The organism is Stenotrophomonas sp. 01N47 (assembly GCF_056399165.1).
Genome location: NZ_JBFTQU010000008.1, coordinates 115,344 through 162,668, shown reverse-complemented (window position 1 = coordinate 162,668; position 47,325 = coordinate 115,344). Strand labels below are relative to the sequence as shown.

Below are 47,325 nucleotides of genomic sequence, written 5' to 3'. Positions count from 1 at the left end.
GGTCGCTCGCTGCGCTCGCTCCGTGTCGACCAAGGTCGACACCTACCAATAGTCCCGCGTGCCGACAACCGCCGTTACCAACAGCCGCGGGAAACTGTCGAAGGCGGGGTACTGTGGGTTTGCGGGGTGTCCGCGGCATGGATGCCGCGGCCAAGCCCCCAGGGATGGGTTCACGGCGTCCCCCGCCAACCCACCCCGCCCCGCCAAGCGCGGCTTTTGCTCCAAGCGACCAGCCACGAGGGGCTCAGCCGTTCGCCGCCGCAAACACCGGCCGCGTCAGGTTGTCCGCCTCGCCATCAGTGCACAGCACTTCGTCTTCAATGCGGATGCCGCCGTACGGACGGAAGAAGTCCACCCGCTCCCAGTTGATTGCATCGCCATGACCGGCGGCCTTCACTTCGTTCAACAGCATGTCGATGAAGTACAGGCCCGGCTCGATCGTCACCACCATGCCCGGCTCCAGCACGCGGGTCAGGCGCAGGTACGGATGGCCCGTCGGACGCTCGATGCGGCCGCCTTCATCGCTGGCCGCGAAACCGGCCACGTCATGCACCTGCAGGCCGATCAGGTGGCCGATGCCATGCGGGAAGAACGCGGCGCTGACGCCGGTTTCCAGCGCGGTCTGCGGCGACACCTTGATTACGCCGAAGTCCTTCAGCACGCCCATCAGCGACAGATGCGCGTCAACATGCAGCTGCTTGTAGTCAAAGCCCGGACGCACCGCTGCGCACATCTGCTGCTGGGCGGCATCAACGGCTTCGATCATCGCCGCGAACTCATCATGGCCGGCGGCGGCGTAGGTGCGGGTGATGTCGCTGGCATAACCATACGCGCTGGCGCCGGCGTCGATCAGGAAGCTGCGCAGCGGCTGCGGGGCCTTGCGGCCCAGTTCGGTGTAGTGCAGCACCGCCGCATGTTCATTCAGGGCCACGATGTTGCCGTACGGCAGTTCAGTGGTGTCCTGGCCCACTGCCTGGCAGTACGCCATGTGGATGCTGAACTCGTCGGCGCCGTTGCGGAACGCCGCTTCGGCTGCCCGATGGCCGCGCACACCCAGCACCTGCGCCTGGCGCATCAGGGCGATTTCATACGGCGTCTTGCTGCCACGATGCCATTCCAGGTAGTTCACCACCGGCGCCGGGTTATTCGGCACATACGCGCCCAGCGCGCTCTGCGGTTCACCCAGGATCGCGCAGCGCGCCGGGTCGGGCGGCAGCAGTGCCAGCGCTTCGTCCGGCGTGCGAATGATGTGGATGTCGAAGTGCTCGACCCACCAGCCGCTCGGTGCATCCGGCACCACATGCCAGTAGTCGAACGGCTGGTGGAAGATCACCGCCGGACGCTTGCCCGGGGTGAACACGATCCAGCTGTTGGGTACACGGGTCAGCGGCAGCCAGGCCTTGAACTGCGGGTTGACCGCATACGGGTAGTCACGGTCGTCGAAGACCTGGTAGTGCAGGGTGCCGCTGGGCACCACCAGGTGGTCGAAGCCGCCGCGTGCCAGCGCCTGCTCGGCGCGTCGGCACAGCACGGCCAGGTGGTCGGGATACAGGGCGCCGGGGTCTTGCTGGATCATTGCGGTGGCTCGACACGGAAAACGGCCCTAGATTCTGCCGGATACCGACGCAATCCGCTGTGCCGGAACCGGCACTCAGCCCGTCGAAACCGGTGTCTCGTCGTTGTCTTCGCCGATCCACCGGCGCAGCAGCTGCCGATGCTCGCGTGACAGGGTCAGGAAGCGGAAGCCCGCCCAGCTCTGGCCGGGTGCATGCGCCGGTTCGCTCCACAGCAGGTGTACGCCGACGTCGATCCACTCGCTGCTGCCATCGGCCAATGGCAGCGGGAAGCGCAACTGATACAGCGCATCGTCGCGCAGCGCGGCGCTGGCCAGCATCAGCATGCCGGTCTCGGACACATTGCCAAGCCGGCCGACCACGCTGTCGCGCATCTGGTCGGTCACCGGTACCAGATCGGAGACCTGTCGGCGCGGCGCGCGGCGGGTATCAACGGGCGGTTGCGTGCTCATGCGTTGGGCTCCTGCGGTCGACGTCCGGCGAGCGCGCGCAGTGCGCTCAGGCTCGCCTGCCAGGCGCGGTCGACCAGCCGGCCCTTTTCTTCGGTGACCAGTTGCGCGCGTCCGGCACTCATCTGCCGGGCCAGCGTATCCAGGGTGGTTTCGCCGATCTTCTGCCCACGCGCGTTGACGAACAGCACATGGCCGGTCAGCAGGCTGTACCAGGACAGGCGCTGGCGGCGCAGTGTGCCCTCGCCATCGTCGATATCGAACCAGCTGCCGAAGGGCAGCGTGCATAGTTGCTGATAGCTGGCCTCCTCGGCCTCGCTGCGCGGCGCGGCCTCATTTGCCTGGGTCTGCGCGCCTGCGTGTTCGCCCAGCCGCGCATGGGCCTTCAGGCGCGCACTGAGTTCGGTGCGCGAGGTGCTTTCGTCTTCGCCACCCGGCGTGGACAGGCGGCGCGCGACCGCTGCGGCTTCCTCTGCGTGGTAGCCGACCTGCAGCAGGGCCGATTCAACCTCGGCGGCCAGCGGAGCGTCGGTCGCGCTGCTTTCGCTGGCAGCCTCGGCAGTGATCGTCGCGATGCGTTCGGTCTGCTGCAGGCGCTCCTGCCATTGCGGCGAATCATCACCGTGGCGCAGACGGGTCAGCGTCAATGCGTCCGCCCAGGCCTGGCGCAGCAGTGTCTGCACGAAGCGTGGCGGTTCCTGCGTGTCGCAGCACTGGTCGATCTGCGCATTGGCCTGGCGGCGCGCAAGCTCCAGCCGTTCCTTGCCGCGTGCTGCTTCCACGTGACGGCGCTCTGCCAGTTCAGCGCGGTGCGCGGCGGCACGCTGATGCTGCTGTATCTCTTCGTTGGCGGTGGCAAAGGCTTCGGGCGTGCGCGCGTCCTTGCCCAGCAGGCCCTGCACGCTTTGCGCCAGCCGTTGCAGCAGCTGCGGATCGACGTCGTCATCGCCGAGCCAGCTGGCGCCGGCTTCAGCGACATGGTTGAGCAGTTCGCGCGCCGGGTGTTCGTCGCGCACGAAAAACCCCGGGTCAGCCATCGCTGCGCGCGCCAGAGGAACCTGCAGGCGCGCGAGCAGGGCGGCCGGCACCGGGTCCGGCCGTTGCTGCTGCTGCACCTGCTGCAGCAGCAGGCGCAGCAGATCGAGATTGTCGCGGTCGTGGCTGCCAAGGCTTGCCTGCGCGCCATGTTCGCTGCGCAGCTGGGCCACCACGGCGGCCTGCAGATCGGTCATGGCGCTGGCGGCGCTGGCCTGCCCCTGCAGGCGTGCCAGCACGGCATCAACCGCTGCACTGGGCAGGGCCGCCGGATTCGCCGCTGGCTGCGGGGTCTGCCGCGCCTGTTGCAGCATCTCGTGCAGCACGCTGCTGGCCGGTACCGTCATGCCGGCCGACGCACCGGGCGCATCCGCATCGGCGAAGGCGTCCTGCATCAACGTCGACCATGAGCCGGCCGGTGCCGACCCACCCCAGCCGGTCATCGGGGTGGGCACGCGCGGTGACGGGCGTCCACTGCGGCCGCTGCCGACCGACTGGGTGATGATCCGGCGGGTGCTTGAAGAACGGGCCAGGTACGGGGTGTAGACCAGGCCTGGCAGGATCCCGTGCTGCGCCAGCAGCGCATTGGCACGGTCGAGCACATCGCCCAGCCGCTCCAGCACCTGCCGCTCGAAGCTGCGGTACAGCGCCATCTGCACGTCGGCGCTGAGGGCATCCTGTTCGGCCAGCTTGCGCACCATCGCGCACAAGGCCTGCGGTGCCAAGGGCAGGGTGTCGGCTTCAAAGGCTGGTGCGCCGGCAACAACACCCAGACGCTGGCCCAGCAGGTTCAAGGCATTGGCCGAGCGCAGGGTTTCCCGGCGCACCATTTCGGTCAGCAGCAGGTCGCGGTCGACTTCATGCTCGGCCACCAGGGTCAACCCCAGCATGCCGGGCAAGGGCGGTGGTGTGGCGGCAGCCACGACCGGGGTGATCGGTTCACGCAGCCGCGCAAGCGCATCGGCCAGCGCATCGAGCATACGATCGCTGAAGTGGCCGGCGAACGCATGCAGCTGGCCGCGCTGGCCCAGCAGATCGGCTTGCTGTTGCGGGTTGCGGGCATGGTCGGCGTCATGCAGCAGGGTCTGCTCCAGCGCTTCCACGGTCAGGATCAACGGCGCCGTCAGGGCCTGGCGGCACAGGCCGATCAACGCGCCCAGCAACTCGCGCACACGCGGCGGCAGGTCGGCCGCGGCCAGGCGGGCAGTGTCGGCACTGGAAAGAGAGAAGACAGCTGACATCGGCGAGGGGGTCCGGATTCCCGCGGATCGATCTTGGAATCTACCGTGTCGGCCGGTGAAGGCGCTACTTTAGCGATGGATTCATTCAGGGCAGCCTTCCATGGCTGCGCCGCAGGCGGATCATTCTTCCAGGAACAGGCTGACCACATCATTGGTGAAGCGCCGGCCGAGCTCGGTCGGCTGCACGTACCCGTCCGCCACGACCAGCCAGCCGCGCTGCACTGCTTCGGCCAATGGGACATCCAGCACGTTGCGGGCCAGGCCGGTCCGCGATTCGAAGTCGCGCAGGCTGAAACCTTCGTGCAGGCGCAGCAGGTTGAGCATGTACTCGAACGGCAGGCGCTCGGCGGCAATCACCTCATCGCCACCGAACGATGCGGCCGTGCCGGCGGTATCCATGAACGTCTGCGGGTGCTTGTGCTTCCAGCGTCGCAGCACATGTTCTTCGGCGCCGGAACTGATCTTGCCGTGTGCGCCGGCGCCGATGCCCAGGTAGTCACCGAAACGCCAGTAATTCAGGTTGTGCGCACTCTGCCGGCCGGGGCGGGCGTAGGCGCTCACCTCGTACTGGCCGAAACCGGCCTGCGCCAGCAGCGCCTGGCAGTGTTCCTGCATGTCCCAGGCGTGGTCTTCATCGGGGATGCCCTGCGGCGGCCGCGCGAAGAACACGGTGTTCGGTTCCAGGGTCAGCTGGTAGTGCGAGATGTGGGTCGGCTGCAACGCGAACGCGCGCTCCAGATCGGCCTCGGCACCGGCCAGGGTCTGTTCCGGCAGTGCGTACATCAGGTCGATGTTGAAATTGTCGTAGCCCGCGTCCTGCGCCATCTTCACCGCGCGCTCGGCCTCGCCACTGTCGTGGATGCGGCCCAGTCTTTTCAGCGCGGCATCATCAAAACTCTGGATGCCGAAGCTGAGGCGGTTGACCCCGGCCGCGCGGTAACGATCAAAGCGACCGTGCTCGGCGGTGCCTGGGTTGGTTTCCAGGGTGATCTCCGCATTCGGCGCGAAGCGCAGGCGGGCGCTGGCCTGCTGCAGGAAGCGGTCGATCGCCTCGGGCGGGAACAGGCTGGGCGTGCCGCCACCGAAGAACACGCTGCTGACCACCCGGCCCCAGACCAGCGGCAGGTCCTGGTCGAGGTCGCGCACCAGTGCATCGATGTAGGCATCGAAGGGCAGTTCGCCCTTGGCCTGGTGCGAGTTGAAATCGCAGTACGGGCACTTGCGCACGCACCACGGCAGATGCACGTACAGCGCCAGCGGCGGCGGCACCAGGCGTGGCGGGGTGTCGTGGTCGCAGGACTCGCCGGGCAGGTGGTTGCAGTGGTCGTGGTTGTGGGCGTGCGGCATGGCTGGCGTGATGCAGATGTGGGGGGAGCGGCAGATCAGTCCGCCGCCCGCAGAAGGGGGTCGACCAGGGAGCGCGGTTGCGCGCGAAGCACGGCAGCGGCAATCTGGCGGAAGAAGGGCGAGGGCCCTTTGTAGCTGCCTATAGCGTTGTCCATCAAACGGTGGCGCGCCGGACTGCAGCCATTGCGCATGCACAGATGGAGACCGGAAACCATGGCCTTGCGCTTGTCGGCAAAACTGTCAAGCCGTACTTCCAGCACGTCCACCAATGCCACATGGCGCCACCGATGCAGGCTGCCGATGTTGTGATAGCGCAGGTGGCCGGCAGCGCCGTCCAGTTCGACGCGCTGCCACATGATGGGCGCGCCGATGAGCGTGATGACGGTCATGCCGACCAGCGCAACCACCGGCACCGCCCACCAGGATTCCTTCCCTGCCCACGCCAACATGCCGCCAAGGATCGCACCACTGATCAGCCCCAGTACGGCAAGCAATTGCACCAGTTCCATTCCGGTGCGGTAGCGCTTCACGGTCATCCTTGAGTCTCCTGTCGAATGTTGGTTCAGTCCGCGAACTGCTGCTTGAGCTGCTGCTTGAGCTGCTGCAGGGCGATGGCGCGATGGCTGATGGCGTTCTTCAACGCCGGTTCCATTTCCGCAGCGGTCAGGCCGTGGGTGGTGTCCAGGAAAACCGGGTTGTAGCCGAAGCCGTTGCTGCCGCGCAGTTCGCGGATGATCTGTCCTTCCCAGCGGCCTTCGCAGATCAGCGGCTGCGGGTCGGTGGCATGGCGCAGCAGCACGATCACCGCATAGAAGCGGGCGCTGCGCTGGCCATCGGCGATGTCGGCCATCGCTTCCAGCAGCTTGGCATTGTTGGCCGCCGCATTGGTCGGGTGACCGGCATAGCGCGCGCTGTACAGGCCCGGTGCACCGCCGAGGGCATCGACGATCAGGCCCGAATCATCGGCCAGCGCCGGCAGGCCGGTTGCTTCGCAGGCGGCGCGTGCCTTCAGCAGCGCGTTCTCGACGAAGGTCAAGCCGGTCTCTTCCACATCGCCCAGGCCCAGTTCGGCGGCCGAGGTGATCTGCAGCGGCAGGTCGGCGAGGATTTCCTGCATTTCCACCAGCTTGCCAGCGTTGTGGCTGGCCAGGACAAGCTTCTTCATCAGCGGGGCTCCAACAGGTCCCAGGTATTGCCGTACAGGTCGCGGAACACCGCGACCGTGGCGTAGGGTTCTTCGCGCGGTTCTTCCAGAAACTGGACACCGGCAGCCAGCATCGCCGCGTGGTCGCGGCGGAAGTCATCGGTGTTGAGGAAGAAGCCGACACGACCACCCGTCTGGTTGCCGATACGGCTGCGCTGCTCGTCGTCGCTGGCGCGGGCCAGCAGCAGGGCGGCGGCGCTGCCATCGGTCGGGCCGACCACTACCCAGCGCTTGCTGCCCTGGTCGATGTCGTCCAGCAGCTGGAAGCCGAGCTTGCCGGTGTACCAGGCAATGGCTTCGTCGTAGTCGGCCACCACCAGGGTGGTCAGGGCGATGCGCCGGTTCATGCCGACAGCGCTGCCTGCTGCGCGGCCAGCAGCTCGGTCACGCCCTTCTCGGCCAGGCCCAGCAGCGCATCCAGTTCGTCACGACGGAAGGCATGGCCTTCAGCGGTGCCCTGCAGTTCGATGAAGCCGCCACCGTCGTTCATCACCACGTTCATGTCGGTGTCGCAGTCGCTGTCTTCGGCGTAATCCAGGTCCAGCACGGGGGTGCCGCGGTAGACGCCGACCGAGACTGCTGCCACCGCGCCGAGGATCGGGTTGCGCTTGATGTCGCCGCGCTTCATCAGCACGTTCACTGCATCGACCAGGGCCACATAGGCGCCGGTGATGGCCGCGGTACGGGTGCCGCCGTCGGCCTGCAGCACGTCGCAGTCGAGGGTGATGGTGCGTTCGCCCAGTGCGTTGCGGTCCACGCAGGCGCGCAGGCTGCGACCGATCAGGCGCTGGATCTCCAGCGTGCGGCCGCCCTGCTTGCCACGTGCGGCTTCACGGTCGCTGCGGGTGTGGGTGGCGCGCGGCAGCATGCCGTACTCGGCGGTCACCCAGCCTTCGCCCTTGCCGCGCAGGAAGCCCGGCACCCGGTTCTCGATGCTGGCCGTGCACAGCACGCGGGTTTCACCGAAGCAGACCAGCACCGAACCTTCGGCGTGGCGGGTGAAACCGCGCTGGATGACGACCGGGCGCAGCTGATCGGGCTGACGGCCACTGGGGCGGAAATCGGACATGGGGCAGGTTCCGTAGGGAAAGGGTGTACGCCACCATCCCCGCGACCTTCACGGGGCGGGGAAAGGGGCTCAAAAGAGACCGCTAGGGTACCATTCCCCCTTTGCAAGCACCGGATACATCCATGATTCGAAGCATGACGGCCTATGCCGGCGGCGAGCGCTCCACCCCGTGGGGAACGCTGGGCTGCGAGCTGCGCTCGGTCAACCACCGGTTCCTGGAAGTGGGCACCCGCCTGCCCGAGGAACTGCGCGCATTGGAGCCGCAGCTGCGCGAGCGCATTTCCGCGCGCCTGAGCCGTGGCAAGCTGGATCTGGTGATGCGCCTGCGCGCGCCGGAGTCGGCCGCCAGCCTGCAGATCAACGAGGTGCTGCTGGGCCAGCTGGGCCAGCTGGCGCACCGCCTGACCTCCGATTTCCCCAACCTGCAGGTCAGCTTCACCGATCTGCTGCAGCTGCCGGGCGTCACCCAGGGCGAGGCCACCGATGCCGCGGCCCTGCAGGTTGAAGCACTGGCGCTGCTGGACCAGGTACTGGACGGCTTCGTCGCCGCCCGCGAGCGTGAAGGCAGTACGTTGGCTACCGCCATCGCCGAGCGCGTGGATGCCATCGAGCGCATCGCCGCCGAGGTGCGCACGCTGATTCCGGCCATTCGCGACGGCCAGCGCACCAAGCTCGCCGCCCGCCTGGCCGACCTGCCGCATCCGGTTGATCCGGGCCGCGCCGAGCAGGAACTGGTGATGTGGCTGCAGAAGCTGGACGTGGACGAGGAGCTGGACCGCCTGTCCAGCCATATCGTCGAGATCCGCCGCGTGCTCAAGCAGCGTGAACCGGTCGGCCGCCGCCTGGACTTCCTGCTGCAGGAGTTCAACCGCGAGGCCAACACGCTGGGCTCCAAGTCGGTGGACAGCCGCACGTCCAACGCCGCCGTCGAGCTGAAGGTGCTGATCGACCAGATCCGCGAGCAGGTGCAGAACATCGAATGAGCATTTCCACGCCCCCGGCCGCGATCGCACGCGGCACGCTGTACATCGTTGCCGCGCCCTCCGGCGCCGGCAAGAGCAGCATCGTCAACGCCACCCTGGCGCGCGACCCGCAGATCGCCCTGTCGATCTCGTTCACCTCGCGGGCCATGCGCCCGGGTGAAGTGAACGGCCAGCACTACCACTTCGTCAGCGCGGAGAAGTTCGAGGAGATGATCGCCGCCGGCGACTTCTTCGAACACGCCTGGGTGCACGGCGACTGGAAGGGCACCGCCCGGCAGTCGGTGGAGCCGCAGCTGAACGCCGGCCAGGACGTGCTGCTGGAGATCGACTGGCAGGGCGCGCAGCAGGTGCGCCAGCTGGTGCCGGGCACGGTGACGGTGTTCATCCTGCCGCCGTCCAAGCAGGCCCTGCAGGACCGCATGCGCAAGCGCGGCCAGGACAGCGAGGCGGTCATCGCCCAGCGCCTGGGCGCCGCCCGCGATGAAATGCTGCACTTCAACGAATTCGACTACGTCATCGTCAATGAAGTGTTCGACACCGCCGTGGACGAACTGTGCGCGATCTTCACCGCCAGCCGCCTGCGCCGGGACGCCCAGAAGGTCCGGCACGCCGGCCTGATCCAGGCGCTATTGACCCCGGATGCGAGTTCAACTGATTGATTCCTAAAGGGTCCGGTGGGGGTTGGCTTGATTTTGTCCAGCCCCTGCCAGTACACTCCGTCCCCTTTCCCTCATTCGACTGAGCGGCCGACCGGTCGCCGGGAGCCCGTATGGCCCGCATTACCGTAGAAGATTGCCTGGAAGTCGTTAACAACCGTTTCGAGCTGGTGATGATGGCCTCCAAGCGCGCCCGCCAGCTCGCCAATGGCGTGCAGGCCACGCTGGACAACAGCGAGACCGAGGACAAGCCGACCGTGCTGGCGCTGCGCGAGATCGCTGCCCGCAAGATCGACAACGCGCTGATCGACGAAGTCGAGAAGGCCGAGCGTGAGCGCGCCGAGCGCGAAGCGCTGGAGTGGGCCGCCGCCGAAGTGGTCGCCGACGAAGACATGTCCAAGAACGACGATTGATCGCATCGATCAACGTCATTGCTGGATACGCCGAACAGCCCGCCCCGTGCGGGCTGTTTCGCATTCAGGGTTTGCCGTAAACGTCGCGCTGGCATAGGCTTTGGCCATGAACCCAGGCCCCACTGCCAAGGTCGCCGCAGTCCCCGCTGCCGCCGTACCCGATTACGTCCTCCAGCTCGAACGCGCCGCCCACTACCTGCCGCCCGAGCAGCTGCCGCTGCTGCGCCGTGCGTGGGAAGTCGGTGCCTCCGCGCACGCTGGGCAGACGCGCAAGTCGGGCGAGCCCTACATCACCCATCCGGTGGCCGTGGCCCAGGTGCTGGCCGAGCTCGGCCTGGACGTGGAAGCGCTGATCGCCGCGATCCTGCACGACACCATCGAAGACACCCCGCTGACCCGCGAGGCCCTGTCGGCCGAGTTCGGCGAAGCCGTGGCCGAACTGGTGGACGGCGTCACCAAGCTGGACAAGCTGAAGTTCCGCGACCGCCAGGAAGCGGCCGCCGAAAGCTTCCGCAAGATGCTGCTGGCGATGTCGCGCGACCTGCGCGTGATCATGATCAAGCTGGCCGACCGCCTGCACAACATGCGCACGCTGGGCGCGCAGAGCCGCGAAGCGCGTGGCCGCATCGCCCGCGAGACGTTGGAGATCTACGCCCCGATCGCGCAGCGGCTGGGCATGAGCTTGGTCAAGAGCGAACTGCAGAACCTCGGCTTCAAGGCGCTGTACCCGTGGCGCCACGCGATCCTGGAAAAGCACATCCGCAGCCAGCCGGTCGTGCGCCGCGAGGCGCTGGCGCAGGTGGAAGTGCAGCTGTCGCAGCGCTTGGCCAAGGAGGGCATCGAGCACCGCCTGGTCAGCCGCATCAAGACCCCGTGGAGCATCTACAACAAGATGCGCGACGAGAACAAATCCTTCGACCAGGTGATGGATGTGTTCGGCTTCCGCCTGGTGGTGCGCGGCGTACCGCAGTGCTACCACTCGCTGGGCGCGGTGCATGCCGCGTTCAAGCCGCTGGATGGGCGCTTCCGCGATTTCATCGCCATTCCCAAGGCCAACGGCTACCAGTCGCTGCACACGGTGCTGTTCGGCCCGTATGGTTCGCCGATCGAGGTGCAGATCCGCACCGAGGAAATGGACCTGATCGCCGAGCGTGGCGTGGCTGCGCACTGGACCTACAAGTTCGGCGGTGATTCGCCCAACAGCGCGCAGAGCCGCGCCCACGCATGGATCGTCGAACTGATCGATTCGCAGCGTGCCGCCGGTTCGTCGCTGGAGTTCCTCGACAACGTCAAGGTCGACCTGTTCCCGGACGAGGTCTACCTGTTCACCCCCAAGGGCAAGATCCTGGCCCTGCCGCGCAATTCCACCGCGCTCGACTTCGCCTATGCCGTGCATACCGATGTCGGCAACATGGCCGTGGCCTCGCGCGTGGACAAGAAACTGGTGCCGCTGCGTACCAAGCTGGTGTCGGGGCAGTCGGTGGAGATCATCACCGCGCGCTCGGCCACGCCCAAGCCGCAGTGGCTCGAATTCGTGGTGACCAGCAAGGCGCGCACCGCCATCCGTCACCAGCTCAAGCAGCTGGAGCACGAAGACGCCGTGCAGCTGGGCCACCGCATGCTCGACCGCGCGCTGGAAGCGATGGACAGCTCGCTGGAACGCCTGCCCAAGGGCCGCCTGGATGCCTTCCTGGCCGAGCACCGGTTCCCGCGTCTGGAAGCCCTGCTGGCTGAAGTCGCGCTGGGCAACTGGATGCCGACCCAGGCCGCGCAGGCACTGATGGCCTACGCCGAACTGCGCGGCGGCGTGCATTCGCGCCACAGTTCGCAGGAAAAGATCCTGATCAACGGCAGCGAGCGTGGCGTGGTCACCTTCGCCGGCTGCTGCCAGCCCATTCCGGGCGACGACATCATGGGCTACCACACGGCCGGCAAGGGCATCGTGGTGCACCGCATGGATTGCCCGAACCTGGCCGAACTGCGCAAGTCGCCCGAGCGTTGGGTGCTGATCGGGTGGGACACTACGGTGTCCGGCGACTACGACACCTCGCTGGTGGTGGAAGTGGAGAACGGTACCGGCGTGCTCGCACAGCTGGCTGCGGCAATCGCGCAGAGCCATTCCAACATCGAGCGCGTGGATTACCTGGACCGCGATTTCAACGCCGCAGTGCTGGCGTTCAACATCCAGGTACGCGACCGCAACCACCTGGCCGAAGTGATGCGTCGCCTGCGCCGCCTGTCGGTCGTGCAGGCGGTTCGCCGCCAGTAGATCCTGCGCGTACCCGGTAGTGCCGGCCGCTGGCCGGCAACCCCGCGATGCTTCCGAAATCCATGAGGTTGCCGGCCAGCGGCCGGCACTACCCGGCCCGCAGCGCGGTTCATGCGGCGCGGTAGATCCACGCCATGCGTGGATACACCCCCACCCGGTACAATCACCGCTCTGTTTTCCCCCAACGCACCGGAGCGACCCATGTCCCGCCAGATCATCAACACCGAAAAGGCCCCGGCCGCCATCGGCCCGTACTCGCAGGCCGTGCGCGCCGGCAACACCGTGTATTTCTCCGGCCAGATTCCGCTCGACCCGGCCACCGGCGACATCGTCGGCGTGGGTGACGTCGAAGCACAGGCCCGTCGCGCCTTCGACAACCTCAAGGCCGTGGCCGAAGCCGCGGGCGGTTCGCTGGACAAGGTCGTGCGCCTCGGCCTGTACCTGACCGACCTGGCTGAATTCGCCAAGGTCAACGCTGTCATGCAGGACTACTTCCAGGCCCCGTTCCCGGCCCGTTCCACCATCGAAGTCTCCGGCCTGCCGAAGGGCGCCAACTTCGAGGTCGACGCAGTGATGGTCATCGACTGACCCCACGTGGCACGCAAGGCGGCGGTCACCCCGGCACTGGCACCGTCCGGTGAAGCATCGCTTGCGATGCTCGCCGGCGTCGGGCCGGCCGTGGCCGCCAAGCTGCAGGCGCGTGGCCTGGCCACCCTGCAGGATCTCTGGCTGCACCTGCCGCTGCGCTATGAAGACCGTACCCGGCTGACCCGCATCGAAGACCTGCGCAACGGCATTCCGGCGCAGGTGGAAGTGCGGGTGGTCGCCGTCGAGCGCGGCATGCGCTACCGGCCGATGCTGAAAGTAGCGGTGGAGGATGAAGGGCAGGGCACGCTGGTGCTGCGCTTCTTCCATTTCCGCCAGCAGCAGGTCGGCCAGTTCGCGGTCGGCAACCGCCTGCGCTGCTTTGGTACGCCCAAACCGGGGCACCTCGGGTTGGAGATTGTCCATCCCAGCTACCAGGTACTGGGCCGCAACGACGATCCCGATCTCGGCGACCGCCTCGACCCGGTGTATCCCACCGTCGAAGGTGTCGGCCCGATGACGATGCGCAAGCTGATCGGCCAGGCGCTTGATCGCCTGCCGGAAGAAAGCACGCTGGAACTGCTGCCGACCGGCTGGCTCGAGGGCCTCGGCCTGCCATCGCTGCGCAGTGCGCTGCTGACCGTGCATCAACCACCGCCGGATGCAGACCTGGCCGCACTTGCCGCCGGTACCCATCCAGCGCAGCGCCGGCTGGCAATGGAAGAACTGCTGGCGCACCACCTCAGCCTGCGTCGCCAGCGCATTGCGTTGCAGGCGCATCACGCGCCGCCGCTGGCCGGTCCCGGCAAGCTGGCCAAGGCGTTGTTGAAGCAGCTGCCGTTCGCCTTGACCGGCGCGCAGGCACGTGTGTTCAAGCAGATCCGCGAAGACCTTGCGCGCCCCAGCCCGATGCTGCGGCTGGTGCAGGGCGATGTCGGCTCGGGCAAGACCGTGGTGGCGGCATTGGCAGCGATGCTGGCGGTGGAGCAGGGCAAGCAGGTCGCACTGGCCGCCCCCACCGAGCTGCTGGCCGAACAGCATCTCAACAACCTGCGCGGCTGGCTGGAGCCGTTGGGCGTGCGCATCGCCTGGCTGGCCGGCAAGGTCACCGGCAAGGCGCGCGCAAAGGTGATGGAACAGGTCGCCAACGGCGAAGCGCAGGTGGTCGTGGGTACCCACGCGCTGATGCAGGAGGCGGTGGTATTCCACGATCTGGCGCTGGCCATCGTCGATGAGCAGCACCGCTTCGGCGTGCACCAGCGCCTGGCGCTGCGCGACAAGGGCAAGGGCGGCAACAACGTGCCGCACCAGCTGGTGATGACCGCCACGCCGATTCCGCGCACGCTGGCGATGTCCGAATACGCCGACCTGGATGTATCGGCCATCGACGAACTGCCGCCGGGCCGCACGCCGGTGCAGACCGTGGCACTGAACAACGATCGTCGCCCCGAGCTGATCGAGCGCATCGCCCTGGCCTGCCGCGAAGGGCGGCAGGTGTACTGGGTGTGCACGCTCATCGAAGAAAGCGAAGAACTGGATGCCACCCCGGCCCAGGCCACCTACGAATCGCTGCAGGCGCTGCTGCCCGGCGTGCGCGTGGGGCTGGTGCATGGCCGGCTGAAAGCGGCCGAGAAGCTGGCGACGATGGTCGCGTTCAAGGCCGGCGACATCGACCTGCTGGTGGCCACCACCGTGATCGAGGTCGGCGTGGACGTGCCCAATGCCTCGCTGATGGTGATCGAGAACGCCGAGCGCCTGGGCCTGGCCCAGCTGCACCAGCTGCGTGGCCGCGTCGGCCGTGGTTCGGCGGTGTCGCGCTGCGTGCTGCTGTACCAAGCACCGCTTTCGCAGATGGCGCGCGAGCGCCTACAGACCATGCGCGAAACCAACGACGGTTTCGTCATCGCCGAGAAGGATCTGGAACTGCGCGGGCCCGGCGAACTGCTGGGCACCCGGCAGACCGGCCTGGCCGGTTTCCGCATTGCCGATCTGGCCCGCGATGCCGGCCTGCTGCCGGGCGTGCATGCGCTGGCAGAACGCCTGCTGGCGCAGCAGCCCGCGCTTGCAGATCGCGTGGTGCAGCGCTGGATCGGCACCGCCGTGCGGTACGCCTCGGCCTGACTGACCGGTTGGGGTAGGATCCCTTTGCCGAGCAAAGGGCTCTGACCCCGCAAGGGCCATGACGTCCGCCGCGGACTGGTAGAGTCGAGCCCATGCTCGGCTGCTGTTCGCGCTGCGCGCGTGAGTCGAGCATGGCTCGACTCTACAAAAGCCTATCCACGCATGGCGTGGATCTACTGGCATTTGCTAGACGGCCGGCAACTGCGTACCCATGTATTCGGACAAACCTCGGCAGGCCAGCAGCAGTCCTTCGCGGATGTCATCGCCTATCTGCTGCACATCTTCGCCGTCCACGCGCACGCGCTCACTGGCGTGCAGCATCTCCAGCAGCAGGATCAGCCCGGCATTGGCGCGGTCGATGCGGGCCAGCGCCACACGTTGCCCAGGTGTATGCCAGCGGCTCGGCCACAGCTGACCATCGGCACCTTCGCCCTGGCGGATGCGCTTGAGGCAACCCAGCAGGGTGAAGCCGTCGTCCGTAGGGCCGGTCGCAGGGGCGGCGAGGGTGGTTTCCAGCGCCTGCGCCAGCTCATCGGGGATGCTGGTGGCGGCACCGCCCAGAGTGGCGAACAGGAAGGGATAGCGGGATGCGGTCATGTCGGCAGTCCTTGTGCGCAAGGCAAGAGGCCACCCACGCGAAGGCGAGGGTGGCGGGCGGTGAGTGGTTGCAATACCGGTGACTGCCTCAAGAACGCCGGCGGGCGCGAAGCCCCCACGCACCGCCCGCCATAAAACGCACGGACGGATTGCCTGCCGGACGCCACGCAGGAACACGCGCGCAACGCCGGCAGGCAAGCGTAAACAACAAGGCAGTCAAACGGGATTGCAAGCCCGTGCCATCCGTTGTCGATGGCCCATCATGATGTCCACGACAGCCCTCGTCGCTTCAATGAGAATCATTGGAAAAGTCGAAAACCATGCAATTGCAGCGTGGCCCTGCAAGCGCAGGCCGATTACGTCATCTTTCCCGATCCCTCCGACATCCATCCACGCATGGCGTGGATCTACCGTGTCGACCGAGGTCGACACCCACCAACAGCAGCAGGGTCGACACCCATCAAGAGCAGGCCATGCCATTCCGACAGATCGCGGAGAACTGTCGAAGGCGGGGTGGGTCCGGTGGCGGGGGCGTGAGCGCCATGGATGGCGCGACCGAGCTTACATGGACGTACTTGCAGCGTCCCCCGCCACCGGACCCACCCCGCCATCTCCCGGAATGCCAGCCCTTGACGTTGCTGTTGCCGTTGCTCCGGCCTCTGCGGGTGCAGGGCGCAGCCCTGCCGAACCCCCATACTTGCAACGGTCATCTTCCCGGTCCACACTTCGTTGCCGATCTGAAGACGGCAACGATGACCAAGAAGATCCCGCTGTTGATCGATACCGACCCCGGTGTCGACGACGCACTGGCCCTGCTGATGGCCTTCGCCGATGAACGGCATGACGTGGTCGCCCTGACCATCGCCGCCGGCAACGTAGGCCTTCAGTACACCGTCCGCAACGCCCTCAAGCTCTGCGACATCGTCGGCCGCGCCGACGTGCCGGTGTTCGCCGGCAGCCCCGATCCGCTGCTGCATCCGTCCGTTGACGCCGCCCACGTGCATGGCCGCGACGGCTACGGCGACGTCGATCTGCCGCCGCCCAGCCGCCAGGCCGACGCCGAACATGCCGCATTGGCGATCCTGCGTTTGTCGCACGAACATGCCGGCGAACTGATGCTGGTGATGCTCGGCCCGCTGACCAACCTGGCGCTGGCCCTGAAGCTCGACCCGACGCTGCCCCAGCGCATCAAGCGCATCGTGGTGATGGGCGGTGCAGTCACCTGCCACGGCAATATCACCCCGGCCGCAGAATTCAACATCGCCTTCGATCCGGAAGCGGCGCACGTTGTGTTCACCTCGTTCCCCCACCTGCTGGTGTCGGACTGGGAAGCTACCGTTGCCCATGGCCTGCCGTTGACCGAAGCCGAGCAGTGGCTGGGCGCCGATTCCGATCGCGCACGCTTCTATGAGCTGATCTCGCGCAAGACCCGTGGCCTGTCCGAAGACAGCAAGGGCGGGCGCTGGTACACCGCCGATGCGCTGGCCATGGCCTGGGCACTGAACCCGGAAGGGCAGCTGCAGGTCGAGTCGCGACCGCTGAATGTAGAGCTGAACGGCACGTTCAGCCGCGGCGCGACCATTGTCGACTGGAACCGGCAGACCGGCCAGCCGGACAACTGTGATCTGCTGATGGCCTACGACCAGGGGCGTTTCGAGGCCCTGGTAAGACAGGCCCTGGGCGCGGACTGAAGTTCGACCCCCGCACTGGTTGCCCCGGGCGGCAACCAGTGCTTATAATGCCGCTCTTGACCACCAGCCCATTTACGGTGTGAGCCCATGAAGGCCGATATCCATCCGAACTACCGCGACGTCGTCTTCCATGACGTCACCTCCGATTTCAAGATCCTGACCCGCTCGACCATGAGCACGAAGGAAACCATCAAGTGGGAAGACGGCAACGACTACCCGCTGGTGAAGGTTGAAATTTCCTCGGCTTCGCATCCGTTCTACACGGGCAAGCACAAGGTCATCGACACCTCGGGCCGTATCGACAAGTTCCAGAAGCGCTACGCGCGCTGATACGTCGTACCCGGTTCGAACCGACGGCCGCGCTCTGCGCGGCCGTTTGTTTTTGTCCAGCGCCTACCCAACGGGCGTTTGGATGGACGGAACACTGCGTCCTTGTGACAACGCGTTTGCCGATCCCGGCCGCTCGCTGGCAGGGTGCCGGCTGCCTGTCGTCTACGACTTCTGTCTAGCGCCCGGCAAATGCTGCTGTGCGATAATGACCTGATCCCCGGCACAGGCCGAGGACGTCATTCACGTGCCTGACCAATGCGCTTGGGCAGGCGCCTTCCCATGAAGGAGCGCACACAGTGTCCGATCTTGATCAGGTCACGCTCAACGCCGGCGATAAGTCGGTCGTTCTGCCCGTCATCAAACCCACCCTCGGCAACGACTGCGTCGACATCGCGAAGCTGACCAAGGAAACGGGGTATTTCACCTACGATTCCGGTTTCACCGCGACGGCCAGCTGCAAGTCCGCCATCACCTACATCGACGGCGACAAGGGCGTGCTGCTGTATCGCGGCTACCCGATCGAGCAGCTGTCGGAGAAGTCGAGCTACGTCGAAGTGGCCTACCTGCTGATCAACGGCGAGCGCCCGAGCGCCGAGCAGCTGAAGGCCTTCACCGACGAGCTGGCAGCCGAAGCCAACGTCGATGCGTCGATCAACACCCTGATCGGCAGCTTCGCCAAGGATGCCCATCCGATGGCCATCCTGACCGCCGCCATCGCGCAGCTGTCGGGCATCTACCACGCCTCGCTGGACCTGTCCGACGCCGAACAGCGCCGCCAGGCTGCTGTGCGCCTGATCGCCAAGGTGCCGACCCTGTCGGCGCTGATCTACCGCCACGGCAAGGGCTTGCCGGCCAACAAGCCGGACACCTCGTTGGACTATGTCAGCCGCTTCCTGAAGCAGACTTTCGAGTCGGCTGACGGCCAGTACGATCTGAACCCGGATGTGGTCAAGGCACTGGACCTGCTGTTCATCCTGCACGCCGACCACGAGCAGAACGCCTCGACCTCGACCGTGCGTCTGGTCGGTTCGACCGGTGCCAACCCGTACGCGTCGGTCGCCGCTGGCGTCACCGCGCTGTGGGGTCCGGCCCACGGCGGTGCCAACGAAGCCGTGCTGAAGATGCTGGAAGAGATCGGCACCGCCGACAACGTCGAGTCGGCCGTGCTCAAGGCCAAGGACAAGACCTCCGGCTTCCGCCTGATGGGCTTCGGCCACCGCGTGTACAAGAACTTCGACCCGCGCGCCAAGGTCATCGGTGAGATGACCGGCAAGGTGCTCAAGCAGCTGGGCGTGCAGGATCCGCTGCTGGACGTGGCCGTGAAGCTGGAACAGGCCGCGCTGCAGGACGAGTACTTCGTGGCCCGCAAGCTGTACCCGAACGTCGATTTCTACAGCGGCATCATCTACAAGGCGCTGCAGATCCCGACCGAGATGTTCACCGTCATGTTCGCCCTGGGCCGTACCTCCGGCTGGGTGTCGCATTGGCTGGAACAGCAGGTCGACCCGGAAATGAAGATCGGCCGTCCGCGCCAGGTCTACACCGGTCACGACGTGCGCGACTACCAGGGCTGATCGCTCTGCGTAGTTTGTGCTGAAGGCGCCCCGCATCCGCGGGGCGTTTTTTTTTGCTTCGCTTCGGTAGATGCCAACCTTGGTTGGCACGCTTCGGCATCCGCCAAAAAAACATCCACGCATGGCCTGGATCTACTGCGGCCCTCTGTTTTGGTTAGCACGCTGTTCGCCGCGCCAAGACCGCGTGATTCAAGGGTCTCACCAGCTTCACAAGCGCTCGCTCAGCCTCAGGACGCCAGCTGCACCCGCAGCACCTGATACGGAGCGTTCGACCCCATGAGTACCCGATTCGACCCGCCTGAGCGCGGCCCGCTTGGTCCCGACGTCGTCACTGTCGTCACCCCTCCCATCGTGCCGCCCACCAGCGAAAGCGCCGTGTCCTGGGGCGCGATCCTGGCCGGCGCCGTTGCCGCCGCCGCACTGTCTCTCATCCTGCTCATCCTGGGGGTCGGCCTGGGTCTGTCCTCGGTCTCGCCGTGGTCGTTCGAGGGCGTTTCCAAGGAAACCTTCGGCTGGACCAGCGTCGTGTGGCTCACCTTCACCGCGCTGGCCGCTTCCGGTCTTGGCGGCTATCTGGCCGGTCGCCTGCGCACCAAATGGACGCAGCTGCACGGCGATGAAACCTACTTCCGCGACACCGCGCACGGCTTTGTGTCGTGGGCCGTGGCCACGCTGCTCACTGCCGGTCTGCTGACCTCGGCCATCGGCGGCGTGCTGGGCGCCGGCGCAAAGGTGGCTGGGGCCACCGCAGGCGCCGCAGTCTCCACCGCAGGTGTTGCTGCTGCCGGTGTCGGCACCGCGGCTGCCGGCGGTCAGGAAGGCGACCTCAACTACTGGGTGGATTCGCTGTTCCGCAATGCCACCACTCCGGGCCCGGACGCAGCCGGTGCACCTCCAGTTCCGCCGGCAGCGGGCGCAGCACCGGGCAACGGCCCGATGGACCCTGCCGCACCGCCGCCGCCTGCCGCCAGCGTTGGCCCACGTGACGCGCGCACGGCCCCGCCGCCGCCGCGCCCGATGCCGGGCAATGGCCCGATGGGTGACCGCCGCGAAGTCCGTGCCGAAGTGAACCGCATCATCGTCAACAGTCTGCAGGGGGATGGCCTGGACCCGGCCGATACCCAGTACCTGTCGCAGCTGATCGCGCGCGAGACGGGCATGAGCCCGGCCGAAGCGCAGGCCCGTGTGACTGACGTGCAGACCCGCATGCGTGCTGCACTGGAAAAGGCCAAGACCACCGCCAAGCAGGCTGCCGACGATGCCCGCAAGGCCACGGCCTATGCCGCGCTATGGCTGTTCATCACCCTGCTGATCGGCGCGTTCTTCGCCAGCCTCAGCGCCACCTGGGGCGGCCGTCGCCGTGACCTGTAATCCGCATCTGATGCAAGGAGACCTGCCATGAAGACACTTCTGCTCTGGTTCCTGGGCGTACCGATTCCGCTGCTGATCCTGTACGCGATCTTCTTCTGAGAACGTGTTGTTGAGTGAGACCCATCAGGCCGCCGCAAGGCGGCCTGATGTCATCCAGGTGCGCATGAGCATCTGTAGCGTCGAGCCACGCTTGACTCACGTGCACAGCACGCACGGCAGCCAGACGCGGGCCCGGTACTACGCCTCCGCGTACCGGCTCGGCGAACACCCTAGTACACGCCGGAAGGCCGCAGAAAACGCACTCGGGCTGGCATACCCCAGGTCCATGGCGATACGGGTCACGGCCTGTCCCTGTGCCAAACGCTCGATGGCCGACAGCAGGCACACCTGCTGCCGCCACTCGGCAAAACCCACCCCGGTATCTGCGCGGAACATGCGCGTGAACGTGCGCCGGCTCATGCCTGCGTCGGCGGCAACATCATCGAGGCGCGCTGCCAGCGAGGGAGTATCGAACAGGGCGCGGCAGACACGTGCAAGGCGCGCATCGACAGGCAGCGGTGCATGCAGGGAAAGCATCGGCATCGATGCGATTTCCGCAGCCAGCAACTGCATCAGCTTGCCCTCACGCCCGTTCTCGTCGTACAGCGCAGGCAGATCCACTGCGGCCTCCAGCAACTGCCGCAACAACGGCGATACCGCATACACGCGGCACTGCATTGGCAACGCCACCGCCGTCGCCGTCCCGGCAGACAGGAAGGCGTTGAGCATCGTCACCGGCCCCCGCATGGTCATCTCATGCGCCAGGCCTGCAGGCACCCAGCAGGCGCGCCGTGGGGGAACCAGCCAGCGCCCCTGCGGCGTGGCGACACTGATGGTGCCGCGCGCAGCGAACGCGAACTGCCCGCGCCGGTGGGCATGGCGGGGAAAGGTCGATTCCGCTGCGTAGTCGTTCGAGGTGACCACGACATCGCGTGGCAGGTCTTCGTAGGGATCAAGCAGCGAATTGCGCATGGCCCGGATTCTATAGCGATTGACCCGTCATCGACGGCGCCACTGAGGCGCGCTGCCTAGCATCGGGGATTCCCCCAACTGCACTGGAATCCCATGGCCAATACCTTTCATCGCGTGGGGCACGGATCACACCCTGTCCTGGTGCTGCATGGCTGGTTCGGCGACGCGCATGCGTTCGAGCTGATCGAGCCCTGGCTGTCGCGCGACGACTTCAGCTACCTCTTCATGGACTGCCGGGGCTACGGCGGCATGCGTGACGCGCCCGGCGCGTACACCATCGACGAGATTGCATCCGATGCATTGGATCTGATGACCGCCCTCGGCCACGAGCGTTTCAGCGTCGCCGGTCATTCGATGGGCGGCATGGCCATAGAACGCATGGCGGTGCTTGCGCCGGAACGGGTGCGCGGCATGGTGGCCATCGCGCCGGTGCCCTGCGGTGGTATTGCCTACGACGCCGCGACGCGAAGCCTGCTTGAAGCGGCAGCCGGGGACGTCGGCATCCGTCGGACCATCATCGATCGCAGTACCGGCGGACGGCTGCCTGCGCAATGGCTCGACTGGAAGGCCGCGTACTCGGCGGCACATGCTTCACCTGCAGCATTTGCTGCCTATCTTCCAGCCTGGGCGGATACCGATTTCAGCAATGAGATCGTCGGCAATCATCGGTTGAAGGTGCTGGTGGGTGGTCACGATCCCACCTTCAACCGTGCACTGATGGAGCGCACCTATCTGCGCCGCTACCGGCAGGCCACGATGGAGGTCCTGCAGGATGCCGGGCATTACCCGATGAACGAGACGCCGCTGGCCCTGGTGGCGGCCATGGAATCGTTCCTGAAAGACGCGTCGGGTCCGGAATGAATGATTTCTGACATGGGATGTCGTTTTCACATCTTTTCGGATCTATTGCATGGGCATCACATTCGAGGCGATAGAACCTGAGGGTACTTATCCCTGCATGGAGAACACCATGAACCGACGACTCACCCTCGCGCTCTTTGCTACCTCCTTGAGCCTGTTCAGCGCTGGGGCCTTTGCCCAGTACACCGGCCCGGGCGCCACCAGTGCCGTCACCACGGTCGCCGAGGCGCGCGACCAGCGTGACGATCAGCCGGTGGTGCTGCAGGGCACGCTGGTGGCCAAGATCGGCCACGAGCGCTACCGCTTCAAGGACGCCACCGGCGAGATCGATGTGGAAATCGACGACAAGGATCTGCCCAGCCACCAGGCCGTCAGCGCGACCACCGTGGTGGAGCTGCACGGTGAAGTGGATACGCATCGCTTCAAGCCCACCGACATCGACGTGGATCATGTGCGGATCGTCGGCACGCGTTGAGACGGCGGCATTGCACCCGTACGTCGAGCATGGCTCGACTCTGCAAAGTGCATGCCGCGCAATGAGGCTTGTTGCAAAGACCGAATGAGGAAGTTTGCATAACCCTCAAACATTGAACGCCTTCAAGGAATCTCCTTAACGTTCAGCTATTTAGGAATGCTTGAATGGCCGGCGAGGGGTAGGCGTACCTAACATTCTCTCGTCGGCCGCACCCACCTCTGCGGACGGCGCTTCCCTCCCTTTCTCCTTGGGGAGGGGAGCTTTCATATCCCCCTGTCCGAGAGAGACAACCATGCACGCCATTCTGAAGAAGGCCACGCTCGCTGCAGCGCTGGCCACCGTTTCGCTGTCCGCCAATGCTTTCGACGCCGACATCAAGGTCTGGGCCAATGTCGACCCGACCCTGGCCCTGCTCAAGGCCGATGGCACCGCGCTGGATTCGGTCGTCAACATGGTCCACAACCCGGTCACTGGTCTGGTGCCGTGGTCGCAGCAGGTGCGCGTCTACTCCAACGATGAAGACAAGGACATCGAAGTGCGCGTCGGCAGCACGCCGCAGCTGCTCAACACCGATGGCAGCGGCGCCCCGGTGCCGCTGACCGTCAGCCTCAACGGCAAGGCGCTGACCGTGGCCGCGCAGGACTTCGCCGCCTCCGACCTGTTCGACGGCGCGCTGCCGGGCGCATCGATCCCGATGCCGCTGCGTATCGCGCAGACCAACCAGGCGCCGATCGCCAAGGGCGGCACCTACGAGGGCATCGTCACCATCGCCATGCAGCAGAAGACCACCAGCCCGTAAGGCGCCCGCGCCGGCCCGCTCCCCGGGCCGGCCGCTTCCGGTAACACCCCCATGAAATCTCCCGCACCCGCCGTCACCCGGCTGGCGGTCGCGCTCGCCCTGTCGTTGGCCACGCCCTTGGTCGCGGCGCGCGGCGTTCCCGCCGGTTTCGAGGATCTGGTCGAAGGCCAGACCGAACAACTCGAGGTACGCCTGTTCGGTCGTTCGACCGGGCTGGTGCCGGTGCGCGTGACCTTGGAACACGTGCAGCTGGAGGCCCCGGCCGAGGCGCTGCAGGCATTGCAGCTGCCGGCCGAGGCACAGGCCGCGTTGTTGCCGGCGCTGTCGCAGCCGCTGCCGCGCAACAGCCATCTGGCCTGCCGTTATGGCGGCGCCAGTGCCGGTTGCGGTTACATCGATCCCCCCGAGGAGCCCACCGCCGTGCGCGCGCTGTATGACGAAGGCGAGGGCGCCGTGCGCCTGTTCGTCGCCCGCCAATGGATTCCCGGCGAGCCGGCCGCCGAGCGCTACCACCAGGTCAGCGCCAATGCCGAAAACGCCTTCCTGCACCAGCACACGCTCAATGTCAGTGGCGGCCGCGGCTACCAGTCGCTGGCCGCGCAGGGCATGGGTGCGCTGGGCGTGTTCCAGCGCGGGCACCTGTCCGCCGACTGGACCTTCAGCCAGCAGCATTACCGCGGTGGCCGCGCCAACCGCGACTTCCAGCTGGACAACGCCTATTACCGCCATGACCTGGGGCAGCAGCACTACCTGCAGGCCGGGCGCATGGATCGCCGCAACCTGAGCAGTCCGCAGGGCGGCACCTTCAGTTTCAGCATGCTGCCGATGGATCGCTTCCAGGGCCTGCGCCTGGGTACCACGCAGGCCTACGTGGATGCCGCCGCCGCCGTGCAGGCCACGCCGCTCACCGTGCTGCTGGCACGTGATGCGCGGGTGGATGCCTTCGACGGCGAGCGCCTGCTGCAGACCTTCTACCTGCAGGCCGGCATCAACCAGCTCGATACGCGCCGGTTCCCGCTGGGCAACTACACCATCACCCTGCGCATCTACGAAGACGGCGTGCTGGTGCGCAGCGAGGACGCGCCGTTCGACAAGGGCGGCGACTGGACCGACAGCAGCGTGCAGTGGTTCCTGCAGGGCGGGCGCCGCAACGAACGCCGCAGTGATCGTTTCGATGATGAGCTGGCGGCGATGGGCGGCGTGCGCGTGCCGATGTCGCGCAACGTGGCGATGACGGCCGGCCTCGCCGATCTGGGCGGTTTCAGCTATGGCGAACTGCGGCTGGACCTGCGCCACGTCTTCGCCACCCAGGAGATCCGCGCCACCTTCAGCGGCATGCACGGCAGCGATGGCAGCCGTGGCCAGCAGCATCAGCTTTCGTATCGTCTCCGCGCCTCGTGGAATGTGTACCACCAGCGCATGCGTGGCCGCGCCTGCCAGTTCGAGGACGATGCGCGCGACCGGCTCGGTTGTGCTGATTCGCTCAGCGCCTCGATGGCGCTGCCGGTGGCTGGCGGCAATGCCTATCTGGCCTACACCCGTCGCCAGACCTGGCGCGCAGGCACCGTGCAGCCGGGGCTGGGGGATGATCCGCTGGCGGGGCTGGACCCGCTGTTGCCGCCGTGGATTCCACAGCCCACGCGCGTGCCGCAGCTCAGCCGCACCTGGCAGGCCAGCTACAGCCGCAGCCAGCGCTGGGGCGAGTTCAGTGTCTCCAGCCGCATCGGCGTATGGCAGCAGACCAGCGGCGGCGGCCTGCGCGACGGGCGTGACCGCGGCATCTATTTCAACTTCAGCCTCAACCGCCTGCAGCGCGGCGACCACGGCAGCTCGCAGCGTCGCTACGGCCTGGATGTGCGCCAGCCGCATCACGCACGACCGGACGTCAACTACAGCGCCGGCCAGACCCTGCGCCAGGAGTACGAAGACCAGTACCGCGAAGTGTCCGGCGAACTACGCGGCAACAACAACGAACGGTACAGCGCCACGCTGAGCGGGCAGCTGCAGAACCGCATCGGCCAGACCGGTGCCACGGTATCGCGCTACCAGCACCAGGGCGGCAACGAGGTGGCGTACAGCGCCACACACAGTTCCGGCCTGGCCATCGGCTCGCGCGGGCTGTACTGGGGCGCAGGCGTGGGCGCCGATGCCGGGCTGGCGGTGCAGGTGGACGGCACTGACGATCTGGACCTGACCGGCGTTGCCGCCGAACTGCAGGTAGGCGGACTGCGCCGGCAGCGGCTGAAGCTGGGCGAACGCCGCCTGCTGCCGGTGTCCGCCTACCAATCGCACCGCGCCGAAGTGCAGGACGCCAGCGCTCTGGACAGCATCGCGGCCGTGCGGGTGAGCGGCGTCGGCGGCGCGCGCCCGCTGTTCCTGTCGCCCGGGCGGCTGGTGCGCATGCCGGTGCCGATTGAAGTGACCTACACCTTCATCGGCAACGCCCACGACATCGCCGGTGCACCGCTGCGCGGCGCCCGCATTCTCAACGCGCCGGTGCCCGGCACCGGCAGCAATGGAGGCTTCGTGGCCGACTTCCCACGACGCGAAACGACCCTGTACCTGCTGCAGGACGACCGGCTGCTGCACTGCCCGCTGCAGGTGCGCGAGCGCCGCAGCGTGGTGATGCTGGTGGGCACCGTGCAGTGCGAGCCCCTGGCCGTGGCGCAGTTGCCCGCCGACATCCGCCATCAGGCACGGGTGACGCGACTGCTGCAGGAGCAGGCGTTGATTGCCGCCACGCCGCAGACCGCGGCCGCGGGAGGTGCGCTGTGAACCGCCGGGTGTGGTGGGTGATGGCAGTGTTGTGTGCGTTGGTGGTGTTGGCGCCGCGGGCGATGGCGCAGCGGCCGCCGGAAACGCATCCGACCAGTGAGCATCGCGACATCGTGATGAGCTGGGATCGCTCTGCGATGCCTGGGGATATCGAGTTGTGGGCGCCGAGGACGGTTATGGGCTACAGCAGGGATCACAATCTGCAGTACGGTCGAATCCATCTGACATGCGAATCGAACTCGACCACGAGTACAGGCTTGTGCCCGACTAGTGGACTAGAGAGCCTCGAAAGCGGGCCGGCGCCCATTCTGACGCGGATGGTGGAGGAGCGCAGCGGTCTGACTGCAGACCTTCGCGTCATGGCGGCTCTAAGTCGAGCGATTGGCGAACGTGCATGTGGTCCAGAGTTCTGGCTTGGCTGGAAGCGACCGATCTGGACCTCGCGCCAAGAGGAGTGTGGCGGCGAGAAAGCAATAGGGACCTCTGTTGAACTGCTTCTTCCGGAGAGCGAACTTAATCAGCTTGTCGCTGGTCGTTGGCACGGGAAGCTGATCTTGAACTTGAGGACTGATCCAGCAGGCTCCGTTCTTGCTGTGAACACTTTCAATCTTGCATTCACCATCACCGACTACAACGCGGTCTCCATCTACTTCCCGCTATTCGACCAGGTCACGCCACACGTCGGCCTGAATCTGCAGTATGACCCGATCGCACAGACCGTCGGCGGTCGGGCCCAACTCGACATGTGCCTGTACGACGGACTGGGTTCGCAGAGCCAGTACCTGGGCGTCACCGTGCGCGATAGCGGGCCGCGTCTTCCGGGGCCTTCAGGCTACTCGGTCTGGCATACCGACGGCGGCAGCGACGCCACGCAGCGCGTGGACTACACCGTCACCCTCGATCACAACGGCAGCGCTCTGCCCATGCGCAACGGTGTGGAGCAGCTGCTGCACGGCATCGACACCGCAAAGCTGCGCCTGGTGCTGCTGCCCGGCATGACCCAGCCGGTGTTCTGCGTGCCCACGCCATTGACGCTGGATACCCCCCGCGTGCCGGTCAGCAGCAAACGCCCCGGCTACTACGACGGCGATCTCAAGGTGGAACTGCGCGTTCCCACTGTCACGCCCTGATTCCCATGGAGCCCCCGATGAAGCCTCTCATTCGCTGCCTGCTTCCCTTGTCGCTGCTGATGGCGATGCCTGCCCACGCCAACCTCACCGTGCACCCCATGCGCACTTCGGTGGACGTGAAGAAGGGTGCACAGATCCGAATCTATTCGCAGTCCACCCTGCCGCAGTACGTGCAGGTCTCCATCAAGCGCATCGTCAATCCCGCCGGTGCAGACGAACAGGAGGTCGAGGTCGAGCCCGGCGAAGCGGCCATTGCCATCACCCCCGGCAAGTTCGCGCTTGCCGGTGGTGGCAATCGTCTGATCCGTGTGATTCCGCTGCAGCCGGTCGAGAAGGAAACCGCCTACCGCGTGTACTTCGAAGGCGTGCGTGGCCCTGAAGGGGCTGAACGCGCAGGCGAGGGCGAGCGCGCACAGGCCAACATCGGCGTCAGCCTGGTCTGGGGCGCGTTGGTCAATGTGCTGCCTGCGCAGCCCGCGATGGCGGTACAGGTGGAAGGCAATCGTCTGCGTAACACCGGCACGGTGCGCGTGGGCATCACCAGCATTGCCGACTGCGATGGCGCGCGCTGCACGGCACACGACGTGTCGCGAAGCCTGTATCCGGGTAGTGCGTTGGAGCTGCCTTTCACCGTGCAGCCGGGACACACGCTGCAGATGCGTTACCGCCTGACCCGCGATGGCTATCGCGAGCACATACAGACACACGACCTCTGACATCCCGTCGCAGCGGAACTGTTCCGCAGCGACGCTCACATTCGATTCCATTGTTAAGGAAATGCCATGAACAAAATCTATCGTCGTCTCTGGTCAACGGCTCGGCAGTGCTGGATTGTCGCCAGCGAGCTTGCATCTCCTCGCGGAAAGCGCACCAGTACCGTTCTTGCGGCTGGTACGGTTGGACTGGTCATGCTTGCGACGGTCGCGCAGGCCGCTGAGCCGGAGGTCGAGCCGGGTGATTTCGATGAACAAAGCCTGGTCGAAGACTATCCGGCGACTCCATCTGTTGCGGACCCTGCGTTGCGGAGCATGTTCGGTAATCTTCCGCTTCAGGCAGCTGCTACTGCAGGTTCGATAAACTCGCTGCACACACAGGTCGCGCTGACTACGGATAATTTTTACCGGGACTCGACAGTCTCAGGTGACCTGCAGATGATTCTCGGCTCACGCTCCAGTCTGACGGGCAGTAAGTCGGTTGGTTACGGAAGCCTGTTGACCGCGAGTGGAACCAACAACGTAGCCGTTGGCTATGGCGTCAGAGTGCGACAGGGGTATAGCACCGCAGTTGGCGCTGAATCTTATACCGACGGAGTCGGTGCGACGGCCTTCGGTAACAATGCTAAGGCGTACGCAGACAATTCGATTGCTGTAGGCAGTGGCTCCAGGACCAATGATGGCGCCGGCATTTCCAGGATTGCCATTGGTGGTGATGCGTACGCGGGCAGTAGTGGCTGGACGGGGGCGATCGCATTGGGTGGGGAATCGCGCGCAGAGTACGACGGTGTGGCTGTTGGTTATGGTGCAAAGACATCGGCAAATGGCACTGTGGCACTTGGTCGTGGATCGCTTGCCACAGAGGCCAACACCGTTTCGGTCGGTAGTGCCAGCGTGAAAAGGCGGGTGGTCAATGTGGCCGATGCGCGGCTGAACTCGACCAGCAGTGATGCGGTCACTGGTAAGCAGCTGTATGCCACCAACTCCAACGTCACCAAGGCCCAGACGGCGGCCGATGGAGCGAAGACGACAGCTACGGCAGCGCAGTCCACCGCCAACACGGCCAACAGCAATGCCAACTCGGCGCTGGCGAAGGCCAATGCGGTCAGTGGCCTGGTGAGCCAAGTATCGGCCGCTGGCAACGTAAGGCTGGGTGGTGAGAACACCGGCACCGTGCTGGATGTGCGCAACAAGTCCAATGCTGTTCGAAGCATCACCGGCCTGAAGGATGGGGCGCTTTCCACATCCAGCACGGAAGCTGTGACGGGCAAGCAGCTCAATGCAACCAACACGAATGTGACCAGTGCCAAAACTGCAGCCGATGCAGCGAAGACGACGGCTGCAGCAGCACAGTCAACGGCCACTACGGCCAACACCAATGCCAACACTGCATTAGCCAAGGCCAATACGGTCAGTGGCCTGGTCAGTCAGGTATCGGCCACTGGCAATGTGCGTTTGGGTGGTGAGAACACTGGCACTGTGCTGGATGCCCGCAACAAGTCCAATGCGGTGCGCAGCATCACGGGCCTGAAGGATGGAGCGCTGAGCACGACCAGCACCGAGGCGGTGACGGGTAAGCAGCTCAACGCCACTAATGCGAATGTCAGCAAGGCGCAGGCTGCTGCCGATGCAGCGGCTGCGCGGCTGAATGCCAGTGCCGTGGCACTGGGCGCGGGAGCTGTCGCGGAGCAGGCCAGCTACGGCATCAGTACGGCGCTGGGCAACAACGCCAAAGCCTACAACGGCAAGAGCGTCGCCATGGGCGCGGACGCTCGCGCGACGGTGGATGACGCGGGCAACAAGGTCAATGGTAACGGAGGGGTCTCCATCGGGGCTGGCACCCGCAGCGGCAACGGCGCGGTGGCGCTTGGGCTGGATGCCCTCGCAACGGGTGATCGTGGTATTGCGGTCGGGCATGAGGCATCCGGAAAAGGCACGCACGCAACGGCACTGGGCTTCCAGAGCAACGCGTCGGCCAACCAGGCCACGGCGGTCGGGCGCGGGGCCGTTGCCAGCAGCCTGTATGCCTCGGCGGTGGGCAACCAAGCGAACGCCACGGCACAGAGCGCGTTGGCCCTCGGTGATCGCGCCAGTGCGACACATGCGGGCGCGGTTGCGCTCGGCAATGGCTCAGCCACGACTGCAACCAATCAGGTCTCGGTGGGCAACGGCTCGTTGAAGCGCAAAGTGGTCAACGTGGCCGATGGCGCCTTGAGTACGTCCAGCAGTGAAGCGGTGACTGGCAAGCAGCTGCATGCCACCAACACCAGCGTGGCTGCTGTGAAGGCGACCGCGGACGTTGCGCAGGCGCGAGTGGCGGTACTGGATGGCCTGGTGGGGCAGGTATCGGCAAGTGGAAACGTACGCCTGGGTGCAGACAACACCGGCACCGTCGTCGACGTTGCCAACAAGGCCGGTGCCAAGCGCAAGCTGCAGAATCTGGCCAATGGCGTGCTCAGTACGTCCAGCACGGATGCAGTGACTGGGCAGCAGCTCAATGCCACCAATAGCGAAGTGACTAGCGTGCGCACGGCGGCAACCGCGGCGAAGACGGCGGCCGACGCTGCCCGTGGCGTAGCCGATGGCGCTGTGCTGAAAGCTGATGCCTTGGGCGGACTGGTGGGCCAGGTCTCTGCCAGCGGCAACGTCCGTCTGGGTGCAGAGAACACCGGCACGATTGTGGATGTGGCAAACAAGAGCGGTGGCAAGCGGCGCATCTACAACATCGCCAACGGCACGCTGAGTACGGGCAGCACGGATGCGGTGACCGGGCAGCAGCTGTTTGCGACCAATACCACGGTGGAGACTCAGCGACAGGCTTTGGCTGGGCACGCGCAGCAGCTGACGGATCAGGACGGGCGTATCGCCGACAACCGGATCGAGCTGGATGTGCTGCGTGCGGACTTCGATAACTTCGATCCGGATCTGGATGGCGTGGTTAAGTTCAGTGCTGATCGTCGCCTGGTGGATATGGAGGGTGCCCGCATATCGGGCGTGACAGCGGGGGATATCAGTTCTGCGACCAGCACGGATGCGGTGAATGGCGGGCAGTTGTTTGCGACTAACGATCGGGTAGAGAAGATCGAAAAATCAAATGGCTACCTGAGAGTTGGAGTGGATGATGAGAGCAATTACGCGCAGGCGGGATTGATGGGTGTGGCGATCGGAGATTCGGCAGAGGCAGCCATTCACTCTGATGGGGCTACCGCAGTTGGTTCATTCGCGCGCGCTCGTGGGCAGGGCTCCGTGGCTCTTGGCAGGGGGGCGCTTGTCGACGCCGCAGCAAAGAGTGGATTTGCACTTGGGACGGGTTCTAATGTCTACGCATCGGGAGGGGCAGCACTGGGTTCCTTCAGTCAGATTGAATCAGGAGCGGAAAACTCAGTTGCGCTAGGCACCGGTTCCGTAGCCGAGGACGCAAACGTTGTGTCCGTTGGGAACTCTCGGCTTATGCGGCGGATCGTCAATGTGGGGCGAGGGGTGAACTCCAGTGATGCAACTACTGTTGGGCAACTGAGCGAAGCCTTGGCTGCTCTTGGCGGGGGCGCAGGTCTGGATCGAAATGGCGATGTCGTTTCTCCGACCTACAACCTCCAGGGGGGAACACAGAAGAACGTTGAAGACGCTTTAGTTGCGCTGGATGGCGCGGTGGTAAGGGCTGACAGTCGCGTAGATGGCCTCGAAGGCCAGCTGCGTGCGACATTCCAACAATCAACCTCGACCCGGGCGGATGGAGTTGGTCAGCTGAATCTGGCAGGTGCGCAAGGCATGGTTCTGTCGAATCTGGCCGATGGGCGTATTGCTGCAGGTAGCCGTGATGCAGTTACGGGTAGTCAGCTGTACGCAGCCAAGCAGGAAATCGCCAGGAATGGAGATGAAATCGAGCGTATGAAGAGCATGTCAGAAGGAGGTGTGAAGCATGCCCTCCAGGAAGTACTTGATCTGCGCGGTGGACCGATCGATTTCGCTGGATCGCGATTGACTGGGATTGATTCGGGTGACATCTCATCTGCCTTCAGTACTGATGCAGTTAACGGTGGTCAGCTTTATGCGACCAATGAACGAATCGCGAGCGTGGAATCGACTCATCGATTCTTTAAGATCGGTCGGGATGATCTGAGTGAGGACGCCAAGGCTGGATCGTTTGGTGTTGCGATTGGTGAATCCGCGCAGGCGACACCGCAGGATGGAAACGAGGGTGGAACAGCCCTTGGCGCTTATGCGATTGCTTGGGGCAAGAATTCGGTTGCGCTGGGTAGAGGTGCCCTGGTTGAGGAGGGGGCAGAAGGTGCATTCGCTCTCGGTGCTGGGTCACGTGCAGCAGGGGCTGATAGCGTGGCGCTAGGCTTAGTTAGCAGAACAGAAGTCGGTGCGGTCAGGTCTGTCGCTATTGGCATGGGTGCGATCGCCACGGAAGCTGACACGGCGTCCTTCGGAAACAGCCGATACCAGCGCCGCCTCGTCAACGTAGCCAACGGCCGCAACGCCAACGACGCAGCCACCATCGCCCAGCTGCGCGGCGCGCTTTCCGCCCTCGGCGGCAACATCGACGCCAACGGCAACGTCACCACCCCCGGCTTCAACGTCCAGGGCCAGCACCAGAGCACCGTCAACGATGCCCTCGCCACGCTGGACTCCGCCGTAGTCACCACCGGCTCCCGCATGGACCGCGTCGAAACCCAGCTCCGCTCGGTCTTCCAGGAAACGCCCTCCACCCGCAGCGATGGCACCGCCCAGCTCACCCTGGTGGGCGCCAACGGCATGGTCATCTCCAACGTGGCCAACGGCCTGGTCGCTGCCGGCAGCCGCGAGGCGGTCAACGGTGGCCAGCTGCACGCCGTGCAGCAGCAACTCAATGGCCGCATGGACGGGCTGGAGCAGCGCGTGGATGGCCAGCCGCAGTCGCGTGCGCTGTCTACGGCGTCGGTCGCGCCCACCGAACAGGTCACGCCAACGCCGGAAGCCAGCGATTCGCCGCAGGTGGCCTCGGCAGGCGAGGGGGCCTCACCCGCGCCACAGCCGAAGTCGAAGAAGGACGACACCCCGTCGCCCACGCCGCAGGTCGATACCGCCGAGCTGGAGAAGATGCTGGCTCGCGCCAACGAGTACACCGATGGCGCCATCAGCAACGTCGAACGCCGCTTGGACAAGATGGACAAGCGCTTCAACCGCATGGCCGCAATGAGCAGTGCGCAGACGGCGATGGCCATGAACACCGCTGGCCTGGCCACCTACAACCGCCTCGGTGCGGGCGTGGGCTACGCCGAGGGCGAGTCGGCCATGGCGGTGGGTTACCAGCGCGTACTCAACGACAAGGGCTCAGCCACCTTCAGCCTCAATGGCGCGTTCACCAACAGCGGTGAGCGCAGCATGGGCGTGGGTGTGGGCATCGGCTGGTAAGCCATGGCGCCCCGGTGTGGTGCGCGTAACGAGCCCCGCCGCGCCGGGGCCATTGCAGAGGAAATTGCGATGTACAGCTTCATGAGCCGCTTCATGACCTACCGGCGCTACTACGTCTGGCGCGCCCGCATCCGCTACGTCACCCACGACATGGATACGTGGACGCTGGCGTGCCTGGTGCTGATGATCTGCATGGGGCTGATGGTGTGGGGGTTCTGGCGCGTGCTGAACGTGCCGCAGCCGCGCATCCATCCGGAGGCCGCCGCCGTGCGGGTGGAAGTGCTGACCGACGAAGCGATCCATCGCATCGTGCTGGTACGCCACGGCGGCACCACGCCGGGTGATCCCTTCTACAGTGCTGCGGAGATCCGCGGCAGCACCCAGCGCACGCTGCGGGTCCGGCAGACCCTGCAGGACCCGGTGGCGATGAAGCTGCAGGCGGACATGTACGCCGACATCGCCGACTACATCAACGCTACCGGTGCCTGCATGCCCTTTCCCTGCCGTCGCGTGAGTTTCCGCATCGAACAGCTGCAGCGGTCGGGGCATGAGAGTGCGGTACGCAACAAGGCGCTCGCCGAGATCCTGCAGGTGCCGTGGTACCTGGTGCCGAACCTTGATGGCGAACGCACGCGCGTGCGCAGTGGCTGGGCCGATGACTTCCAGGATGTGTATTCGCACGCCTGGAACCTGGATGACCTGCAGAAGATGCATGCGCGCATGATGGCCGAGTACCCGTACCGTGCGGCGGTGCCGTGGCTGGCACGATTGGCAACCCCTGCCCAGGAACAGCTGATCTTCCCGTAGCGCCGGGCCATGCTCGGCCGCTCTTGGCGCAGAGCCGGGCACAGGCCCGGCTCTGCCATGATCAACCGCCGATGTAGGCGGTGATTTCCATCTCGGCCAGAAGCTGCCGCAACTGCGTGGCCGACGCCCGCCGCATGGGTTTCTCATCCACCGGCGACAGCGGGGCCTGGCGCAACGCATCGTAGGGCAGGACGGCCAGGTCGAAGGTCAGGTCTTCGGCACTGAACACCCACACCGGTACATCCAGATTGCGCTCACGGTCCATCCGCAGGCGCCGCGTACGCGATTCCGCAGGGATGCGATGTTCGTCCAGGAAGCGATGCACGGCCTCCGGGTCGTCACTGTGCAGGTGCAATTGCACGGGGCTGTTGGCATCGGCGGTGCCGTCCAGCACCGGTCCGGCCAGGCGCGGCGAAAACCCGTGCAGGAACTCCAGCGCCCGCAACGCGGACTCGCGCCGCCGCTGTAGTTCGCTGCCGTGCTGCGGGCCGGAGAACAGCCGTTGGTACTCGCGCAGCGCCTGTTCGATCTCGACGTTGCGGGGCAGGGAGGCATCGTCGTGGATGCCAAGGCGGCTGGCAGCCTTGAGTTTGGCCTGGTGGAAGTCGCGGATTCCGCCTTCGGCCATCAGCCGGGCGGCTTCGTGGGCGAGACGATGACGCCGTTCGCGGGTCTGGCTGACAGCATGCTGGTGAGCGCGGTGCATGCGATGACTCCCTGTTGCGACCTGGCTACAGACTAGCGCAGGCGTGTGACATCTGCGTGGGCGAAGGCAACGGCGCCGCTACGCTCGCCGGGCATGGCCCGGCGCTACCGGGAAAGGGCGCCCGACGGGTGCGGCATGGTAGCGCCGGGCCATGCCCGGCGGATGCATCGGCGCCAACCAAGGTTGGCGACTACCAAGGCAACGTCGGGCCATCGTGCCAACCAACGGTTGGCACCCACCCAGCCTGGCTTCAGAAGATATCGAACGCGGCCGCGTCAGCCTGCGGGGTGCTCTGCAGGTTGAGGTCATAGTCGGTCAGGCGGTCCATGTCTTCCACCTTCACCCACTCCACCGCACCGTTGAGGGTGGCCTGGACCATGCCGCTCGGCGGTTCGTTCTGTGCGATCGGGGTGTCCTTCAGCGCGGTGCGCATGTAGTCGATCCAGATCGGCAGGGCGGCCTTGCCACCGTATTCGCGGTAGCCCAGCGAGCGGAAGTCGTCGCGGCCCACCCACACGGTGGTCACGTACGGGCCGCCGAAGCCGGAGAACCAGGCGTCACGGTGATCATTGGTGGAGCCGGTCTTGCCGCCCACGTCTTCGCGGCCGAGCACCTTGGCCTGCGCGCCGGTGCCGCGCTGGACCACGTCGCGCATCATCGACACCAGCTGGTAGGCGGTACGGGCGTCGATCGCACGCGGTGCGGTACGTGCATCCGGGTTGACCGGTGCGGCCGGCGTTTCGGTCTTGGCTTCCGGCTTGGCAGCGGCGGTGGCATCGACCTTGGGTGCCGGGGCGCCGAAGTTGAAGCCGTCCACGACCTGGTTCACCGGCTGGTCGCTGCTGCCGGCGCAGTCGCGGCAGGCCATCGCCGGGTTTTCCTTGAACACCAGGTTGCCATCGCGATCGTTGACCTGGTCGATCAGCCAGGTATCCACGCGCGAGCCGCCATTGGCGAACACGGCATAGCCGCGGGCCACCGACAGCGGCGTCAGCGAGGCGGTACCCAGCGACATCGACAGGTTCGGCGGCAGCTCGGATTCGGCAAAGCCGAACTGGCTGATGTACTTGCGCGCGTAGTCCACGCCCATGCCATCAAGCAGGCGCACCGAGACCAGATTGCGTGACTGCACCAGCGCTTCACGCAGGCGCATCGGGCCACGGAAGCCGCCGCCGTCGTTCTGCGGCGCCCAGGTCTTGCCGCGGCGGTCGCGGAACACGACCGGGGCGTCGAGCACGATCGAGGCCGGGTTGTAGCCCTTGTCGAAGGCGGCCGCATAGACGAACGGCTTGAAGCTCGAACCGGGCTGGCGACGGGCCTGGGTGGCACGGTTGAACTTGTTGCCGGAGAAGCTGAAGCCGCCGACCAGCGCCTTCAGGGCGCCGCTGTGGGCGTCCAGCGAAACCAGCGCGGACTGCCCGCGCGGGAGCTGGTCGAGCAGCCACTCGCCCTCCTTGGCGCCGGCGCGCACGCGCACGATGTCGCCACGCTGCACCAGCTTGGCCGGGCTCTTGTTGGTCCACTTGGCGGCACCGGCCGGCAGCACGATCTCGCTGCGGTTGGCCAGCACCACAGTGGCGCTGCCGTCGGCGCCGGTGCTGGCGACGATGGCCGGCAGCAGGCCGGCCTGGCCGAACATGCCGCGCAGGTGCTCGGCCAGTGCAGCGGCATCATCGCCGGCGCCCAGCTGCACCTGCTTCTCTACGCCGTGCCAGCCGTGGCGATGGTCGTACAGCAGCAGGCCGTCGCGCACCGACAGGTTGGCGGCGGTCTGCAGGGTCGAATCGATGGTGGTGGTGACGTGGTAGCCCTTGTTGACCACGTCGCCGCCGAAGCGGGCGATCATTTCCTGGCGCACCAGCTCGGCCACGTAGGGCGCATCGACCTGCACCGGTGGCTCATGCGCAGTGGCATGCATCGGCACGGCCTTGGCCGCGTCGGCCTCGGCCTGGCTGACGAACTTCAGGTCGGCCATGCGCTGCAGCACATAGTTGTCACGACGCTGGCGGGCGCGCTCCGGGTTGGAGATCGGGTTGCCCGAGGACGGGAACTTGGGGATGCCGGCCAGCGAGGCCATCTCGTCCAGGTCCAGCTCGCCCAGCTTCTTGCCGTAGTAGAACTCGGCGGCGGCGGCCACGCCGTAGGCGCGGTTGCCGAAGAAACTCTTGTTCAGGTACAGCTCGAAGATCTCGTCCTTGCTCAGCTCGGACTCGATCTTGCGCGCCAGCAGGATCTCGGCCAGCTTGCGGGTATAGCTGTACTCGGAGCTGAGGAAGAACTGGCGGGCCACCTGCTGGGTGATGGTGGAGCCGCCGGGCACGCGCTTGTCGTTGGTGGTGGCCAGCAGCCACACCGCGCGACCGATGCCCTTGTAGTCCACGCCGCCGTGCTCGTAGAAGCGGGCATCCTCGGTGGCCAGGAACGCCTGCTTCAGCTTCTCCGGGACGTCCTTCATGGTGATGGGGGTACGCCGGGTCTCACCGAATACCGCCATCAGCTTGCCGTCGGCAGCGTAGACGTACATCGGCTCCTGCATTTCCACGTCGCGCAGGGTCTGCACGTCGGGAAGCTTGGAAGAAACGGCGTAGTACAGGCCGCCAACGGCGGCCGCTCCGACCAGCGCCAGGACCAGGACAACAAGAAAGATCCAGCGCAGCCAGCGGCGGAGACGGGTCATCTGTGTCAGATTCCGATTGCGAATTTCGTGGTCGCAGAGTATAGATTACGCAAGGTGGCGGCTGGGGCCGGCACTGGGGAGTGCAAGGGGACGCCAGGGGCTGCGTGTTCATCCTGTGAGGGATGTCACAGCAGGGCGGTTGCCATTTGCTAAGAATACGTTATTAATGCGCGGACGCAGCTCTTGCGTCCAAGTGCCCGTCGGCAGGGGAGAAACCGTGGGGCTCATCCCAAAAAGTCAGTCGCCGCTCATTGGCGTCGACATCAGTTCGACTGCGGTAAAGCTGTTGCAGCTTTCCCGCAGCGGCAACCGTTTCCGTGTGGAACATTATGCCGTGGAACCGCTGCCGCCGAATGCGGTGGTGGAGAAGAACATCGTTGAAGTGGAGGCCGTGGGAGAGGCCATCCGCCGGGCGATGAACCGTTCCGGCAGCAAGGCCAAGCTGGCCGCTGCGGCCGTGGCCGGTTCGGCGGTGATCACCAAGGTGATCCCGATGCCGGCCGACCTGGACGAGAACGACATGGAAGCCCAGATCGAGCTGGAAGCGGTCAACTACATTCCGTATCCGATCGAGGAAGTGAACCTGGACTTCGAGGTGATCGGGGCGATCCCGAACAACCCGGAAATGGTCCAGGTGCTGCTGGCGGCCTCGCGTTCGGAAAACGTCGAGCTGCGCCAGTCCGCACTGGAACTGGGTGGCCTGCAGGCCAAGGTGATGGACGTGGAGGCCTTCGCGGTCGAGAACGCCTTCGCCCTGGTGGCAAGCGAGCTGCCGGTGTCGGCCGAGGGCGTGGTTGCGCTGGTCGATATCGGCGCCACCATGACCACCCTCAACGTACTGCGCGGTGGCCGTAGCTTGTACAGCCGCGAACAGGTGTTCGGTGGCAAGCAGCTGACCGACGAGATCATGCGCCGTTATGGCCTGAGCTACGAGGAAGCCGGTCTGGCCAAGCGGCAGGGCGGGTTGCCGGAAAGCTACGAGATGGAAGTGCTGGAGCCGTTCAAGGAAGCCACGGTCCAGCAGATCAGCCGCCTGCTGCAGTTCTTCTACGCCGGCAGCGAGTTCAACCGCGTCGATCACATCGTGCTGGCCGGCGGCTGTGCCGCCCTTGCAGGCCTGCCGGAGATGGTCGAGGAACAGCTGGGCGTGCCGACCGTGGTCGCCAACCCGCTGGCACAGATGACCCTGGGGCCGAAGGTACAGGCGCACGCGCTGGCCCAGGATGCCCCCGCGCTGATGATCGCGACCGGTCTGGCGCTGAGGAGCTTTGACTGATGGCACGCATCAATCTATTGCCCTGGCGCGCCGAACGGCGCAAGCAACGCCAGCGCGAGTTCGGCATCATGCTGGGCATGGCCGCCCTGGGTGGCCTGCTTCTGTCGCTGTTGATCTGGTTCTACTACGACATGCAGGTCAGCGGGCAGAGCGATCGCAACGCCTACCTGCAGACCGAGATCGACAAGGTCAAGGAGCAGAACAAGGAAATTGATCGCCTCGACGAGCAGAAGAATCGATTGCTGGCCCGCAAGGCCGTGATCGAACAGCTGCAGGCCAAGCGTTCGCAGATGGTGCACCTGTTCGATGCGCTGGTCCGCACCATTCCCGATGGTGTGGTGCTGACCGCTCTGCAGCAGGAAGGCGACGTGTTGACCCTGGAGGGCCGGACCCAGTCCAACGCCCGTGTCTCGGCATACATGCGCAACCTCGAAGTTTCCGGCTGGATGACCAATCCGGAGCTGGCGATCATCGAGGCGCGTGAGCCGGAAAAGGACAAGGAAGGGCGCGCGACCGGCCCGGTGGCTGACATCAAGGCATTGCCGTACGTGTTCAAGGTCAAGGTCAAGCTGCCTGCGCAGAGCGAGGAAGCAGGCGCCACGCCGGGCCTGAACCCTGATGGCAGTGTGGCGGGCACGGCGCCGATGGCACCGACGGTCGCACCGCTCAGTGCCGGGCCCGATGCCGCAGCGCCTGCCGCTGCCGTACCGCAGTCGGGGACGGCACCGGCACCTGCTGCCACGCCTGCAACGACTCCTGCACCGGCGGCAACGCCTGCGCCGGCCAAGCCCGCGCAGGCCGCACCGGCAACCAAGCCTGAGGGCAGCCGCCTGGCGCAGCCGCCGCAGGCCTTCCACGCCCCGCTGCAGGGGGATCGCGCATGAGCAAGAAAGTCGACATCAAGAACCTCGATTTCAACGACATCGGCAACTGGCCACAGAAGGCCAAGATCGTTTTCTGCGCATTGCTGGCGGTGGTGATCATGTTCGTGGCGTGGATGCTGCTGATCAGTGGCAAGCGCGATGAACTGGCCAGTCTGGAGTCGCAGGAAACCGCGCTGCGCGAGGAGTTCACCAAGGAACAGAAGCGCGCGGTCAACCTGGAGCCGCTGAAACAGCAGCTGGCACAGATGGAGCAGGTACTGCAGCAGATGCTGCGGCAGCTGCCCAGCAAGACCGAAATGCCCGACCTGATCATCGACATCTCGCAGACCGCGTTGTCCAGCGGCCTGTCCAACGAGTTGTTCGAGCCGGAGCAGGAGCAGATCAAGGAGTTCTACGCCGAGAAGCCGATCAAGCTGCGGATGGTGGGCAGTTACCACCAGTTCGGCGCCTTCGTCAGTGGCGTGGCCTCGTTGCCGCGGGTGGTGATCCTGACCATGCACGACATCAACCTCAAGCCGAAGGACAAGACCAGTGGCAATGTCCGCGCCGGTGCGCTGGAGTTGTCCGGTACGGTCAAGACCTACCGCTACCTGGATGAGGCCGAGGTCGAGGAACAGCAGAAGGCTGAAGCGGGCAAGGAGGAGAAGAAGTGACCGGTTCCTTCATTGCACGCGGTGGGATGGTATTGACGGTGTTGCTGCTGGCCGCCTGCGGTCGCGGCGTGACCAGCACGCCGGGTGATGCACCCAACCTGGAAAAATGGGTCGAGAGCGAGCGCGCACGACCGGCGGAGTCGATTGAGGCCCTGCCGGTGATGCAGCAGTTCGAGACCTTCGAATACTCCGCGCAGGGCATGCGCGATCCGTTCACCGATGCCTGGACCAACCCGCAGCAGGGGAATGGGGGACTGCGGCCAGATCCGAACCGGCGCAAGGAGCCGATGGAAGGCTTCCCGCTGGACGCGCTGGACATGGTCGGCACCATCGGAACAGGCGCCGGCACCGTGGCGCTGGTGATGGGGCCGGACAAGGTGACCTATCGGGTGCGTCCCGGCGGGTACCTGGGGCAGAGCGACGGGCGGGTCACCGCGGTCTTCGAAGACCGCGTGGAGCTGATCGAACTGGTGCCGGATGGCGCGGGTGGCTGGCTGGAACGTCCAGCAACGCTCGCGCTTGAAGATCAATGATCGTTTACTGGGGATAGCACGATGACCTTTCACCAAGCCAAGGGGCTGCGTCCCATCCGGCGCTCTACCTTGAACCGCATCAGCGCGCTGGGAGTCGCGTTGATGTTGGCCTGCGCTCCGGCGCTGGCTGCCGCACCGTCGGAAAAACCGGCCGGCACGGCGCTGGCTGCGACGTCGGCCACTGCACCGGCAAGCCTGTCGGTGCAGCGTATCGACTTCAAGCGTGGCGATGACGGCGCAGGCCGCCTGATCCTGCAGTTCGACGGCCAGGGCGCCATGCCCGACCTGCGCAGCCAGGGCAACAGCGTGGTGGTCGATGTCGGCAACGCGCGCCTGCCGGCCAACCTGCAGAAGCCGATGAACGTCACCGACTTCGCCACCCCGGTGCAGCGCATCGACGCCAAGCCGTCCGGGGCCGGCACCCAGCTGGTGCTGAGCACGGGCGGTCCGGTCGAGTCGCTGGCCTACCAGAGTGGCAACGAGTATGTGGTGGAGATCAGCCCGCGGCAGGTGCAGGCCGCCGTTGGCGCAGTCACTGCCGGCAGCGTGACCCAGGCTGCCAAGGGCGTCCCGCAGCGCGGCTTCACCGGCAAACCGGTGACTTTCAACTTCCAGGACGTGCCCGTGCGCACCGTGCTGCAGCTGATCGCCGAAGAGTCGAATCTGAACGTGGTGGCCTCTGATTCGGTGCAGGGCAATGTGACCCTGCGTCTGGTCAACGTGCCGTGGGACCAGGCGCTGGATATCGTGCTGCGTGCCAAGGGTCTGGACAAGCGTCGTGACGGCAGCGTCGTGTGGGTTGCGCCGCAGTCCGAGCTGGCCAAGTTCGAGCAGGAGAAGGAAGACGCGCGCATCGCGATCGAGAACCGCGAAGACCTGATGACCGACTATGTCCAGATCAACTACCACAGCGCCACGCAGATCTTCAAAGCGCTGACCGAGGCCAAGGGCATCGGCGGTGGTGGCGGCGGTGGCGGTGGCGGTGGTGGTGGCAGTTCGCAGGAAGAAAGTGGCTTCCTGTCGGCGCGCGGCCGCATTGTCGCCGACGAGCGCACCAACACGCTGATGATCAGCGACATTCCGAAGAAGATCGCGCGCATGCGCGAGTTGATCAGTGTCATCGACCGCCCGGTCGACCAGGTACTGATCGAAGCACGCATCGTCATCGCTACTGACACGTTCGCGCGCGAACTGGGCGCCAAGTTCGGCATCAGCGGCAGCCGTGACAACGTCTACTTCAGCGGTGACCTCGCATCCAATGCGAAGAACCGCGAGTCGGAAGTGGCTACGTCCATTGCCAACCAGACCGCGTTCAATCAATGGGTGGCCGGTGGCAGGACCGGGCCGGCACCGGTGCCGGTGGGTCCTACGATCACCCGTGGCCTGAACTGGAACCTGCCGGTGGCAGCGGCCAGCAACCCGGGTTCGCTGGCACTGTCGATCCTCAACGCGGGCTATCTGCTTGATGTGGAATTGTCGGCCATGCAGGAAGAGTCGCGTGGTGAAGTGATTTCCAACCCGCGCGTGGTGACCACCAACCAGCGCGAGGCGCTGATCAAGCAGGGCAAGGAAATCGGCTATGTGACCATCAGTGGCGGCGGTACTGGCGGCGCACAGACCCCGAACGTGCAGTTCAAGGAAGTAGTGCTGGAGCTGAAGGTCACGCCGACGATCACCAACGACAACCGCGTGTTCCTCAACATGGCGGTGAAGAAGGACGAGGTTGATCAGCTGATCCAGTTGCAGGGCTATGGCACCGTGCCGTCCATCAACCGCCGCGAGGTCAACACCGCCGTGCTGGTGGAAGATGGCCAGACCGTGGTGATCGGTGGCGTGTATGAGTTCACCGACCGCAACAGTGTCAGCAAGGTGCCGTTCCTGGGCGATGTGCCGTTCCTCGGCAACCTGTTCAAGAAGCGTGGGCGCAACAAGGACAAGGCTGAACTGCTGGTCTTCGTGACCCCGAAGGTCCTGCGAGTGGCCCGCCAGAACTGAGGCATCACATCTGTTGTATCCGACCGGGGCCGCCACGTGCGGCCCCGCGTCGTTTGCGCCATCGCAGCTAGATCCACGACATGCCTCTCCGAGTAGATCCACGCCATGCGTGGAGGCTGTTCAGCCGTTCTTGATGCCAGCAGCCGGGCGGCCTGCGATGATGTGGGGAACCCGAGCCATCCCGCGCCGGTCAAAGGCCCCCATGAACCTGCCTCCGCCGATGCCCGAATCCATTTCTCCACCGCCTGCCCCCGTCACCTCGCGCCTGCATGCGGCCTTCAGCGACCTGCGCGATGCACTGTCGGCTGAGATCGTCGGCCAGGCGGCGCTGGTCGAACGCCTGCTGATCGCCTTGCTGGCCGATGGCCACCTGCTGGTGGAAGGTGCGCCGGGCCTGGCCAAGACCACGGCCATCCGGGCCTTGGCGGCACGGCTGGAAGCAGACTTCGCACGTGTGCAGTTCACGCCGGACCTGCTGCCTTCGGACCTGACCGGCACCGAGATCTGGCGCCCTCAGGAAGGTCGTTTCGAGTTCGTACCGGGGCCGATCTTCCACCCGATCCTGCTGGCTGACGAGATCAACCGTGCGCCGGCCAAAGTGCAGTCCGCGCTGCTGGAAGCGATGGGCGAACGCCAAGTGACCGTTGGCCGCCACACCTACGCACTGCCCTCGCTGTTCCTGGTGATGGCCACGCAGAACCCGATCGAGCAGGAAGGCACCTTCCCGCTGCCGGAAGCGCAGCTGGATCGTTTCCTGATGCATGTACGCATTGGTTATCCAGACCAGACGGCCGAGTCGGAGATCCTGCGGCTGGCCCGCGAGCGTGCCCGCGGCGCGCTTGGCGAGGCCGCAGCGGCGCCGGAAAAGCTGCCGATGCAGGATGTCTTCGATGCGCGCCGCGAGGTGCTGGAGCTGCACATGGCCCCCGCGCTGGAGCGCTATCTGATCGAGCTGGTACTGGCCTCACGCGACCCTTCGCGCTACGACACCTCGCTGGCGCGCCGCATCGCGTGGGGCGCCAGCCCGCGTGGCTCCATCGCACTGGAGCGGTGCGCACGGGCGCGGGCGTGGTTGGCAGGGCGTGACTTCGTCACCCCCGACGACGTGCGTGCCGTGGCCGACGATGTGCTGCGCCACCGGGTTCTGCCCAGTTATGAAGCCATCGCCGAAGGCTGGGATGGTGAGCGCCTGGTGCAGGAACTGCTTGCCCGGGTACCGGCGCCCTGAGCGCGCGCATGACCGGCACGACCAACGGACCTGCTCCGGTTACCAGCGAAGGCGATGGCCTGCGACCGCAACTGGCCGAGCTGGTGGCATTGCGCCGCCTGGCACAGCGCCCGCCGCCGCCTCGTCGTGGGCGGGCGGGCAGCGCCGGGCAAGCACCTTCACCACTGCGCGGGCGCGGCATGGAATATGCCGAATCACGCGAGTACGTGGCGGGCGACGACGCGCGTCACATCGACTGGCGCGTCACCGCGCGCACCGGCCGCACGCACACCAAGCTGTTCCAGGCAGAACGCGAGCGGGTCACCCTGATCGTTGCCGATACTTCGCCTGCGCTGTACTTCGGTACCCGCGTGCGCTTCAAGTCCGTGCAGGCGGCGCGCGCGGGTGCCGTCGCGGCATGGTCTGCACAGCGCCGCGGCGACCGCATCGGTGCATTGCGCGGTAGTGATCGCGAGGCGCCGATCGCGCCGGCCGGCGGTGCCCGCGGCGTACTGCGCGTACTCGATGCACTCACGCGCTGGTACGCGCAGCCACCTGCCGATGACCTTGGCCTGGAACGCGCGCTGGACCATGCCGGTCGGGTGCTGCGCCCCGGCGCCCGGATGCTGGTACTGGCCGATCCGCAGCAGGCGATCCGCATTCCGCCGGCGCGCTGGAGCGCGTTGGCCCAGCACCATGACCTGAGTCTGCTGCTGCTGGTCGATCCGCTTGAGTTGCAGCCGCCAACGGCGCCCCTGCAGTTTCTCGCCGCGCAGCAGCGCATCGGCCTGGACCTGCGCCGCAGCGATGTGCAGGCGCACTGGCAGGCGCATTTCGTTGAACCCCTGCAGCAGCTGCGCAGCCAGCTTGCCGCGCGTCGCGTCGATGTGCAGGTGCTGTCCACCGATGCGGCAAGCGATGCCTGGCTGGCGCCGGCACCGACGGAGGTGCCGGCATGAGTGCCTCCCTGCCACTGCGCGACGTGCAGTTGCCGCCCTCGCCAGCGTGGTGGCCCCCCGCACCTGGCTGGCTGATGCTGATCGCATTGGTTCTGCTGTTGCTGGCCATCGTTGCTGCGGTGGCATGGCGTCGTCGTCGCCGCCGCCAGCAGTGGATGCGCGTGTTCGATCAGGAGATTGCGGCAGTGAACGGCGCGCCGTCGGAACTGGCAGCCATCGCCAGCCTGCTGCGGCGTGCGGCGCGTCAGGCGCGACCGGGTAGCGAGGCACTACGCGATGACGCGTGGTGGCAGTACGTAGACCCCAAGGACACCCTGCCGCTTGCGCAGCGCAACCTGCTGGCCGAGGGGGCCTATCGTCCACACGTGGATGCCGCTGCCGTGGCTGACGTGCGCGCGTGGGCGCGGGCGCGCTACCTGTCTTTGCTGCAGGAGCGCCGCCGATGAGCGCGCTTGCAGCTTACTGGCCCTGGCCGGATCTGCAGCTGGCTTGGCCGCTGGCACTGCTGGCACTGCCGCTGCCGATCCTGATGCTTGCATGGAAGCGGCGGGCCGATCCGGGCGCTGCGTTGCGCGTGCCCTACGCCGCTGCCGAACTGGAAGCACTGGCTGGCGGCGGTCGTGTCGGCATTTCCTGGCTGCGCAGCGGCTTGCTGTGGCTGGGCTGGCTGGCGCTGTGCGTGGCGATGGCGCGTCCGCAGCAGCTGGGTGAGGCGATTACCCCGCCGCAGGAAGGCCGGCAGATGATGCTGGCAATGGACGTGTCCGGCAGCATGAGCGAGCCGGACATGGTGCTCGGTGCGCAGGCGGTGGAGCGCTTGACCGCAGCCAAGGCGGTGCTGGCCGATTTCCTGGACCGTCGTGCCGGCGATCGCGTCGGCCTGCTGGTGTTCGGTGATCGTGCCTACACACTCACACCGTTGACTGCGGATCTGTCCAGCGTGCGCGATCAACTGCGCGACAGCGTGGTTGGCCTTGCCGGGCGCGAGACGGCCATTGGTGACGCCATCGCGCTGGCGGTCAAACGCCTGCGCAATCAGCCCGAAGGGCAGCGCGTACTGATCCTGCTGACCGACGGCGTCAGCAACGCCGGTGTGCTGGAACCTCTGCGCGCAGCCGAGCTGGCGCGTGCCGAAGGGGTGCGCGTGCACACCGTGGCGTTTGGCAGCGACGGTAGTGCGCGGTTCTTCGGCATTCCCGTGGCTGCCGACCGCGATCCGGTGGATGAGGCAACGCTGCGCAGGATCGCCGAGATGACCGGCGGCCGCTTCTTCCGCGCGCGTGATACCGACCAGCTGGCTGGCATCTATGCCGAACTGGACAGGCTGGAGCCAATCGCAGCGAAGGGACCGGCACTGCGTCCGCGCAACGAGCGCTATGCATGGCCACTGGCCGTCGCCTTGCTGTTGGGCGCATTGGCGTGGGCCTGGCCGGAACGTCGCCGATGAACGCCACTTTCCTGAAGATGCCCGACTGGAGCGCGTTCGATTGGAGTGCATTGCATTTCCTGCGGCCGGACGGCTTGTGGCTGCTGGCGGCACTGCCGTTGATCGTCGCCGTGGCCATCTACCGGCAACGGCGCAGCGACGCGTGGCGGCAGGCGGTCGACGCCCATCTGCTGTCGCAGCTCCTGGCGGGCGAGGGCAAGCGACGCACGCGCCTGCCATGGGCATTGCTGCTGGGCTGGACCCTGGCGGCACTGGCGATGGCTGGCCCCAGCTGGAGGCAGCAGGCGCAGCCGATCTATCAGGCCAGTGCGCCGTTGGTGGTGGTGCTGGATCTCTCCAGCCGCATCACCGCGACCGACCTGCCACCCTCGCGCCTGCTGCAGGCGCGGGCAAAGATCGGTGCTCTGCTGCGCGCCCGTCAAGGCGGACAGGTGGGTCTGGTGGTGTATGCCGAAGATGCCTATACCGTGGCGCCGTTGACCGACGACGCTGCCAACGTGGCGCTGTA

40 protein-coding genes (1 of these 40 cut by a window edge) are annotated in these 47,325 nt (G+C 65.9%); 28 read left to right on the top strand and 12 right to left on the bottom strand.

All coding sequences use genetic code 11. From position 1 onward, the window contains the following. Positions 1–244 precede the first annotated feature (244 nt). The 8 genes from pepQ to rph form a co-directional block, all read right to left on the bottom strand. Positions 245–1,576: a Xaa-Pro dipeptidase gene (gene pepQ / locus AC1DKR_RS16050; RefSeq protein ID WP_447945513.1), complete on the bottom strand. Its 1,332-nt coding sequence runs from the start codon at positions 1,574–1,576 to the stop codon at positions 245–247. A gap of 75 nt (positions 1,577–1,651) precedes the next feature. After that, on the bottom strand, positions 1,652–2,026 hold the full coding sequence (locus AC1DKR_RS16045; protein WP_033831924.1) for a PilZ domain-containing protein: 375 nt from the start codon (positions 2,024–2,026) through the stop codon (positions 1,652–1,654). After that, positions 2,023–4,299, bottom strand: coding sequence for a DUF1631 family protein (locus AC1DKR_RS16040; protein ID WP_478033605.1), 2,277 nt, complete (start codon positions 4,297–4,299; stop codon positions 2,023–2,025). The genes AC1DKR_RS16045 and AC1DKR_RS16040 overlap by 4 nt, the downstream gene beginning before the upstream one ends. A gap of 120 nt (positions 4,300–4,419) precedes the next feature. After that, on the bottom strand, positions 4,420–5,646 hold the full coding sequence (hemW, locus tag AC1DKR_RS16035; protein WP_363731826.1) for a radical SAM family heme chaperone HemW: 1,227 nt from the start codon (positions 5,644–5,646) through the stop codon (positions 4,420–4,422). A 35-nt stretch (positions 5,647–5,681) separates the two neighbouring features. Continuing rightward, positions 5,682–6,182 carry a hypothetical protein gene (locus tag AC1DKR_RS16030; RefSeq protein ID WP_394197445.1) on the bottom strand — a complete coding sequence of 167 codons (501 nt, stop codon included), beginning with the start codon at positions 6,180–6,182 and terminating at the stop codon, positions 5,682–5,684. A 26-nt stretch (positions 6,183–6,208) separates the two neighbouring features. Continuing rightward, positions 6,209–6,811, bottom strand: coding sequence for an RdgB/HAM1 family non-canonical purine NTP pyrophosphatase (rdgB, locus tag AC1DKR_RS16025; RefSeq protein ID WP_312786539.1), 603 nt, complete (start codon positions 6,809–6,811; stop codon positions 6,209–6,211). After that, on the bottom strand, positions 6,811–7,197 hold the full coding sequence (locus AC1DKR_RS16020; protein ID WP_025874209.1) for a VOC family protein: 387 nt from the start codon (positions 7,195–7,197) through the stop codon (positions 6,811–6,813). Before AC1DKR_RS16020 ends, rdgB begins: the two co-directional genes overlap by 1 nt. Then, the gene (rph, locus tag AC1DKR_RS16015; RefSeq protein WP_025874210.1) at positions 7,194–7,919 is read right to left on the bottom strand and encodes a ribonuclease PH; all 726 of its coding nucleotides are present in this window, start codon (positions 7,917–7,919) and stop codon (positions 7,194–7,196) included. Before rph ends, AC1DKR_RS16020 begins: the two co-directional genes overlap by 4 nt. A 122-nt stretch (positions 7,920–8,041) precedes the next feature. Here rph and AC1DKR_RS16010 point away from each other — a divergent pair, with 122 nt between their 5' ends. The 6 genes from AC1DKR_RS16010 to recG all read left to right on the top strand — a co-directional run bounded on the left by AC1DKR_RS16010 (position 8,042) and on the right by recG (position 14,946). Continuing rightward, the gene (locus tag AC1DKR_RS16010) at positions 8,042–8,902 is read left to right on the top strand and encodes a YicC/YloC family endoribonuclease (RefSeq protein ID WP_478033602.1); all 861 of its coding nucleotides are present in this window, start codon (positions 8,042–8,044) and stop codon (positions 8,900–8,902) included. Then, positions 8,899–9,561 carry a guanylate kinase gene (gene gmk / locus AC1DKR_RS16005; protein WP_033831917.1) on the top strand — a complete coding sequence of 221 codons (663 nt, stop codon included), beginning with the start codon at positions 8,899–8,901 and terminating at the stop codon, positions 9,559–9,561. The genes AC1DKR_RS16010 and gmk overlap by 4 nt, the downstream gene beginning before the upstream one ends. Before the next feature lie 110 nt (positions 9,562–9,671). Beyond that, a complete protein-coding gene (gene rpoZ, locus AC1DKR_RS16000; RefSeq protein WP_005410877.1) occupies positions 9,672–9,971 on the top strand; it encodes a DNA-directed RNA polymerase subunit omega in 300 nt (99 codons plus the stop codon). 106 nt (positions 9,972–10,077) lie between these two features. Beyond that, a complete protein-coding gene (locus AC1DKR_RS15995; RefSeq protein WP_033831914.1) occupies positions 10,078–12,240 on the top strand; it encodes a RelA/SpoT family protein in 2,163 nt (720 codons plus the stop codon). A 201-nt stretch (positions 12,241–12,441) separates the two neighbouring features. Then, the gene (locus tag AC1DKR_RS15990; RefSeq protein WP_025874214.1) at positions 12,442–12,828 is read left to right on the top strand and encodes a RidA family protein; all 387 of its coding nucleotides are present in this window, start codon (positions 12,442–12,444) and stop codon (positions 12,826–12,828) included. A 6-nt stretch (positions 12,829–12,834) separates the two neighbouring features. Next, a complete protein-coding gene (gene recG / locus AC1DKR_RS15985; protein WP_059064985.1) occupies positions 12,835–14,946 on the top strand; it encodes an ATP-dependent DNA helicase RecG in 2,112 nt (703 codons plus the stop codon). Positions 14,947–15,132: 186 nt separating this feature from the next. On the opposite strand, the gene AC1DKR_RS15980 is transcribed toward recG, so the two are convergent. Further along, entirely contained in the window at positions 15,133–15,543 is a 411-nt protein-coding gene (locus AC1DKR_RS15980) for a hypothetical protein (protein ID WP_363731843.1), read from the bottom strand. A gap of 752 nt (positions 15,544–16,295) precedes the next feature. Between AC1DKR_RS15980 and AC1DKR_RS15975 the strand changes: the two genes are divergently transcribed. From AC1DKR_RS15975 to AC1DKR_RS15960, 4 genes are all read left to right on the top strand, one after another. Then, the gene (locus AC1DKR_RS15975) at positions 16,296–17,234 is read left to right on the top strand and encodes a nucleoside hydrolase (RefSeq protein WP_353099075.1); all 939 of its coding nucleotides are present in this window, start codon (positions 16,296–16,298) and stop codon (positions 17,232–17,234) included. An 87-nt stretch (positions 17,235–17,321) separates the two neighbouring features. Beyond that, positions 17,322–17,564 carry a type B 50S ribosomal protein L31 gene (locus tag AC1DKR_RS15970; RefSeq protein ID WP_006389217.1) on the top strand — a complete coding sequence of 81 codons (243 nt, stop codon included), beginning with the start codon at positions 17,322–17,324 and terminating at the stop codon, positions 17,562–17,564. Positions 17,565–17,860: 296 nt separating this feature from the next. Next, positions 17,861–19,138: a citrate synthase gene (locus AC1DKR_RS15965; protein ID WP_363731848.1), complete on the top strand. Its 1,278-nt coding sequence runs from the start codon at positions 17,861–17,863 to the stop codon at positions 19,136–19,138. A gap of 276 nt (positions 19,139–19,414) precedes the next feature. After that, the gene (locus AC1DKR_RS15960; RefSeq protein ID WP_363731850.1) at positions 19,415–20,509 is read left to right on the top strand and encodes a hypothetical protein; all 1,095 of its coding nucleotides are present in this window, start codon (positions 19,415–19,417) and stop codon (positions 20,507–20,509) included. Positions 20,510–20,746: 237 nt separating this feature from the next. On the opposite strand, the gene AC1DKR_RS15955 is transcribed toward AC1DKR_RS15960, so the two are convergent. Next, entirely contained in the window at positions 20,747–21,520 is a 774-nt protein-coding gene (locus tag AC1DKR_RS15955) for an AraC family transcriptional regulator (protein ID WP_363731852.1), read from the bottom strand. Between the two features lie 93 nt (positions 21,521–21,613). Here AC1DKR_RS15955 and AC1DKR_RS15950 point away from each other — a divergent pair, with 93 nt between their 5' ends. The 8 genes from AC1DKR_RS15950 to AC1DKR_RS15915 all read left to right on the top strand — a co-directional run bounded on the left by AC1DKR_RS15950 (position 21,614) and on the right by AC1DKR_RS15915 (position 34,480). Beyond that, the gene (locus AC1DKR_RS15950) at positions 21,614–22,381 is read left to right on the top strand and encodes an alpha/beta fold hydrolase (protein WP_478033597.1); all 768 of its coding nucleotides are present in this window, start codon (positions 21,614–21,616) and stop codon (positions 22,379–22,381) included. A 109-nt stretch (positions 22,382–22,490) separates the two neighbouring features. After that, complete coding sequence (locus AC1DKR_RS15945; RefSeq protein WP_312787706.1) at positions 22,491–22,856, top strand: NirD/YgiW/YdeI family stress tolerance protein; 366 nt, start codon at positions 22,491–22,493, stop codon at positions 22,854–22,856. 292 nt (positions 22,857–23,148) lie between these two features. Continuing rightward, positions 23,149–23,655 (top strand): CS1 type fimbrial major subunit, encoded by a 507-nt coding sequence (locus AC1DKR_RS15940; protein WP_205405168.1) that lies wholly within the window; start codon positions 23,149–23,151, stop codon positions 23,653–23,655. Between the two features lie 51 nt (positions 23,656–23,706). After that, complete coding sequence (locus AC1DKR_RS15935) at positions 23,707–26,430, top strand: TcfC E-set like domain-containing protein (protein WP_430766919.1); 2,724 nt, start codon at positions 23,707–23,709, stop codon at positions 26,428–26,430. Between the two features lie 20 nt (positions 26,431–26,450). Beyond that, the gene (locus AC1DKR_RS15930; protein WP_478033610.1) at positions 26,451–27,560 is read left to right on the top strand and encodes a CfaE/CblD family pilus tip adhesin; all 1,110 of its coding nucleotides are present in this window, start codon (positions 26,451–26,453) and stop codon (positions 27,558–27,560) included. 17 nt (positions 27,561–27,577) lie between these two features. Further along, complete coding sequence (locus AC1DKR_RS15925; protein WP_430766921.1) at positions 27,578–28,276, top strand: pilus assembly protein; 699 nt, start codon at positions 27,578–27,580, stop codon at positions 28,274–28,276. 66 nt (positions 28,277–28,342) lie between these two features. Continuing rightward, positions 28,343–33,673, top strand: a complete 5,331-nt coding sequence (locus AC1DKR_RS15920) for an ESPR-type extended signal peptide-containing protein (protein WP_478033593.1) — start codon at positions 28,343–28,345, stop codon at positions 33,671–33,673. Positions 33,674–33,742: 69 nt separating this feature from the next. Next, positions 33,743–34,480, top strand: coding sequence for a hypothetical protein (locus tag AC1DKR_RS15915; protein WP_312112245.1), 738 nt, complete (start codon positions 33,743–33,745; stop codon positions 34,478–34,480). A 61-nt stretch (positions 34,481–34,541) separates the two neighbouring features. Here AC1DKR_RS15915 and AC1DKR_RS15910 read toward each other — a convergent pair whose 3' ends face one another. Further along, positions 34,542–35,186 carry a hypothetical protein gene (locus AC1DKR_RS15910; RefSeq protein WP_059064965.1) on the bottom strand — a complete coding sequence of 215 codons (645 nt, stop codon included), beginning with the start codon at positions 35,184–35,186 and terminating at the stop codon, positions 34,542–34,544. Between the two features lie 250 nt (positions 35,187–35,436). After that, a complete protein-coding gene (locus AC1DKR_RS15905) occupies positions 35,437–37,863 on the bottom strand; it encodes a penicillin-binding protein 1A (RefSeq protein WP_336031790.1) in 2,427 nt (808 codons plus the stop codon). A gap of 217 nt (positions 37,864–38,080) precedes the next feature. Between AC1DKR_RS15905 and AC1DKR_RS15900 the strand changes: the two genes are divergently transcribed. The 10 genes from AC1DKR_RS15900 to AC1DKR_RS15855 all read left to right on the top strand — a co-directional run. After that, positions 38,081–39,139, top strand: a complete 1,059-nt coding sequence (locus AC1DKR_RS15900; RefSeq protein WP_032951624.1) for a pilus assembly protein PilM — start codon at positions 38,081–38,083, stop codon at positions 39,137–39,139. Beyond that, positions 39,139–40,023 (top strand): PilN domain-containing protein, encoded by an 885-nt coding sequence (locus tag AC1DKR_RS15895; protein ID WP_478033590.1) that lies wholly within the window; start codon positions 39,139–39,141, stop codon positions 40,021–40,023. Before AC1DKR_RS15900 ends, AC1DKR_RS15895 begins: the two co-directional genes overlap by 1 nt. Next, positions 40,020–40,676 carry a type IV pilus inner membrane component PilO gene (locus AC1DKR_RS15890; protein ID WP_223496380.1) on the top strand — a complete coding sequence of 219 codons (657 nt, stop codon included), beginning with the start codon at positions 40,020–40,022 and terminating at the stop codon, positions 40,674–40,676. Before AC1DKR_RS15895 ends, AC1DKR_RS15890 begins: the two co-directional genes overlap by 4 nt. A gap of 26 nt (positions 40,677–40,702) precedes the next feature. Further along, complete coding sequence (locus tag AC1DKR_RS15885; protein ID WP_223497293.1) at positions 40,703–41,209, top strand: pilus assembly protein PilP; 507 nt, start codon at positions 40,703–40,705, stop codon at positions 41,207–41,209. Positions 41,210–41,230: 21 nt separating this feature from the next. Then, positions 41,231–43,204, top strand: coding sequence for a type IV pilus secretin PilQ (locus tag AC1DKR_RS15880; protein WP_447945503.1), 1,974 nt, complete (start codon positions 41,231–41,233; stop codon positions 43,202–43,204). Between the two features lie 202 nt (positions 43,205–43,406). Continuing rightward, positions 43,407–44,432 (top strand): AAA family ATPase, encoded by a 1,026-nt coding sequence (locus tag AC1DKR_RS15875; protein WP_478033588.1) that lies wholly within the window; start codon positions 43,407–43,409, stop codon positions 44,430–44,432. Between the two features lie 8 nt (positions 44,433–44,440). Beyond that, complete coding sequence (locus AC1DKR_RS15870; RefSeq protein WP_025874235.1) at positions 44,441–45,370, top strand: DUF58 domain-containing protein; 930 nt, start codon at positions 44,441–44,443, stop codon at positions 45,368–45,370. After that, complete coding sequence (locus tag AC1DKR_RS15865; RefSeq protein WP_478033586.1) at positions 45,367–45,816, top strand: DUF4381 family protein; 450 nt, start codon at positions 45,367–45,369, stop codon at positions 45,814–45,816. The genes AC1DKR_RS15870 and AC1DKR_RS15865 overlap by 4 nt, the downstream gene beginning before the upstream one ends. Beyond that, positions 45,813–46,817 (top strand): vWA domain-containing protein, encoded by a 1,005-nt coding sequence (locus AC1DKR_RS15860; protein WP_033831884.1) that lies wholly within the window; start codon positions 45,813–45,815, stop codon positions 46,815–46,817. Before AC1DKR_RS15865 ends, AC1DKR_RS15860 begins: the two co-directional genes overlap by 4 nt. Further along, a protein-coding gene (locus tag AC1DKR_RS15855; protein WP_478033582.1) for a tetratricopeptide repeat protein crosses the window boundary here: on the top strand, positions 46,814–47,325 show its start. Its footprint extends 1,363 nt past the window's final position; the window shows 512 of its 1,875 coding nt (coding positions 1–512); it begins with the start codon at positions 46,814–46,816; its stop codon lies off the right edge, out of view. The genes AC1DKR_RS15860 and AC1DKR_RS15855 overlap by 4 nt, the downstream gene beginning before the upstream one ends.

Bases quoted from the DNA above. Each gene is read 5' to 3' on its own strand.
- AC1DKR_RS15980 (WP_363731843.1), bottom strand. From the start codon at position 15,543: ATGACCGCATCCCGCTATCCCTTCCTGTTCGCCACTCTGGGCGGTGCC.
- rph (WP_025874210.1), bottom strand. From the start codon at position 7,919: ATGTCCGATTTCCGCCCCAGTGGCCGTCAGCCCGATCAGCTGCGCCCG.
- AC1DKR_RS16045 (WP_033831924.1), bottom strand. From the start codon at position 2,026: ATGAGCACGCAACCGCCCGTTGATACCCGCCGCGCGCCGCGCCGACAG.
- AC1DKR_RS16030 (WP_394197445.1), bottom strand. From the start codon at position 6,182: ATGACCGTGAAGCGCTACCGCACCGGAATGGAACTGGTGCAATTGCTT.
- AC1DKR_RS15990 (WP_025874214.1), top strand. From the start codon at position 12,442: ATGTCCCGCCAGATCATCAACACCGAAAAGGCCCCGGCCGCCATCGGC.
- AC1DKR_RS15925 (WP_430766921.1), top strand. From the start codon at position 27,578: ATGAAGCCTCTCATTCGCTGCCTGCTTCCCTTGTCGCTGCTGATGGCG.
- AC1DKR_RS15915 (WP_312112245.1), top strand. From the start codon at position 33,743: ATGTACAGCTTCATGAGCCGCTTCATGACCTACCGGCGCTACTACGTC.
- AC1DKR_RS15995 (WP_033831914.1), top strand. From the start codon at position 10,078: ATGAACCCAGGCCCCACTGCCAAGGTCGCCGCAGTCCCCGCTGCCGCC.
- AC1DKR_RS15975 (WP_353099075.1), top strand. From the start codon at position 16,296: ATGACCAAGAAGATCCCGCTGTTGATCGATACCGACCCCGGTGTCGAC.
- AC1DKR_RS15885 (WP_223497293.1), top strand. From the start codon at position 40,703: ATGGTATTGACGGTGTTGCTGCTGGCCGCCTGCGGTCGCGGCGTGACC.
- AC1DKR_RS15950 (WP_478033597.1), top strand. From the start codon at position 21,614: ATGGCCAATACCTTTCATCGCGTGGGGCACGGATCACACCCTGTCCTG.
- AC1DKR_RS15970 (WP_006389217.1), top strand. From the start codon at position 17,322: ATGAAGGCCGATATCCATCCGAACTACCGCGACGTCGTCTTCCATGAC.
- rdgB (WP_312786539.1), bottom strand. From the start codon at position 6,811: ATGAAGAAGCTTGTCCTGGCCAGCCACAACGCTGGCAAGCTGGTGGAA.
- AC1DKR_RS15890 (WP_223496380.1), top strand. From the start codon at position 40,020: ATGAGCAAGAAAGTCGACATCAAGAACCTCGATTTCAACGACATCGGC.
- AC1DKR_RS15895 (WP_478033590.1), top strand. From the start codon at position 39,139: ATGGCACGCATCAATCTATTGCCCTGGCGCGCCGAACGGCGCAAGCAA.
- AC1DKR_RS15875 (WP_478033588.1), top strand. From the start codon at position 43,407: ATGAACCTGCCTCCGCCGATGCCCGAATCCATTTCTCCACCGCCTGCC.
- hemW (WP_363731826.1), bottom strand. From the start codon at position 5,646: ATGCCGCACGCCCACAACCACGACCACTGCAACCACCTGCCCGGCGAG.
- pepQ (WP_447945513.1), bottom strand. From the start codon at position 1,576: ATGATCCAGCAAGACCCCGGCGCCCTGTATCCCGACCACCTGGCCGTG.
- AC1DKR_RS15870 (WP_025874235.1), top strand. From the start codon at position 44,441: ATGACCGGCACGACCAACGGACCTGCTCCGGTTACCAGCGAAGGCGAT.
- AC1DKR_RS15860 (WP_033831884.1), top strand. From the start codon at position 45,813: ATGAGCGCGCTTGCAGCTTACTGGCCCTGGCCGGATCTGCAGCTGGCT.
- AC1DKR_RS16020 (WP_025874209.1), bottom strand. From the start codon at position 7,197: ATGAACCGGCGCATCGCCCTGACCACCCTGGTGGTGGCCGACTACGAC.
- rpoZ (WP_005410877.1), top strand. From the start codon at position 9,672: ATGGCCCGCATTACCGTAGAAGATTGCCTGGAAGTCGTTAACAACCGT.
- AC1DKR_RS16040 (WP_478033605.1), bottom strand. From the start codon at position 4,299: ATGTCAGCTGTCTTCTCTCTTTCCAGTGCCGACACTGCCCGCCTGGCC.
- AC1DKR_RS15960 (WP_363731850.1), top strand. From the start codon at position 19,415: ATGAGTACCCGATTCGACCCGCCTGAGCGCGGCCCGCTTGGTCCCGAC.
- AC1DKR_RS15865 (WP_478033586.1), top strand. From the start codon at position 45,367: ATGAGTGCCTCCCTGCCACTGCGCGACGTGCAGTTGCCGCCCTCGCCA.
- AC1DKR_RS15935 (WP_430766919.1), top strand. From the start codon at position 23,707: ATGAAATCTCCCGCACCCGCCGTCACCCGGCTGGCGGTCGCGCTCGCC.
- AC1DKR_RS16010 (WP_478033602.1), top strand. From the start codon at position 8,042: ATGATTCGAAGCATGACGGCCTATGCCGGCGGCGAGCGCTCCACCCCG.
- AC1DKR_RS15910 (WP_059064965.1), bottom strand. From the start codon at position 35,186: ATGCACCGCGCTCACCAGCATGCTGTCAGCCAGACCCGCGAACGGCGT.
- AC1DKR_RS15940 (WP_205405168.1), top strand. From the start codon at position 23,149: ATGCACGCCATTCTGAAGAAGGCCACGCTCGCTGCAGCGCTGGCCACC.
- AC1DKR_RS15955 (WP_363731852.1), bottom strand. From the start codon at position 21,520: ATGCGCAATTCGCTGCTTGATCCCTACGAAGACCTGCCACGCGATGTC.
- gmk (WP_033831917.1), top strand. From the start codon at position 8,899: ATGAGCATTTCCACGCCCCCGGCCGCGATCGCACGCGGCACGCTGTAC.
- AC1DKR_RS15905 (WP_336031790.1), bottom strand. From the start codon at position 37,863: ATGACCCGTCTCCGCCGCTGGCTGCGCTGGATCTTTCTTGTTGTCCTG.
- AC1DKR_RS15945 (WP_312787706.1), top strand. From the start codon at position 22,491: ATGAACCGACGACTCACCCTCGCGCTCTTTGCTACCTCCTTGAGCCTG.
- AC1DKR_RS15880 (WP_447945503.1), top strand. From the start codon at position 41,231: ATGACCTTTCACCAAGCCAAGGGGCTGCGTCCCATCCGGCGCTCTACC.
- AC1DKR_RS15930 (WP_478033610.1), top strand. From the start codon at position 26,451: ATGGCAGTGTTGTGTGCGTTGGTGGTGTTGGCGCCGCGGGCGATGGCG.
- AC1DKR_RS15920 (WP_478033593.1), top strand. From the start codon at position 28,343: ATGAACAAAATCTATCGTCGTCTCTGGTCAACGGCTCGGCAGTGCTGG.